Annotated in this window: 57 protein-coding genes and 1 pseudogene (1 of these 58 only partly in view); 32 read left to right on the top strand and 26 right to left on the bottom strand. The window is 64.4% G+C overall.

Translation table 11 applies throughout. The features are described 5' to 3' along the window. The 4 genes from YY7_RS0133270 to YY7_RS58765 form a co-directional block, all read left to right on the top strand. Nucleotides 1-614 carry the 3' portion of a LysR family transcriptional regulator gene (locus YY7_RS0133270; RefSeq protein ID WP_028166981.1) on the top strand. 295 nt of this gene lie to the left of the window's left edge, so 614 of the gene's 909 nt are visible here — the last part of the coding sequence; the start codon falls outside the window, past its left edge; its stop codon occupies nt 612-614. A gap of 48 nt (nt 615-662) precedes the next feature. After that, nucleotides 663-1,184, top strand: coding sequence for an REP-associated tyrosine transposase (locus YY7_RS0133265; protein ID WP_028166980.1), 522 nt, complete (start codon nt 663-665; stop codon nt 1,182-1,184). An 89-nt stretch (nt 1,185-1,273) separates the two neighbouring features. Further along, on the top strand, nt 1,274-2,266 hold the full coding sequence (locus YY7_RS0133260) for a tripartite tricarboxylate transporter substrate binding protein (protein ID WP_028166979.1): 993 nt from the start codon (nt 1,274-1,276) through the stop codon (nt 2,264-2,266). Nucleotides 2,267-2,411: 145 nt separating this feature from the next. Beyond that, the gene (locus YY7_RS58765; RefSeq protein ID WP_080663955.1) at nt 2,412-2,765 is read left to right on the top strand and encodes a hypothetical protein; all 354 of its coding nucleotides are present in this window, start codon (nt 2,412-2,414) and stop codon (nt 2,763-2,765) included. Here the strand turns inward: YY7_RS58765 and YY7_RS0133255 are convergent. The 4 genes from YY7_RS0133255 to YY7_RS0133240 all read right to left on the bottom strand — a co-directional run bounded on the left by YY7_RS0133255 (nt 2,753) and on the right by YY7_RS0133240 (nt 5,876). Continuing rightward, nucleotides 2,753-3,247, bottom strand: a complete 495-nt coding sequence (locus tag YY7_RS0133255) for a YbaK/EbsC family protein (RefSeq protein ID WP_028166978.1) — start codon at nt 3,245-3,247, stop codon at nt 2,753-2,755. The genes YY7_RS58765 and YY7_RS0133255 overlap by 13 nt on opposite strands. Nucleotides 3,248-3,250: 3 nt before the next feature. Continuing rightward, a complete protein-coding gene (locus YY7_RS0133250) occupies nt 3,251-3,997 on the bottom strand; it encodes a haloacid dehalogenase type II (protein WP_028166977.1) in 747 nt (248 codons plus the stop codon). A gap of 2 nt (nt 3,998-3,999) precedes the next feature. Then, complete coding sequence (locus tag YY7_RS0133245) at nt 4,000-4,845, bottom strand: dienelactone hydrolase family protein (RefSeq protein WP_028166976.1); 846 nt, start codon at nt 4,843-4,845, stop codon at nt 4,000-4,002. A gap of 146 nt (nt 4,846-4,991) precedes the next feature. Beyond that, nucleotides 4,992-5,876 carry an amidohydrolase family protein gene (locus tag YY7_RS0133240; RefSeq protein ID WP_028166975.1) on the bottom strand — a complete coding sequence of 295 codons (885 nt, stop codon included), beginning with the start codon at nt 5,874-5,876 and terminating at the stop codon, nt 4,992-4,994. A 259-nt stretch (nt 5,877-6,135) separates the two neighbouring features. Here YY7_RS0133240 and ykgO point away from each other — a divergent pair, with 259 nt between their 5' ends. The 3 genes from ykgO to YY7_RS0133225 all read left to right on the top strand — a co-directional run bounded on the left by ykgO (nt 6,136) and on the right by YY7_RS0133225 (nt 7,368). After that, nucleotides 6,136-6,261 (top strand): type B 50S ribosomal protein L36, encoded by a 126-nt coding sequence (gene ykgO, locus YY7_RS0133235; protein ID WP_002718645.1) that lies wholly within the window; start codon nt 6,136-6,138, stop codon nt 6,259-6,261. A 99-nt stretch (nt 6,262-6,360) separates the two neighbouring features. Continuing rightward, entirely contained in the window at nt 6,361-7,020 is a 660-nt protein-coding gene (locus YY7_RS0133230) for a tetratricopeptide repeat protein (RefSeq protein WP_051397054.1), read from the top strand. A gap of 99 nt (nt 7,021-7,119) precedes the next feature. Then, nucleotides 7,120-7,368 carry a hypothetical protein gene (locus YY7_RS0133225; protein WP_028166973.1) on the top strand — a complete coding sequence of 83 codons (249 nt, stop codon included), beginning with the start codon at nt 7,120-7,122 and terminating at the stop codon, nt 7,366-7,368. A gap of 36 nt (nt 7,369-7,404) precedes the next feature. Here YY7_RS0133225 and YY7_RS0133220 read toward each other — a convergent pair whose 3' ends face one another. Continuing rightward, nucleotides 7,405-7,584 (bottom strand): hypothetical protein, encoded by a 180-nt coding sequence (locus YY7_RS0133220; protein ID WP_028166972.1) that lies wholly within the window; start codon nt 7,582-7,584, stop codon nt 7,405-7,407. 268 nt (nt 7,585-7,852) lie between these two features. On the opposite strand from YY7_RS0133220, the gene YY7_RS0133215 reads away from it, so the two are divergent. After that, a complete protein-coding gene (locus tag YY7_RS0133215) occupies nt 7,853-8,809 on the top strand; it encodes an alpha/beta fold hydrolase (RefSeq protein WP_028166971.1) in 957 nt (318 codons plus the stop codon). Nucleotides 8,810-8,883: 74 nt separating this feature from the next. On the opposite strand, the gene cycA is transcribed toward YY7_RS0133215, so the two are convergent. Next, nucleotides 8,884-9,282, bottom strand: coding sequence for a cytochrome c-550 CycA (cycA, locus tag YY7_RS0133210; RefSeq protein ID WP_028166970.1), 399 nt, complete (start codon nt 9,280-9,282; stop codon nt 8,884-8,886). Nucleotides 9,283-9,507: 225 nt separating this feature from the next. Here cycA and YY7_RS0133205 point away from each other — a divergent pair, with 225 nt between their 5' ends. Beyond that, nucleotides 9,508-11,001, top strand: coding sequence for an FAD-linked oxidase C-terminal domain-containing protein (locus tag YY7_RS0133205; protein WP_028166969.1), 1,494 nt, complete (start codon nt 9,508-9,510; stop codon nt 10,999-11,001). A 353-nt stretch (nt 11,002-11,354) separates the two neighbouring features. On the opposite strand, the gene YY7_RS0133200 is transcribed toward YY7_RS0133205, so the two are convergent. Then, the gene (locus tag YY7_RS0133200) at nt 11,355-11,690 is read right to left on the bottom strand and encodes a putative quinol monooxygenase (protein WP_028166968.1); all 336 of its coding nucleotides are present in this window, start codon (nt 11,688-11,690) and stop codon (nt 11,355-11,357) included. A 278-nt stretch (nt 11,691-11,968) separates the two neighbouring features. Between YY7_RS0133200 and YY7_RS0133195 the strand changes: the two genes are divergently transcribed. Together YY7_RS0133195 and glcF are read left to right on the top strand one after the other, a co-directional pair. Continuing rightward, nucleotides 11,969-13,207 carry an FAD-binding protein gene (locus YY7_RS0133195; protein WP_028166967.1) on the top strand — a complete coding sequence of 413 codons (1,239 nt, stop codon included), beginning with the start codon at nt 11,969-11,971 and terminating at the stop codon, nt 13,205-13,207. Continuing rightward, nucleotides 13,204-14,517, top strand: a complete 1,314-nt coding sequence (gene glcF, locus YY7_RS0133190) for a glycolate oxidase subunit GlcF (protein ID WP_028166966.1) — start codon at nt 13,204-13,206, stop codon at nt 14,515-14,517. Before YY7_RS0133195 ends, glcF begins: the two co-directional genes overlap by 4 nt. A 164-nt stretch (nt 14,518-14,681) precedes the next feature. On the opposite strand, the gene YY7_RS62165 is transcribed toward glcF, so the two are convergent. After that, nucleotides 14,682-15,128 (bottom strand): hypothetical protein, encoded by a 447-nt coding sequence (locus tag YY7_RS62165; RefSeq protein WP_051397053.1) that lies wholly within the window; start codon nt 15,126-15,128, stop codon nt 14,682-14,684. Between the two features lie 367 nt (nt 15,129-15,495). On the opposite strand from YY7_RS62165, the gene YY7_RS0133180 reads away from it, so the two are divergent. After that, the gene (locus YY7_RS0133180) at nt 15,496-16,545 is read left to right on the top strand and encodes a TorF family putative porin (RefSeq protein WP_028166965.1); all 1,050 of its coding nucleotides are present in this window, start codon (nt 15,496-15,498) and stop codon (nt 16,543-16,545) included. Between the two features lie 217 nt (nt 16,546-16,762). Here the strand turns inward: YY7_RS0133180 and YY7_RS0133175 are convergent, their stop codons facing one another. Further along, nucleotides 16,763-18,508: an ABC transporter ATP-binding protein/permease gene (locus YY7_RS0133175; protein ID WP_028166964.1), complete on the bottom strand. Its 1,746-nt coding sequence runs from the start codon at nt 18,506-18,508 to the stop codon at nt 16,763-16,765. Nucleotides 18,509-18,833: 325 nt separating this feature from the next. On the opposite strand from YY7_RS0133175, the gene YY7_RS0133170 reads away from it, so the two are divergent. Both YY7_RS0133170 and YY7_RS0133165 read left to right on the top strand, forming a co-directional pair. Then, nucleotides 18,834-20,498, top strand: coding sequence for an L-lactate permease (locus YY7_RS0133170; protein ID WP_028166963.1), 1,665 nt, complete (start codon nt 18,834-18,836; stop codon nt 20,496-20,498). Between the two features lie 282 nt (nt 20,499-20,780). Beyond that, the gene (locus YY7_RS0133165) at nt 20,781-21,191 is read left to right on the top strand and encodes an META domain-containing protein (RefSeq protein ID WP_028166962.1); all 411 of its coding nucleotides are present in this window, start codon (nt 20,781-20,783) and stop codon (nt 21,189-21,191) included. Here YY7_RS0133165 and YY7_RS0133160 read toward each other — a convergent pair. Further along, entirely contained in the window at nt 21,188-22,246 is a 1,059-nt protein-coding gene (locus tag YY7_RS0133160; protein WP_155255409.1) for a hypothetical protein, read from the bottom strand. The two genes, YY7_RS0133165 and YY7_RS0133160, sit on opposite strands and share 4 nt — an antisense overlap. 35 nt (nt 22,247-22,281) lie before the next feature. On the opposite strand from YY7_RS0133160, the gene YY7_RS0133155 reads away from it, so the two are divergent. Further along, nucleotides 22,282-23,391, top strand: coding sequence for a DUF937 domain-containing protein (locus tag YY7_RS0133155; protein WP_028166960.1), 1,110 nt, complete (start codon nt 22,282-22,284; stop codon nt 23,389-23,391). A gap of 40 nt (nt 23,392-23,431) precedes the next feature. Here the strand turns inward: YY7_RS0133155 and YY7_RS0133150 are convergent, their stop codons facing one another. Further along, complete coding sequence (locus tag YY7_RS0133150) at nt 23,432-24,631, bottom strand: hypothetical protein (protein WP_028166959.1); 1,200 nt, start codon at nt 24,629-24,631, stop codon at nt 23,432-23,434. A 187-nt stretch (nt 24,632-24,818) separates the two neighbouring features. Beyond that, on the bottom strand, nt 24,819-25,022 hold the full coding sequence (locus YY7_RS0133145; RefSeq protein ID WP_028166958.1) for a hypothetical protein: 204 nt from the start codon (nt 25,020-25,022) through the stop codon (nt 24,819-24,821). 533 nt (nt 25,023-25,555) lie between these two features. Here YY7_RS0133145 and YY7_RS0133140 point away from each other — a divergent pair. Next, entirely contained in the window at nt 25,556-25,897 is a 342-nt protein-coding gene (locus YY7_RS0133140; protein WP_028166957.1) for a DUF1236 domain-containing protein, read from the top strand. Then, nucleotides 25,897-26,046, top strand: a complete 150-nt coding sequence (locus tag YY7_RS60860; RefSeq protein WP_155255408.1) for a hypothetical protein — start codon at nt 25,897-25,899, stop codon at nt 26,044-26,046. Before YY7_RS0133140 ends, YY7_RS60860 begins: the two co-directional genes overlap by 1 nt. Before the next feature lie 113 nt (nt 26,047-26,159). Here the strand turns inward: YY7_RS60860 and groL are convergent, their stop codons facing one another. Together groL and YY7_RS0133125 are read right to left on the bottom strand one after the other, a co-directional pair. Beyond that, on the bottom strand, nt 26,160-27,797 hold the full coding sequence (groL, locus tag YY7_RS0133130) for a chaperonin GroEL (RefSeq protein ID WP_028166956.1): 1,638 nt from the start codon (nt 27,795-27,797) through the stop codon (nt 26,160-26,162). A 155-nt stretch (nt 27,798-27,952) separates the two neighbouring features. Then, nucleotides 27,953-28,249: a co-chaperone GroES gene (locus YY7_RS0133125; protein ID WP_027580177.1), complete on the bottom strand. Its 297-nt coding sequence runs from the start codon at nt 28,247-28,249 to the stop codon at nt 27,953-27,955. A gap of 345 nt (nt 28,250-28,594) precedes the next feature. On the opposite strand from YY7_RS0133125, the gene YY7_RS0133120 reads away from it, so the two are divergent. After that, entirely contained in the window at nt 28,595-29,110 is a 516-nt protein-coding gene (locus YY7_RS0133120; protein WP_028166955.1) for a hypothetical protein, read from the top strand. A gap of 286 nt (nt 29,111-29,396) precedes the next feature. Here YY7_RS0133120 and YY7_RS0133115 read toward each other — a convergent pair whose 3' ends face one another. Beyond that, on the bottom strand, nt 29,397-30,185 hold the full coding sequence (locus YY7_RS0133115) for a protein phosphatase CheZ (RefSeq protein ID WP_028166954.1): 789 nt from the start codon (nt 30,183-30,185) through the stop codon (nt 29,397-29,399). A 304-nt stretch (nt 30,186-30,489) separates the two neighbouring features. On the opposite strand from YY7_RS0133115, the gene YY7_RS0133110 reads away from it, so the two are divergent. Next, nucleotides 30,490-31,281 carry a L,D-transpeptidase family protein gene (locus YY7_RS0133110; protein WP_028166953.1) on the top strand — a complete coding sequence of 264 codons (792 nt, stop codon included), beginning with the start codon at nt 30,490-30,492 and terminating at the stop codon, nt 31,279-31,281. 178 nt (nt 31,282-31,459) lie between these two features. On the opposite strand, the gene YY7_RS0133105 is transcribed toward YY7_RS0133110, so the two are convergent. The 6 genes from YY7_RS0133105 to YY7_RS0133080 form a co-directional block, all read right to left on the bottom strand. Continuing rightward, on the bottom strand, nt 31,460-32,287 hold the full coding sequence (locus tag YY7_RS0133105) for a DUF2076 domain-containing protein (RefSeq protein ID WP_028166952.1): 828 nt from the start codon (nt 32,285-32,287) through the stop codon (nt 31,460-31,462). A gap of 170 nt (nt 32,288-32,457) precedes the next feature. Beyond that, the gene (locus YY7_RS0133100) at nt 32,458-33,303 is read right to left on the bottom strand and encodes a ChbG/HpnK family deacetylase (protein WP_028166951.1); all 846 of its coding nucleotides are present in this window, start codon (nt 33,301-33,303) and stop codon (nt 32,458-32,460) included. Next, complete coding sequence (locus YY7_RS0133095; protein ID WP_028166950.1) at nt 33,300-34,346, bottom strand: glycosyltransferase family 2 protein; 1,047 nt, start codon at nt 34,344-34,346, stop codon at nt 33,300-33,302. Before YY7_RS0133095 ends, YY7_RS0133100 begins: the two co-directional genes overlap by 4 nt. Before the next feature lie 76 nt (nt 34,347-34,422). Continuing rightward, nucleotides 34,423-35,400 (bottom strand): ATP phosphoribosyltransferase, encoded by a 978-nt coding sequence (gene hisG / locus YY7_RS0133090; RefSeq protein ID WP_028166949.1) that lies wholly within the window; start codon nt 35,398-35,400, stop codon nt 34,423-34,425. After that, nucleotides 35,397-36,560, bottom strand: coding sequence for an ATP phosphoribosyltransferase regulatory subunit (locus YY7_RS0133085; RefSeq protein WP_028166948.1), 1,164 nt, complete (start codon nt 36,558-36,560; stop codon nt 35,397-35,399). Before YY7_RS0133085 ends, hisG begins: the two co-directional genes overlap by 4 nt. 184 nt (nt 36,561-36,744) lie before the next feature. Further along, nucleotides 36,745-37,509, bottom strand: a complete 765-nt coding sequence (locus YY7_RS0133080) for a 16S rRNA (uracil(1498)-N(3))-methyltransferase (protein ID WP_028166947.1) — start codon at nt 37,507-37,509, stop codon at nt 36,745-36,747. Between the two features lie 199 nt (nt 37,510-37,708). Between YY7_RS0133080 and YY7_RS0133075 the strand changes: the two genes are divergently transcribed. Both YY7_RS0133075 and ubiA read left to right on the top strand, forming a co-directional pair. After that, complete coding sequence (locus YY7_RS0133075; protein WP_028166946.1) at nt 37,709-38,389, top strand: hypothetical protein; 681 nt, start codon at nt 37,709-37,711, stop codon at nt 38,387-38,389. Continuing rightward, entirely contained in the window at nt 38,386-39,312 is a 927-nt protein-coding gene (gene ubiA, locus YY7_RS0133070; protein ID WP_028166945.1) for a 4-hydroxybenzoate octaprenyltransferase, read from the top strand. The genes YY7_RS0133075 and ubiA overlap by 4 nt, the downstream gene beginning before the upstream one ends. Nucleotides 39,313-39,480: 168 nt before the next feature. Here ubiA and YY7_RS0133065 read toward each other — a convergent pair whose 3' ends face one another. Then, nucleotides 39,481-40,005 (bottom strand): DUF6101 family protein, encoded by a 525-nt coding sequence (locus YY7_RS0133065; protein WP_028166944.1) that lies wholly within the window; start codon nt 40,003-40,005, stop codon nt 39,481-39,483. A 249-nt stretch (nt 40,006-40,254) separates the two neighbouring features. On the opposite strand from YY7_RS0133065, the gene YY7_RS0133055 reads away from it, so the two are divergent. The 6 genes from YY7_RS0133055 to lpxK are packed head-to-tail and all read left to right on the top strand — an operon-like array spanning nt 40,255 to nt 45,766. After that, nucleotides 40,255-41,640, top strand: coding sequence for a TldD/PmbA family protein (locus tag YY7_RS0133055; protein WP_028166943.1), 1,386 nt, complete (start codon nt 40,255-40,257; stop codon nt 41,638-41,640). Then, nucleotides 41,627-42,436, top strand: coding sequence for a 3'(2'),5'-bisphosphate nucleotidase CysQ (locus YY7_RS0133050; protein ID WP_028166942.1), 810 nt, complete (start codon nt 41,627-41,629; stop codon nt 42,434-42,436). The genes YY7_RS0133055 and YY7_RS0133050 overlap by 14 nt, the downstream gene beginning before the upstream one ends. A gap of 53 nt (nt 42,437-42,489) precedes the next feature. Further along, the gene (locus YY7_RS0133045; RefSeq protein ID WP_028166941.1) at nt 42,490-42,741 is read left to right on the top strand and encodes a DUF4170 domain-containing protein; all 252 of its coding nucleotides are present in this window, start codon (nt 42,490-42,492) and stop codon (nt 42,739-42,741) included. Then, nucleotides 42,738-43,451 (top strand): lysophospholipid acyltransferase family protein, encoded by a 714-nt coding sequence (locus YY7_RS0133040; protein ID WP_028166940.1) that lies wholly within the window; start codon nt 42,738-42,740, stop codon nt 43,449-43,451. Before YY7_RS0133045 ends, YY7_RS0133040 begins: the two co-directional genes overlap by 4 nt. After that, complete coding sequence (locus tag YY7_RS0133035) at nt 43,414-44,748, top strand: 3-deoxy-D-manno-octulosonic acid transferase (protein ID WP_035691533.1); 1,335 nt, start codon at nt 43,414-43,416, stop codon at nt 44,746-44,748. Before YY7_RS0133040 ends, YY7_RS0133035 begins: the two co-directional genes overlap by 38 nt. Further along, nucleotides 44,741-45,766 (top strand): tetraacyldisaccharide 4'-kinase, encoded by a 1,026-nt coding sequence (lpxK, locus tag YY7_RS0133030; protein WP_028166938.1) that lies wholly within the window; start codon nt 44,741-44,743, stop codon nt 45,764-45,766. The genes YY7_RS0133035 and lpxK overlap by 8 nt, the downstream gene beginning before the upstream one ends. 108 nt (nt 45,767-45,874) lie before the next feature. Here the strand turns inward: lpxK and YY7_RS0133025 are convergent, their stop codons facing one another. After that, a complete protein-coding gene (locus YY7_RS0133025; protein WP_028166937.1) occupies nt 45,875-46,099 on the bottom strand; it encodes a DUF2093 domain-containing protein in 225 nt (74 codons plus the stop codon). A gap of 186 nt (nt 46,100-46,285) precedes the next feature. On the opposite strand from YY7_RS0133025, the gene YY7_RS0133020 reads away from it, so the two are divergent. Beyond that, nucleotides 46,286-47,128, top strand: coding sequence for a dienelactone hydrolase family protein (locus YY7_RS0133020; protein WP_028166936.1), 843 nt, complete (start codon nt 46,286-46,288; stop codon nt 47,126-47,128). A gap of 228 nt (nt 47,129-47,356) precedes the next feature. Here YY7_RS0133020 and xseA read toward each other — a convergent pair whose 3' ends face one another. Beyond that, nucleotides 47,357-48,973: an exodeoxyribonuclease VII large subunit gene (gene xseA / locus YY7_RS0133015; protein ID WP_028166935.1), complete on the bottom strand. Its 1,617-nt coding sequence runs from the start codon at nt 48,971-48,973 to the stop codon at nt 47,357-47,359. A gap of 168 nt (nt 48,974-49,141) precedes the next feature. Here xseA and purD point away from each other — a divergent pair, with 168 nt between their 5' ends. Beyond that, nucleotides 49,142-50,422 (top strand): phosphoribosylamine--glycine ligase, encoded by a 1,281-nt coding sequence (purD, locus tag YY7_RS0133010; protein ID WP_028166934.1) that lies wholly within the window; start codon nt 49,142-49,144, stop codon nt 50,420-50,422. Nucleotides 50,423-50,535: 113 nt separating this feature from the next. After that, on the top strand, nt 50,536-51,441 hold the full coding sequence (locus tag YY7_RS0133005) for an alpha/beta fold hydrolase (protein ID WP_028166933.1): 906 nt from the start codon (nt 50,536-50,538) through the stop codon (nt 51,439-51,441). 141 nt (nt 51,442-51,582) lie between these two features. Here the strand turns inward: YY7_RS0133005 and YY7_RS0133000 are convergent, their stop codons facing one another. Further along, nucleotides 51,583-52,029, bottom strand: a complete 447-nt coding sequence (locus tag YY7_RS0133000; RefSeq protein ID WP_245287490.1) for a nucleoside deaminase — start codon at nt 52,027-52,029, stop codon at nt 51,583-51,585. 135 nt (nt 52,030-52,164) lie between these two features. Here YY7_RS0133000 and YY7_RS0132995 point away from each other — a divergent pair, with 135 nt between their 5' ends. Further along, a complete protein-coding gene (locus tag YY7_RS0132995; RefSeq protein WP_028166931.1) occupies nt 52,165-54,129 on the top strand; it encodes a pseudouridine synthase in 1,965 nt (654 codons plus the stop codon). A gap of 143 nt (nt 54,130-54,272) precedes the next feature. Continuing rightward, complete coding sequence (rsmD, locus tag YY7_RS0132990; RefSeq protein WP_028166930.1) at nt 54,273-54,827, top strand: 16S rRNA (guanine(966)-N(2))-methyltransferase RsmD; 555 nt, start codon at nt 54,273-54,275, stop codon at nt 54,825-54,827. Nucleotides 54,828-54,937: 110 nt separating this feature from the next. Here the strand turns inward: rsmD and YY7_RS60855 are convergent. After that, nucleotides 54,938-55,092: pseudogene (locus YY7_RS60855) on the bottom strand (IS5/IS1182 family transposase); the annotation flags it as partial.

Genomic DNA, 55,092 nt, shown 5'->3' with positions numbered 1-55,092 from the left:
TCGCAGTGCCCATGACCTTCGGGGTGAAATCAGTCGCGCCACTGTTGCCGGAATTTCTGGAGAAATATCCGGAAGTGTCGATCGACCTGCATTTGAGCGACGCCACTGTCGACTTGATCGGCGAAGGTTTCGATGCCGGCCTGCGCATCGCGCGCCTGCCCGATTCATCCCTGATCGCGCGGCGGCTCTGCGCGATGCCGCGCTACACGGTGGCGGCGTCGTCCTACCTGAAGCGCTACGGCCGGCCGACGCATCCGATGCATCTCGCCGAGCACAAATGCTTCGGCTACGCCTATCTCTCGACCGCAGGCGTCTGGCACTACACCAACGCGGCCGGCGAGCAGGCGAGCGTGCGTCCCGCCGGACAGTTGCGTGTCAACAATGGCGAAGCGCTGCTGCCGGCGGTTATCGCCGGCCTCGGCATCGCCGATCTCCCTGATTTCATCATCGGAGAAGCCATCGCGCGCGGCGAGGTCGAGGTGATCCTCAAGGGTTGGAAGCTGCCCGAAGGCGCCGTGCACCTGGTAACGCCCCCCGGCGGCCCGCGCCCCGCGCGCGTCGAAGTGCTCGCCGATTTCCTGGCGAAGCATTTCGTAAAGGGCAAGAGGCGGTAGGGTGGGCAAAGCGAAGCGTGCCCACCATTCTAGGGCGGTGGAGAGACCATGCCGCAGTACCGACGTGCAAAAAGCAGCACTTTCTTCTTCACGGTTGTCCTCGCCGATCGATCGAGCAACTTGCTCGTCAGCGAAATTGACCGCTTGCGACGGATCTATCGAATGGTCTGCGAACGTCGTCCGTTTGAGACCGTCGCAATCTGTATTTTGCCGGACCACATTCACACCGTCTGGACCCTTCCAGAGCAAGATGCGGACTTCTCCGCTCGCTGGAGCCTGATCAAAAGTGGTTTCTCACGCGGTGTTGAGAACGAGCCGCGATCCCCAAGCAAGATCGTCAAGCGGGAGAAAGGTATCTGGCAGCGTCGCTTTTGGGAGCATGCGATCCGCGATGACACTGATCTCGAGCGGCATGTGGACTACATTCACTTCAATCCGGTGAAGCATGGGCATGTCACGCGAGTTGCGGACTGGCCGCATAGCAGTTTTCATCGCTACGTCGAGCGCGGGTTGCTTGATGCGGATTGGGGCGGGGATATGAAGCAGATTCGAGGATCGTTCGGTGAGTGAATGGTGGGCACGCTTCGCTTTGCCCACCCTACAATTTGTGGTTAGGCTCTTCTCCAGAAACCAAACAAACCACTGGGGAGAAAATGCCGATGAATCGCCGCGAGCTTTTGAAAACTGCCGCCGTCTTGCCGCTCGCGCATGCCGCGCTTTCGCACGCTGCCTTTGCGCAAGGCGCTGTCTATCCCAACCGCAACGTCACCATGATCGTGCCGTTTCCGGCCGGTGGGCAGGCTGATCTTGCGGCGCGGCCGGTGGCGCTGGCGCTGGAGCGGATCCTCGGCAAGCCCGTGATCGTCGACAACCGCGCCGGTGGAGCTGGCGGCTCCGTCGGCAATGCGCAGGCGGCGCGCGCCGAGCCGGACGGCTACACGCTGCTGATGACGCTGTCCTCGCTCGCCGTGCTGCCCGAAGCCGATCGGCTGTTCGATCGCCCCGTCGCCTATGAGGTCTCGCAATTCGCGCCGGTCGCGCGCGTGCTCGCCGATCCGACGCTGCTCGCGGTGCCGGCCTCCGCCCCATGGAAGACGCTGCAGGACTTTGTCGATGATGCCAAACAGCGCCCGGGCCAGATTCCCTATGGCTCGTCCGGTCCCTATGGCACGCTTCACGTCGCGATGGAAATGTTTGCCGCGAGCGCCGGCATCAAATTGCTGCACGTGCCGTTCCGCGGCGCAGGCCCGGCGCTGACCGCGCTGCTGAGCGGCACGGTGCAGGCGGTGGCGTCCGCCCCGGGCACGCTGAAACAGCAGGTCGCCGACGGCAAGATGCGGGTGCTTGCCAATTGGGGCGCCGAACGCGTCGCCAGCTTTCCCGACCTGCCGACGTTCAAGGAGCTCGGCTACAAGGATGTCGAGTTCTACATCTGGGCCGGCCTGTTTGCGCAGCGCGCATTGCCGGCGCCGGTCATGACGCGACTGCGCGAGGCGATGGCGGAAGCAGTGAAGGCGCCGGAGGTCGTCAAGACCTTCGAGATTGCCGGCAGTCCAGTCGCCTATCTCGATGCGCCGGAGTTTTCCAAATTCGTCGACGACGACAGCGCGCGGCTGATCGCGGCGGTCAAGAAAATCGGCAAAGTGGGGTAGGCGATTTCACGTTTTGTTGCGGGTCGCGAACCTTCCGCAGTCTCATTCATTTGTCATAGTTAAAACGTGGCGTGTGCTGGAACCGGCGCGCCGAGATGCAATTGAACGAGACGTTTATCGACGAGATATTGGAAGAGGATCCCGCATGCGAACGCCGCGCGTTGCCTTGGGTTGCGTAATCCTGATCGGCTCCGGACTACTCGTGCAAAACCCGGCATTCTCCGAAGAGTATCGCGGAACCTGGGAACAGCAGATGGCCTGCACGCCCGACGTCTGGCGGCTCTGCAGCGATCAAATTCCTGACGCCAACCGGATCACGGCATGTTTGCGGCAGAACACGCCGCAACTCTCCCATGATTGCCGTGCGGTATTCGAATCCAGCGCGAGCGCCCAGCAGCCGCCTTCGCGTGTGTCGCCACAAGCCACTCCGCGTCCACGGGGAGCGCCACCGCCGGTGCAGCAGCATCAGTCGGCGCCGTCGAGACGTTACGACGAATAGGCCGACACTTCTTCCTGCGGCCGATGCTCGCAGAGGTCAACCCATTCGGCCGACGTCAATTCCGCCATCCGCGCCGGCGCGATCCTGACTGCGCTGTGGGTCGAGCCGGCGGCGGGTACGACGATGTCGAAAGCCTTCAGTGACACATCGCAATAGATCGGCAATGGCGTCCTCAGGCCAAAGGGGCAGACGCCGCCGACCTCGTGCCCGGTGATATCGGCGACCTCGTGCAGCCCCAGCATCTTCGGCTTGACGCCAAACAGCGCCTTCACCTTCTTGTTGTCCATCCGCGAAGTGCCGCTGGTGACGATCAGCACCACGCGCTCGCCGACCCGCAGCGACAGTGTCTTGGCGATTCGTCCCGGCTCGACGCCATAGGCTTCCGCCGCCAGCGCTACGGTCGCGGAGCTCTTGGTCGATTCGATCACGGCAATGTCGGGCGCCTTCTCGGCGAAGAAGGCGCGAACGGATTCAAGACTCATATTCTAAGACCTGTGGGAAGACAGCAGCGCGGGAAGGTCGGATAGTGCATGGATGCGGTGGTCGGGCACAACGCCGAGCTCGTCCATCTGGGTGCGCAGCGCCTTGAACATCGTGAGCGGTGGCAAGGACTCGCTTTCGACGCAGGCGAGCGCCATGGCCTGCGGCGTCACCCGCTCGATCCAGGCGACATTCAAGCCGAACGCCTTGGCACCGCAGGCGTCCCACGGATTCGAGGAGATGAACAGGACCTCCGCGGGGGACAAGCCAAGCACGTCTTCGATCAGCGTGTAGGCCTCCGGGCTCGGCTTGAAGACCTTCTTGGTATCGACGCTGATGGTTGCGTCGAGCACGCGGTCGAGCCCGCTGTTGCGCACCAGCGCGTTCAGCATGTCGGGGCTGCCGTTGGAGAGGATCGCAAGTTTCTTGTCTTTCATCGCCTCGAGTGAGGCGAGCGCATCCGGATAGAGATCAAGATGCAGGTATTTGTCGATGATCCTGTCGAATGTTCCGGCATCATATTGCAGGCCGAGGCTACGCAGTGTGTAGGCGAGCGAGTCGCGCGTGACGACGGAGAAATCCTGGTAGCGCCGCATCAGCGAGCGCAGCCAGCTATATTCGAGCTGCTTGATGCGCCAGATCTGCGTAATGATCTCGCCATAGCCGGGAAACGCATCCTCGGTCACTTCTGCGACCGATTGGACGTCATAAAGCGTGCCATAGGCATCGAAGACGACGGCTTTGATGGTCATTGTCACTTCTCTTGCCCGCCGATCGTCGCATACAGGAATTTGCGGACCGCGTCGACCGATTGATCCCGGGCTGCCTGGTTGAATTCGAGACGATGCCCGAGAAACTGTATCGGCGTTGCAAGGCCCGGAACATCGAAGCCGTGATAGGCGCCGGGATAGACGATGAATTCGATTGGAACGCCGAGGCCCTTCTGGCGCGAGATGCCATAGTCATCGCGGCCTTCCACAAGGTTGCGGCACTCCTTCGCCAGCGTCCAGTCGTCGAGCTCGCCGATCAGGATCAGCGTCGGCACAGTCATGCTGTCCTTGATGCCGAGGCACGGCGGATAGAATGCAATCGCCGCGTGGAATTTGTCGTTCGATATCCGCTCGATCATGCCGCGCTCGACCGAGGTCAGCGCCAGCAATCCGCCCTGCGAGAAGCCGAGAACCGCGACACGATCGCGATCGACGAAAGGCTGCTGTACGAGGAAGTCCAGCGCCCGATAGGCGTCGAAGACGGTTGCGGGCGGCGGGCCGCCGGTGCAGGTGCTGCTGAGGCCGCGCGGACCAAAGCGGTCCACCGTGAGCGTGACATAGCTCCAGGAGACGATCAGCTTGCCCCAGCGCTGGTCGAGCTGGCGCCAGCCGCCATTGCAGCCATGAAGCAGCACCACGGCCGGCAACGGGCCGGCATCGCGGGGCTGCCGCAGGTAACCTTGCAGGGGCTGGGAGCTCGCCAGCGGATTTTCGATCTCGACGAGACGGCCCTCGGGTAGATCAGTCGCGAGGCACGCGGTCGCGCTCGCGGTCAGGAGTGCAGCGACGATGGCAGCGATAGTGGCAGCGACCTTGGCGAGGCTTGGCATCGACCATCTCCCGTTCGCCCGCCTGCCGGCGATCTAGAGCATGATCCGGAAAAGTGGAAACCGGTTTTCCGAAAAGATCATGCTCAAACAAAAGAGATAAGATCATGATCCGATTTCGTCTAATCGGATCATGATCCAAAGATCGCTTATATACCCAAAATCTTCCGCGCGTTGGCCTTCAGCACTTTGGGGCGGATCTCCTCGCGGATGTCGAGCTTGGCGAAATCCGCAAGCCAGCGGTCCGGCGTGATCACCGGCCAGTCGGAGCCGAACAGCATCTTGTCCTGCAGGATCGAGTTGATGTAGCGCACGAGGATCGGCGGGAAATATTTCGGCGACCAGCCGGAGAGGTCGATGTAGACGTTCGGCTTGTGGGTCGCGACCGAGAGCGCCTCTTCCTGCCAGGGGAAGGATGGGTGCGCGAGGATGATCTTGAGGTCGGGGAAGTCGGCGGCGACATCGTCCATATACATCGGATTGGAATATTTCAGCCGCATCCCCATGCCGCCCGGCATGCCACTGCCGACGCCGGTCTGCCCGGTGTGGAACAGCGCGATCGCGCCGCCGTCATTGATCGCTTCATAGAGCGGATAGGCCAGGCGGTCGTTCGGATAGAACCCCTGCATGGTCGGGTGGAATTTGAAGCCGCGGACGCCGTAGTCCTCGATCAGCTTCCGCGCCTCGCGCACGCCGAGCTTGCCCTTATGCGGATCGATGCTGACGAAGGGAATCAGCACATCGAGATTTTCCGAGGCGACTTCCAGCATCTCGTAATTGTTGTAGCGGCGGAAGCCGGTCTCGCGCTCGGCATCGACAGGGAAGATCACGGCCGCGATGTTCTTGGATCGGTAATAGGCCGCGGTTTCCGGCACGGTCGGCGGATGCTTATGCGGCGACTTGAAGTACTCCGCCATCTGCGCCTGGAAATCGTCATAGCCGTCGTCGCCATGCATGCCGCAGGGCTCCTCGGCGTGGGTGTGGATGTCGATCGCGACGACATTGTCGATGTCGGGCAGTTTGAGCTTGGGCATCCTTGGGCGTCCTTGGGGTTCCCACCGGCTTGTTTGCTGGGGTTTCCAAATTGATTATACTATATAACGAATTCCGCAAGGCAGCCAGAAACCCCGCGGGTTGCAGCCTATTCGGATTGACATTTATGCCACCGATCGCTTAGAACGCGGCCGTCCCGGGCGGCAGGGCCGTTTTTCGGGATGAATCCCATTTTGCCACATTTGGGCAGGTTTTAGGTTCGGGCTTGAGCACGGCCTTTCAACGCATCAGGATTGTCCCATGAAGGTCCGTAACTCGCTGAAATCGCTGCGCGGCCGCCATCGCAACAACCGTCTGGTCCGCCGCAAGGGCCGGGTCTATGTGATCAACAAGGTGCAGCGCCGCTTCAAGGCCCGCCAAGGCTGATCGCGGGTCGTTCCGCCGGCTCGCCCGGACGCAATCGTTTCACACGTCTTTGACGTCGCGCTGCTTTGCAGCGCGACGTTGTGCGTTTAAACTATGCTGATGGAATTGAGATTCCTCACGCTCATAACCCGCAAGCTTGCGCTCCTGATCGCCGCGATCGTGATTGCGGCGCCGGCGGTAGCGCTTGCCCAGGGCGATCCCCGGGTCATCCCTCCCCCCAAGGAGCAGAAGAAGCTCCCCGAAGCGCCCAGCAAGTTGCCGAACGTTGGCGCCGACCGCACCCGCGGACTGGATTTCCTGTTCGGGGCGCTGAAAGCGGCGCCTGACGAGGCCAGCGCCAAGCACGTGGAGGCGCGGATTTGGGCGCAGTGGCTGCAGACGCCGAGCGATACCGCTATGCTTCTGATGGTGCGCGCCAAAGCGGCGATGGACGCCCAGAACGCCGATGTCGCGCTGAAACTGCTCGATGCCGTCATCAAGCTGCGCCCCGACTATATCGAGGGCTGGAACCGGCGCGCGACGCTCTATTACCTGAAGAATGACTATGCGCATGCGCTGGAGGACATCCAGCAGGTCCTGATCCGCGAACCTCGCCATTTCGGCGCGTTGGCCGGCCTTGGCATGATCATGCAGGACCTCGGCGACGACAGGCGCGCGCTGGACGCCTTCCGCAAGGCGCTTGCCATCAATCCGCACCTGGAAAAGGTGCCAGAATTGGTGAAGCAGCTCGGCGAAAAGGTCGAAGGCCGCGATATCTAGTCTGACGGGATTAACCACGACTTCCGGCAGCCGATTGCAGCGCGGAACAATTGCCGCTACCCGGCTTGGTTCACGCTCGAACCCGCCTGGAGCGAAGCCATGAAATCCTTGCTGTTGGCTGGCACGGTGATCGTCGCAACAACCGCCGTCGGTCTTGCCGAAGGGCTCTATTGGGTGGTGGGCAATCGCGCCACCAACACCTGCGACATCGTCACCAGCAACCCGATCGTCGACGGGAACATCTGGTTTGCCGACGGCCCCTACAACTCGGTCGATGACGCCAAGCTCGCGCGCTCCACGATCCGCCAATGCCCAAAGGATCAACCGCCGGCCGACAACCCCAAATAGGGGCTCAAGTGACGGCGCCGGATCGAGCCCTTGAACTTAATGCAGCAGTCTGCCGCTGCGGGTGAACTGGTCGCGCGCCGCTGCCGCATAGAGCTGTTGCAGCTCGGCCTCGAGTTGTTCATTGACCAACAGCAGCGCCCTCAATGCGCCATGCAGGTCACCATTGCAGCTTGCGACGATCTGGTCGATAGCCGTCTCGCACGGATCGGAACTCATTGATACTCCTCCGAATTTCCTTATGAACTGTTGCTGCGGCGTCCTGTTCCTGTGGATTGCGTGGACAGGCTTGCCGTGTTCCACCTCGATCAAGCCGCGTGTTTTGGCAGAATGCCGGCGAGAATCTACGGAATAGGTAATGACGCTGGTATGAACCCGCTATCCACAGGCTGGACGCATTGTGGAAAACCGGAGGGGCCTGACGATACGACATCGGCATCGCCGGGCGCCGTAATTTCCCCTGCAGCAGATCAACCGGGCCTCATTGATGACGATTGTGATCGCGGTGGCGGCGCTGGCGTTGCTGGCCGCAGCCACGCAGCTAGGCGTCGCGCTGGTGCAACGGGCTTTTCCCGCGCAGGGCGCGATGATCGAGGTGACAGGCGATGTGCTGCATGTTGTCGATATCGGCCCGCGCGAGGCGGCCTCGCCACCGATCGTGATGCTGCACGGTGCAAGCTCCAATCTCGAGGTGATGCGCCGCCCGCTCGGCGAGCGCCTCGCCCGACATCACCGCGTGATCCTGATCGACCGTCCCGGCCATGGCTGGAGCACCCGCGCACGGGCCAGCGACTCCACGCCTGCTATCCAGGGCCGGATGATCTCGGAGGCGCTGACGAAGCTCGGCATCGAGCGGGCGGTCGTGGTCGCGCATTCCTGGAGCGGCGCGCTGGGCCTGAGATTGGCGCTCGATGATCCCGACCGCATAGCCGGCCTCGTGCTGCTCGCGCCGGTCGCCTATCCCTGGAGGGGCGGCGTCGGCAGGTATAACGAGCTGATCGCCACGCCTGTGATCGGCCCGCTGTTCGCCTACACGATCACTCTGCCGCTTGGCACCCTGCTCGCCGGCCCGGGCGCGCGCGGTGTATTCCTGCCGCAGACCATGCCGGACGGTTTCGTAAAAAACACCGCGACGCCGCTTTTGCTGCGGCCGCGCGAATTCATCGCCAACGCGCGTGACCTGGTGACGTTGAAGGCAGCGGTGGCCGAGCAGGCGCCGCGCTACGGCATGATCGAGGCGCCCCTCACCATCATCACCGGCGACGCCGACAAGACGGTGTCGACCGACATCCACTCCCGCCCGCTCGCGGCCGCCGTGCCGCATGCCAAGCTGATCGTGCTGCCGGGCACCGGCCACATGATCCAGAACGCTGCACCTAGCTTGGTGATCCGGGAGATCGAGGAGATGATTAGGAAGCCGCATAGCGCTGCGGCGGAAGGATAGTAGAAACGCTTCACGCGTCGGAAGTGAAGAGGCCGGCTACGGCGCGCCCAAGCGCCGTAGCCCGTCAAGAAGCGTTACTGCTGCTTGATTTTCCCGTCCTTGTCGAACTGCGAGAGGAAGGCCCAGAGGTTGTTGGCTTCCGTCTCGTTCTTGATGCCGGCGAATGCCATCTTGGTGCCGGGAATCTTGGCCTTGGGGTCCTTGATGTATTCGAGGAACTGTTCCTTGTTCCAGGTGATGCCGGAGTTCTTGTTGGCGTCCGAATAGTTGTAGTCAGGCGCGGTACCGGAGTGGCGGCCGTCGATGCCATTGAGCTCGGGGCCGACCTTGTTCTTGGCGCCTTCGCCGATCGCATGGCAGGCGAGGCACTTGTTGAACGAGGTCTTGCCGGCGGCAACATCCTGCGCCTGCGCGCCCGACGCAACGAACACTGAGGTGACGACGGCCAGCGCGCTCAAGATCGATGTTTTCATGTGGTGCTCTTTGTTTCTTCCCTGGTAGGTGGGCGGGTCGCTTGTGGCAGGCCTGCCTCGATTGGACAAGTGACGAAACTTTGACAGTGTTCACGGCGGCAGGCTTGCCCGAGAGAGAACTTTGATCTGCGGGGCGGCAAGTTTCGCCCGGGCTTCCCATTTGGGCCCGGAAATGCTTGATTTTCCCGGATAAACCGATAAAGCGCAAAGCCTGGAGGGACCCGCATGGCCATCATGATGCCGGCTGCCGATCAGGCGGTTCTCAATCGCCGCAGCGAGATCGTTGCTGCATTGCGGGCGATCGTGCCGGGCGAGGGCGTGATCGACAGTGCGGCCGAGATGCTGGCCTACGAATCGGACGGCCTCACGGCCTATCGCCAGCCGCCGATGGTCGTGGTGTTGCCCGATACCACCGAGCAGGTCTCCAAGGTCCTGAAATATTGCCATGAGCGGAGCATCAAGGTGGTGCCGCGCGGCTCCGGCACGTCGCTGTCCGGCGGCGCGCTGCCGCTGGCGGACGGCCTGCTGCTGGGCCTCGGCAAATTCAAGCGCATCCGCGAGATCGATTTCGACAACCGCGTCGTCGTGACGGAGCCCGGCGTCACCAATCTCGCGATCAGCCAGGCGGTGGCGCATGCCGGCTTCTACTATGCGCCTGATCCCTCATCGCAGATCGCCTGCTCGATCGGCGGCAATGTCGCGGAGAATTCCGGCGGCGTGCATTGCCTGAAATACGGCATGACCACCAACAACGTGCTCGGCTGCGAGATCGTGCTGATGAACGGCGAGGTCCTGCGCATCGGCGGCAAGTCGGCGGAGAACGCCGGCTACGACATCATGGGAATCATCACCGGCTCGGAGGGCCTGCTCGGCGTCATCACCGAAATCACCGTGCGCATCCTGCAGAAGCCGGAGACGGCGCGCGCGCTGATGGTCGGTTTTGCCGAGGTCGAGGCCGCCGGCGAATGCGTCGCGCGCATCATCGGCGCCGGCATCATCCCTGGAGGCATGGAGATGATGGACAAGCCGGCGATCCATGCCGCCGAAGCCTTCGTCCATGCCGGCTATCCGCTCGACGTCGAGGCGCTCCTGATCATCGAGCTCGACGGCCCTAGCATCGAGGTCGACGAGTTGATCCGGCGGGTCGAGACCATCGCGCAGGGCTGTGGCTCGGTGACCTGCCAGATCTCCAATTCGGAAGCCGAGCGCAACCTGTTCTGGGCCGGCCGCAAGGCGGCCTTCCCCGCGGTCGGGCGGATCTCGCCCGATTACCTCTGCATGGACGGCACCATCCCACGCGGCGCGCTGCCGAAGGCCTTGGCGCGCATCCGCGAGCTGTCGGAAAAGCACCAGCTTGGCGTTGCCAACGTGTTTCACGCCGGCGACGGCAACCTCCATCCGCTGATTCTCTATGATGCCAACAAGCCCGGGGAGATGGAGCGGGCGGAAGCTTTCGGCGCCGACATCCTGCGCTGCTGCGTCGAACTCGGCGGCGTGCTCACCGGCGAGCATGGCGTCGGCATCGAGAAGCGCGACCTGATGCCGGAAATGTTTTCCGAGATCGATCTCAACCAGCAGCAGCGCCTGAAATGCGCCTTCGATCCGCAAGGCCTGCTCAACCCCGGCAAGGTGTTTCCGACCCTGCACCGCTGCGCCGAACTCGGCCGCGTGCACGTGCATGGCGGCAAGCTGGCATTTCCGGATATTCCAAGATTCTAGCCTTCCTTCTCCCCTTGCGGGAGAAGGTGGCGCGAAGCGCCAGATGAGGGCTTGTTTCCACGGGCGCAGGTGTTCGTGGAGAGAGACCCCTCGCCCAAGCGAGCTCGCTGCCGGCAGCGGAGCTGCCCTCTCCCACAAGGGGCGCATCAACTGGCGCCGCGAAGGCGTTCTTCCCTTCTCCCCTTGTGGGAGAAGGTGGCGCGAAGCGTCGGATGAGGGGTTCTCTCGGCGGGCGCAGGTGCTCGTGGGGAGAGATCCCTCACCCTAGCGAATACGTTGCTCGCGCCGGAGTAGCCCTCTCCCACAAGGGGAGAGGGCGCGGCAATTGGCGCGCGGCACGCGACTATCGACCATCACAGCAGCGCGTATTGCGTACGTTCGCGTTTCGCCAATAGCGGCAGCGCTTCGCCGGCGATGTAGGTCTTGAAATGCGCGCTGTCCTGATGCGCCTTGAAGGCGGCCTCGTCGCGGAACAGTTCATAGAATAGGAACTGCGCCGGATTGTCCTTGGCGCGCGAGATCAGGAACAGCTTTGCACCCGCCTCGCGCTGCGCCTCGGGCAGGAAGCGCGACAGGATATCGGCGATCCGGTCGGCCTGGCCTTCCTTCGCCTCCCATTGCGCGACCACCAGCAAGCCGCCGCCCTCGACGGCGTCTTTCACGGTCTTGTCGATTGCATATTGACCCATAGCCGTTGCTCCTTTGATTGGGTTGCGTGGAAGCTGCTTCTTACATCTCCTGCCGCCGTAGATAATTCGATATAGAGCGAAGGATGTTCGAAATCGCTTCGATGGTGATCGAAATATTTAAGCGGATGGAGGCGCCGGGATCGCGTGCCGAATCGATCGCCGGCGGGCGACTGCGAAAGCGTTATCTTCCACCATCGTGCCCTTGTGTCCGGCATCGATGCCTATAGAAGGGATGGCAAGAACAGCAGCGGTTGCGGTGGAAGGGCAAGGCGGTAGGCGTGGACATCAGGAAGGTACGGGATGCTGCAGACGTCGAGCAGGTGGTCCGGGCGGCGATCGCCGCCGAGCAGCCGCTCGAGATCATCGGCCACGGTTCCAGGCGAGAAATCGGCCATCCGATGGCGACCAATGCGGTGGTCGATCTCGCCGCGCTGAACGCGGTCGTCTCCTATGAGCCGAACGAACTGATCATCACCGTGCAGGCCGGCGCGCCGCTTGCCGACGTGCAGTCGCTGATCGACGCCAAGAACCAGCAATTCGCCTTCGAGCCGGTCGATACCTCGGTGCTGCTCGGCACCAAAGGGAGCGGCACCATCGGCGGCATGATCGGGGCGGGGCTCGCCGGACCGCGCCGGATCAAGTCCGGCGGCGTCCGCGACCATCTGCTCGGCGCCCATGCCGTCTCCGGCTTCGGCGACAGCTTCAAGACCGGCGGCAAGGTGGTGAAGAACGTCACCGGCTACGACCTCTGCAAATTGCTCAGCGGTTCCTGGGGAACGCTCGCGGTAATGACGGAGGTGACGCTGAAGGTGATGCCGAAGCCGGAAGCCGAGCGGACGCTCGTCCTGCGCGGTCTGGACGACGTCACGGCGGGCCGCGCCATGACCGCGGCGCTCGGCTCGCCCTTCGATGTCTCCGGTGCGGCGCATCTGCCCAATTCGGCGTTCCGGCCGACCGTTGCTGCGCTCGCTGCTCTGGGGGCGCCGGAGCAGGCCGTCACGCTGTTGCGGCTCGAGGGGATTGCGGCATCGGCCGCGCACCGTGCGGCGCACCTCGCCAAGACGCTCGCTTCCCACGGCGCGGTCGAGACCATCGAGGACGCCGCCTCCCTCTCGATCTGGAGCGCGGTGCGCGACGTCGCGCCGTTCGCGGCGGCTGGCACGCTCGGCGCCTGGCCGGTATGGCGGATCGTCTGTCCCCCGGCCTCGGGCGGCGCGCTGGGGCAGGCACTGGCACGGGAGACCGGCGCTGATGTGATCTACGATTGGGGCGGCGGGTTGATCTGGGCGGCGGTGCCGCCCAAGGCGGATGCGCAGGCCGCGCAGGTGAGGGGCCGCGTCGAGGCTGCCGGCGGCCACGCCACCCTGATCCGCGCATCCGAGGAGGTCCGGCGCGCCGTCGACGTGTTCCATCCGCAGCCGCGCGGGCTCGCCGATCTCAGCGAGCGCGTGCGCCAGAGCTTTGACCCCAAGAACATCCTCAACCGCGGCCGACTGACGCGGGGGAATGCATCATGAAGACCGAATTCTCGCTCGCTCAACTCGCCGATCCCGATATCGCCGAGGCCGACAAGATCCTGCGCGCCTGTGTCCATTGCGGCTTCTGCACCGCGACCTGCCCGACCTATGTGCTGCTCGGCGACGAGCTCGATAGTCCGCGCGGCCGCATCTACCTGATCAAGGAGATGCTGGAGAAGGACAAGCCGCCGACGGCGGAGGTGGTCAAGCATATCGACCGCTGCCTCTCTTGCCTCGCCTGCATGACCACCTGTCCGTCCGGCGTGCATTATATGCATCTCGTCGACCAGGCCCGGGGCAGGATCGAGCGGGACTATCAGAGGCCGTTCACCGAGCGACTGCTGCGCTCCGTGCTCGGCTTCGTGCTGCCGCGACCCGCCGCCTTCCGCACCAGCATGGTGCTCGCCCGCTTGGCTCGTCCGTTCGCGGCGCTATTGCCGACGCCCAAGGCTGACCCCACCCCAAGCCTGCTCCGGCGAATCAAGGAGATGCTGGCGCTGGCGCCATCCAATCTGCCGCCGGCGGGCCCGCCATCGGGAAGCGTGTTCCCGGCGGTCGGGACACGGCGGGGACGGGTCGCGCTGTTGCAGGGGTGTGCCCAGCAGGTGCTCGCGCCGCGCATCAACAAGGCCGCCGTCAACGTGCTGACCCGCCACGGCATCGAGGTGGTGCTGGTCAAGGACGAGCAATGCTGCGGCGCGTTGACCCATCACCTCGGACAGGACGGCGATGCGCTCGCACGCGCCCGGGCCAACATCACGGCATGGGGGAGGGAGGCGGAACAGCGCGGCCTCGACGCCATCCTGGTGACCACGTCAGGCTGCGGCACCGTGATCAAGGACTACGGTTTCATGCTGCGCGAGGACCGCGAATTCGCTGCTCCGGCCGCAAAGGTCTCCGCGCTGGCAAAGGACATCACCGAATATCTGGCCGGCATCGAGCTCGATCCGCCGCGCCTCGAAGACGAAGTCACCATCGCCTATCACTCCGCTTGTTCGCTGCAGCACGGGCAGAAAATCACAGGCCTTCCGAAAGTATTGCTTTCCAAGAATGGATTCGTGGTGAAAGATGTACCGGAGAGCCATTTGTGTTGCGGTTCGGCGGGGACCTACAACATTCTCCAGCCCGACATTGCGATGAGGTTGCGCGATCGGAAGCTCGCCAACCTCGCGACAATCAAGCCGGACATGATCGCTGCGGGCAATATTGGCTGCATGGTTCAGATTGCCAGCGGTACGTCAGTTCCTGTGGTGCACACGATTGAGCTTCTCGATTGGGCGACAGGAGGTCCTCGGCCAGGGGTGAATTGATCGATTGCCTATCGAGCATGAACCGGACCCGGGGGCCGTGTTGGGGCGATGCGGGTAGCGGTTTTCTCCACGACAGGCGCACGCGTTTGCGCGGAGGCCATGCACGACAAAGGACGGGGCGGGAGGTGCTTCGAACAAGCACGATCCTGATCCGGGCAAGCGGACTATTCGAAGCGCTCGACAGACTGAATCAGCGGCAACAGGAGGATCACGATGGCTAAAGCGAAGAAGGGTAAGAAGGGGAAAAAGGCCAAGAAGGTTAAGAAGGCGGTAGCGGCGAAGAAGTCTGCGAAGAAGGTCGCCAAGAAGGCCGCGAAGAAATCTGCCAAGAAGGCTGCCAAGAAGAGCGCGAAGAAATCCGCGAAGAAGTCGGCAACGAAGGCCGCGAAAAAAGCCGCCAAGAAGGCGGCGCCCAAAAAGGCCGCGCCGAAGAAGGCTGCCAAGAAGAGCGCGGCAAAGAAAGCTGCAGCTCCCAAGCCGGCGGCCCCGGTCGCTGCCCCCACTCCCGCGCCGGAGCCTGAACTCGGTCCGAGCTGGGCTACCCCCAGCCCTTCGGAGAGGTCGGAAGGCTCGGAGGACTCATCCAGTCCGTCCTGACGCAACCAGGCCAAACCTGACGCAAGAGCCGCAGCGTTTTACCGCTGCGGCTCTTTCGTTTTCAGGCGCATGGATCGTAGCGCTACAGGGATGATTCGTCGGACCGTTGCAGAAGAGACTCAGCCCGCCACGGTTTGGGGGGCGCGGGCGCACTTCACGAGGAGGGGAAGTCGGTAAAGTTGTTGTGAGATTGCAACACCCGTCAACAACCTCTTTCAAAAGGAGCAGAACGCCTAAAAAGTCGGCACATGCTCGTCTTTTTTGCTTCAACATAAGGGGGGTCGCGTTCCAGATTGGCTGCGGATTTTGGTCGCAGTCGGTGATCGCTCGCCCCGGGGGGCCGGAAGAGCTGGACTGTTTTTGAACGTGTGGGGATTCTTCATGAAGAAACTGGCCTTGTTAGCAACGGCGCTGGCAGTGTTCTCAAGCTCGGCAATGGCTGCCGATATGGCGGTGAAGGCCGTCAAGGCGCCGCCGCCGCCCGCGTTCGAACCCTGGGATTTCGCCTTCGGCGCTGCACTGATGAGCGACTACGTGTTCCGCGGCATCACCCAGTCGAACCACAAGCCTTCGGTCGCGGCTTACTTCGAACCGCGCTACAACGTCACCAAGGACCTGCAGCTCTACATCGGCGCCGCTGGTGAGAGCATCTCCTTCCCGAACCGCGCCGCGGCCGAGATCGATATCTACGGCGGTATCCGCCCGACCTTCGGCATCTTCGCCTTCGACTTCGGTGTCTGGGGTTACCTGTATCCGGGCGGCTCGTGCTTCAATTCCGCAGCGCTCCCGGGCTCCGGCATTCCGGGGTCGGACTCGAGCTGCGCCGCCAGCCCGTTCGGCAATTCAGACCCGATCACGGGTGGTCTGCCGATCAACGGCAACTTCGCCAAGAAGAGCGCGAGCTTCTATGAAGGCTACGCCAAGCTCAACATCAACATCAACGACCAGTGGGCGGTTGGATTCAACGAGTACTACTCGCCGAACTTCCTGAACCTCGGCGCCTGGGGCAACTACGCGTCGGTCACCGCCAAGTGGACCGCGCCCTCGACCATCTTCGGTTCTTCCGGCGTCGGCATGTACATTTCGGGCGAGTTCGGTCGGCAGTGGCTCGGCACCTCCGACTCCTTCTATGGCACCACCGTTGCCAGCCCGCTTGGCGGCGGACCGTTCCCCGGCGGTATCCCGGAGCCGAGCTACAACACCTGGAATATCGGCATCGGCTTCACCTACAAAGTGTTCACGCTGGACCTGCGCTACACCGACACCAACCTCTCGAAGGGTAATTGCAACGCCTTCACCAGCGACTACACCGCCCGCTTCGACGGCAGCTTCACCCCGATCAACCCGGGTGGCTTCAGCTCCAACTGGTGCGGCGCCACGGGTATCGCCAAGCTCTCGGCTGACCTGACCGCGATCTCGAACCTGAAGTAAGCTCCATACACGTGGATCAAGAGGGCGGCGGAGCAATCCGCCGCCCTTTTCATTTAGCGGGGCGGCGCGTGCTGCGCGAGCAGGGCCAACTGCGTCCTGTAGCCTCGTAGACCGGGTGGAGCGCCAGCATAACCCGGGACCGCCGGTAGACGCTGATGCAGGTGTCCCGGGTTGCGCGTTCCGCTCCACCCGGGCTACGCGACGTGCGTATCCTGCTTTAGGACGACGCCGCGACCTTGGTCGCGTCCCGCAACCCAAACCGGTCGCCATCGCGGACCAGCGCGATGTTGCGCTGGTGGAATTCCTCCAGCGTCGAGCGGTGGCCGATCGAGACGATCGTGGTGGCCGGCAATTCCTCCATCAGCAAACGATAGAGCGCGGCTTCCGAGGGCTCGTCCAGCGAGGCGGTGGCCTCGTCGAGGAACAGGTAGTCGGGTGCATGCAAGAGCGCGCGCGCCAGCCCCAGGCGCTGCTGCTCGCCGAGCGACAGCATTCTGTTCCAGTGTCCCTCTTCTTCTAGCCGTGAAGCGAGCTGGGGCAGTCCGATCTGGCCGAGCACTTCCCTGATCCTGTCGGCGCTGAACTTTTCTGCTTCGGCGGGATAGACGATCGCCGCGTGCAGCGAGCCGATCGGGAAATAAGGTCTCTGCGGCAGCATCATCAGCGAGGCTTGCTCGGGGATGACGATCGAGCCGCTGCCGAACGGCCAGATGCCGGCGACCGCCCGGAACAGCGTCGACTTGCCCGCGCCGGACGGCCCGGTCACCAGCGTGCGTTCGCCAGGACGAAGCTTGAGCTCGGTCGTTGAGACCAACGGCGCGCCGTTGGGCAGTCGCACCAGAAGCTGTTGCAGCGCGATCGCATCGCTCGCCGCGGGGGCCGCTTTGACTGCGCTGGGGTCGGTCGCGAGCCTTTCCGCCTCCGCGATCGATCGTTCGAAGCCGTCGAGACGGGCGACCACCGAACGCCATTCCGCCATGGTGCGATAGACCGATATGAAGAACGACAGCGCATCCTGCACCTTGCCGAATGCCTCAAGGATCTGCATCACGGTTCCGAGCTGGATCTTGCTGGCGAAATAGGCCGGCGCGGACAGGATGACGGGAAACACCACGGCGGCCTGCGAGTAGCTCTGCGTGAACGCAGTCAGCCGCTTGGTCCGGCTCATGATGCCGTACCAGTTGGAGACCACGCTGCCGAAGCGCGTCGATAGCTGCTCGCGTTCGGCGCGGTCGCCCTTGAGCAGCGCGATCTGTTCGGAGTTTTCGCGGACCCGCACCAGGTTGAAACGGAAATCGGCCTCCAGCCGCTGCTGATCGAAATCAAGCCGCACCAGCGGCGAGCCGATCCACTGTGTCAGAATCGTGCCGAAGATGGCATAGACCAGCGCGCCCCACACCAGATAGCCGGGGAACGACACGTCGCTGCCGAACAGATGCAGCGGCGCCGCCGCCGACAGGCCCCAGAGGATCACGACGAAAGACGCCAGCGTCACGATCGAGCTCAACAGCCCGATGCCGAGTCCCAGCGTCTGGCTGACGAACATCTTGACGTCGTCGCTGATGCGCTGGTCAGGGTTGTCGGCCGCATCGCCCTGAAGCTGCATGCGGTAGTGGTTGGCATCATGCAGCCATTCGCCGAGATATTTGCTCGTCATCCAGCGGCGCCAGCGGATCTGGAGCCACTGGTTGAGATAGAGCTGATAGATCGACAGCACGGTGAGGACTGTGGCGAGCACACAGAACACGATGAGCTCGCGGACGAAGCCGTCCCAGTCGTGGTCCTGCAGCGCGTTGTAGAAACGACTGCGCCACTGGTTCAGCAACACATCGTTGGCGACCAGCGCCAGCTCGATCGCGATGACCGCGGCAAGCAGGCCGCGGCCGGCCCATTTGTCTTCGGAGTTGAAATAAGGCGCTGCAATGCGCCAGACCGTCGCGAGCGTCGAACGAATGTTGTTCACAGATTACCGTCTCCGGGGGATCGCCTACAAAGGCTTGAAAAAACGGGACAATCAGGGAACCTTCAGACTAAAGTCGTGGGCTCCTCGGTCAGCGTCCACTTGTCGCAGCATGATGGTTGACCCTAGCATGCCAAGGCGACGCGGGGCGGCGGACTTTCTGATTTCGCGAGGTTGTGAGCGTTTGGCTGTGCCGACTCGTGCAGGCCTGTTTCGCACCACATGATCTTTGATTGCACCCGGCGCGCCGGGTCTATGCCCGCGGCGAGCCGACGCAAGCCGCCGGCGGGAAGCCGCCACCGGGAAACCTTGGGGAGGAACAACAAAAATGTGGAACCAAATCTACAACCCGCTCGGCAACGCCGCGCTGTCGACGATCGCAGCCGCCGTTCCCGTGGTCACGCTGCTGGTCCTGATCGCCAGCGGCAGAGTGAAGGCGCATGTCGCCGCCATCATCGCCGTGATCGTGACCAACCTGATCACGATCTTCATCTTCACCATGCCCCCGAACATGTCGATCCGCGCCACGCTGCTCGGCGTGGTGACCGGCTTCTTCCCGATCGGCTGGATCGTGCTGAACGTCATCTTCCTCTACCAGATCACGGTGGCGACCGGGAAATTCGAGCTCCTGAAGCGCGCGGTCGGCGGCGTCACCGAGGACCGGCGCTTGCAACTGCTGCTGATCGCGTTCGCCTTCGGCGCGTTCTTCGAGGGCGCCTCCGGCTTCGGCACGCCGGTCGCGATCACAGGCGCGATCCTGATCGGCCTTGGCTTCTCGCCCCTCGCGGCGTCCGGCCTGTCGCTGATCGCCAACACCGCACCGGTCGCCTACGGCGCGCTGGGCACGCCGATCCTGGGTCTCGCCTCGGTCACCGGGCTGGACCCCTATGTGCTTGGCGCGATGGTCGGGCGGCAATTGCCGCTGTTCTCCCTGATCGTGCCGTTCTGGGTGGTGTGCGCATTTGCCGGCTGGCGTGGCATGAAGGACGTCTGGCCAGCGATCCTGGTCACCGGCGTCTCCTTCGCGATCCCGCAATTCGTGATCTCGAACTTCATCAATCCCTGGATCGTCGACATCGGCGCCTCGCTGATCTCGATGGGCTGCCTGATCCTGTTCCTCCGCGTCTGGCAGCCGCGGCAACTCTGGCTGTCACCGGCGCTGCGCGGCCACGATGAATCGGCCGCGACCATGGCGGCGCCGAAGACGCTGGACAAGACGCCGCTCACGCAAGGCGAATTGTGGAGCGCACTGCTGCCATGGATCATCGTCTGCATCCTGATGCTGGTCTGGGGCAACGGCGCGTTCAAGACCTGGGCGAACGCCAATTTCGTCTGGAACTATCCGGTGCCCGAGCTCGACAAGCTCATCAACAAGATGCCGCCTGTCGCCGCCAAGCCGACGCCGGAAAGCGCGGTGTTCGGCTTCACCTGGCTGTCCTTCACCGGCACGGGCATGCTGATCGCGGCGATCATCTCGGGTCTGTTGATGGGCTTCTCGCCGCTGAAGCTGATCACCGCATATGGCCGCACCATCCGCTTGTGCGCGATCTCGTTGATCACGATCTCGGCGATGCTTGCGATCGGTACGCTGACGCGGCTGTCCGGTGTCGACGCCACGCTCGGCCTGGCCTTCGCCGCAACCGGCGTGCTCTATCCCTTCTTCGGCACGCTGCTCGGCTGGCTCGGCGTCGCGCTGACCGGATCGGACACCGCCTCCAACGTGCTGTTCGGCAACCTGCAGAGGATCACCTCCGAGCAATTGGGCCTGTCGCCGATCCTGATGGCCGCCGCCAACTCCTCGGGTGGCGTGATGGGCAAGATGATCGACGCACAATCGATCGTGGTCGCCTCCACCGCGACCAACTGGTACGGCCATGAAGGCTCGATCCTGCGCTATGTGTTCCTGCACTCGATCGTGCTGGCCTGCCTCGTCGGCCTGTTCGTGACGCTGCAGGCCTATGTCTACCCGTTCACGGAGATGGTCCTGAAGTAGCCGCTCGTCGCCCTCCCCCTGCAGGGGACGGCGGGGTAGGGGTCAGCCACGGGCGCAGGCGTTCGCGGAGAGACCGGATCCCCACCCGGTTGCGCGTTGGGCAAACCGACCTCCCCTTTTCAACAAGGGGAGGTGGATCGAACTCGTAGCCCGGGTGAAGCGCCAGCGTAACCCGGGTCCGCTCGCAAACACTGACACGGATATCCCGGGTTGCACGTTCCGCTCCACCCGGGCTACCAACTCGTCTCCGAACGGCCGATGGGGCAGTGTCAGAGAGAGTTGATGGTTTCACGGATTTGCAAGAGCACGGTCTTTGTCTTCGCGCTGCTCGCGACCGCGGTCGCGGCAGGTCCGGCGCGCGCCGACGAGGAGTTTCCCTTCGGCTTCGAAATGTCGCTCGATGCCGCGCGCATGCCCGGCTCCAAGCGCATCCCTTCGCTCGAGATCGGCGACAATGGCGAGGTGGTGCTGGAACTCTGGTGCAAGGGCGGCAAGGGCCAGTTCTCGGTGGCCGGCAACACCATCATCTTCGTTCCCGGCGCGATGGAGAATCGCAACTGTCCGCCTGAGCGGGCGCAGGCCGACGATGATCTGCTTGCGGCGCTCGGCGACACCGCGACCTGGCGCCGTCAGGGTGACCTCGTCACCTTGACCGGCTCGAAGACGCTGCGCTTCCGGCTCAACACGAATTAAGGCGCCGCAATCAGTCCGTTAGCCGTGGCAACGATCCAGCGGTTACCCCAGCGCACGATGGTTTCGATACGCCCGAGCCCGGGTATCGTGTCGCCGCGCGCGGCCATCCGAATGCCGTCAGGCCCGTCGAGAACGGCGGTTCCGTCGCGGACATCGACAACCGTCCAGCCCGATATGGTGGTCGGTCTCGTTTCCGGTGCCGGCGCCAAAGGTGGCCTCGCCGGCGCCGCGCCGGAGGGACTCGCATTTGCCTGCGAGGCGAACGGGTTTGAAGTGCGCGCAGCCAGGTGAGTGCTCGCGGGTAAAGGCTTGGGAATGCTTCCTACGACAGCGGGGGCTACTGCCTGCAGATCTGACGTGGATGTTGCTTTTTTGGTGCCTTCGATCCTGCCGCCCGGTCTTGCTTCAGCGGTTCGAGGCGAAGACGTGACTTTCTGGGCGACCGAGCTGATCCCGAGCGTGCTCGCGAACTCCGGCCAATTCAGACCGCCGGCCCATCCCAACCCAAAGGCTGCCACCAGTGCCATCGCAGGCAGCGCAATGGTGCGCGCCCAATCGCCGTACGGCCCCCGCACCACCAGAACGTCATCGCGATTTTGCTGCAGGAAATCCGACAGGCGCGCCGGCTGCTCCGGCAACTCGCCGTCAGCCACATTCCCCGACCAGTTTCCAAGGGTACTCGGCTCGTGGACTTGCATGGCGTGACCCACGTTCGGCTGAGCGATGATGTTCCCGGAAATTGAATCGAACCTTAACGACCAGGCCGAATGAACTGCGTCGCGATGCCGCTCCGATCGCTGCCCCGGCAGCCGGCCATCCCAAATGGAGCAGCCAAAATTCCATGTCAGGCTGTCGAGCCAGCGGCTATCAACCTTCACGGCTCTCCGTTTTGTGATTAGACAGCTGCGAGTTTTGGGGCGGACATGCGCGCGCAGTGGGAAAGTCGGTTGGCAGGCACGGAAATCTGCTAGTTCGCCCCGATAATTTTGCCCAGCGCCTGACAGCCGGAATCGAAATCTCTGACGTGGGCATGCGACGTGATGATTGTCAGTCATCCTGTCTCAACCGCGTCGTAACGATGGAGATCGCCATGGCTGTGAACCTCGTCTCTGTTGTCATGCAATGTCTGACTCCTGACCTGATCGCCAAGATCGCGTCATCTCTGGGACTTGATCGAGACATCGTACAAAAGGCGATAGGAGGTGCCGTCCCCGCACTGCTCGCGAACTTGTCCGAGGTGGCCTCCACCCCCGGTGGCGCTCGTCAGTTGTCCAGCGCATTGTCGCAGCAGCAGCCTGGAGCGCTTGAAAGCCTGAAGAATGCGATGGCAGGTCCTGGCCAGGCGGCGCTCGCGGAGAGCGGATCGGCGATGCTGGCCGGCCTGTTTGGCGGCCGGGCGCTGGACACGATCGCTCAGGCCGTCGCGAAGTTCGCTGGCATCGGCGAGGGCTCCGGCAAGTTGCTGACCGGCATGCTTGGCCCTGTCGTCCTCGGGGCGTTGGGGCAGCATCAACGCAGCACCGGCATGGAGGCGAGCGGGCTGACATCGCTCCTCGCCTCGCAAAAGGACCAGATCACTGCGGCGCTTCCATCTGGTCTCGCCGATCAACTGAGCGCTGCCGGTCTCATTGACAGGGCGGGGGAGAGCGTGCGCAGCGGAGCTTCGGCGGCCGCGAGCCGCGTCGCCGGGGCTTCTACACGCTACACGCCAAGCAACACGATGGCGCAGTGGCCCTATTGGCTGGCCGGCCTCGTCGTGCTCGGCGGTCTTCTCTGGTACGCAACGCAGCGCCCGGGTGAACAGACTGTCGCCGAGCAACCCGCCGCAACGCGCCCCGCAACCGGGACCGTGGGCGTGGCGCCCGCGAATTTGACCGTCGACGGGGTGAACCTGGCCAGCCAGGTCGATTCGTCCGTCAACACCTTGAAGTCCGCGCTATCGGGCGTCACAGACGTGGCTACCGCTCAAGCGGCCCTGCCCAAGATCAACGAGGCGGTAGCACAGTTGAACGATGTCAACGCGCGAGCTGCAAAGCTGCCTCCGGAAGGACGAAGCGCACTCGCCAAACTGATCGTCGTGGTGACACCTTCGATCAATCAGATGTGCGACAAGGTGATGGCGATTCCAGGTGTTGGTCCCGTCGCGAAGCCGGCGATTGATGATCTTCACGGAAAACTGGACTCGCTCGCACGAGTCTGAGCTGCGCGCGGTAAGCCAGTCACATATCGCCGCGTGGCCGCTACTTCCACGCCGATTTGTCGGCATCCCAGCGCTGGGCCTTGAATTCCTTCGCCAGCGCCTCGATCGAGCCGTTGTCGTCGGGCGGCTCGCCGCCTTCCTCGTCGCCGACGGAGTCTTCCGAGAGGTTCAGCTTTGGACCTGAACCCTCATCGGCGGTGGTGACCACCGGGCTCGAGACCCACAGCATCAGCCTGTCCGACGCACCGGGCTTGTCCGAGGACACCAGCGCCGAGATCTCGACGGTTTCGGTGAGGCCGAGCGCGGGATAGACCTGGCTCGGACGCTTGAAGGTCAATTTCAGCTTGCCGGTGTTGGCGTTCCATGACGCTCCCGTCGGCTTTGCCGCCAGCGTCTTGCTCAGTACGCCCGATATCGCTGATGCGATCTTGTCCCTGTTGATCTTGTCGCCGCTGAGCCACTCGGCGGCGGCGAAGCGGATGGTGCGGTCCATCTCGACGCTGCCGGTGGTCCAGCCGGCCGCGACCACGCCCGGCGTCGCCTTGGCCTTGGCGACCAGGGCCGAGGCCTGTTCCGGATCGACGGTGAGGTTGATGGTCTGCTCGCCGGCGCGCAGCGCGTCGCAGGTGATGGCGAGGCTCGAGAGGCCGACCTCGACGGCCTGGCCCTTGAGGCTCTTCAGCAAGTCCAGCGCCGCGTCGAGCTTGACGCGCACGCCGACGGATTCGGGAGACACCTCGGTAAAGTCCTTCGGTGCTGGCGTGATGCCGTCATCGGTGGTCTGGCTCTCCTGAAATTCCCGCTCCGAAAGGTCGGTATTGTCGGAGGAGGCGACTTCCGTCACCGCCTGGCCGATTGTGATCTGGCCGCGGAATTCGAAACTGTCGCCGGTCGGCTTGCGCACGAGCTTCACCGTGACGGGCGACTTGTCATTCAGGGTCTGCGTTGTGCCGCTCAGGTTCTGGCCATTGACGGCGAGGTTGACGACGAAGCGGTCCTTGCGGTCGGAACCTTTTTCCGCGGGGTAGCAGACGTCGAGGACCGCCGCGGTGACGTTCTTGCCCTGGCGGGTTTCCTTCAGCACCGCGTCGGCATTGCCCTCCATCAAGCCGTCGATCGCGGTGAAATAGCGCGTCTCGGTCGTGCCCGGCGCCGTCTTGGACGGCAGCTTCATCTGGGCAAGAGCGAGATCCGAAGAGGCCGTGAGGAGGCCCACGAGGCAGCAGAGCAGGGCGCGCATATGAGGATCCCCTTGAGGAACAGAATCGCCAACGCCGTAACTAGCAAACCTTTGGTGAAAAAGAAGGCCGCGGTGGTGACGTAACCCAAAAATGCGCAGCCGCCTTCAGGGGGACGCGGGTGGGGGCGGGCAACCCGGTTGCGGACTGCTGGGATGGGGGCGTTCCCAACTTGAAAAAAGTCGTGGGCTAACCGGACAAGGGGTGAGCCGCAACGGCTCCCGCGTTTGCTCGCTCCCGCTTCAGGCGGCGCACGACCGGAATTCCGCCCGGGGTCAACTGCTGCGACGGCACCATGCGACGCCGACGCCACGCGTCCGTTTCGTTCTTCAGCTTGGCTGCCCAATCGGCTTCGCCGCCGATACCCTTGTCAGCCACATCCGGGCCAGCCATGCATTCTCCAACAATCATGCAAATAACAGCCACGACGCTGCTCGCGCGATGGCAGGCTTGCCCGCTGCGCTCGTGCATCCTGCAACGATCAGGTTCATTGAATTCCCGAGCCCGGGCTGCAGTTCCCTCGGCAACGCCGATCGCAGCCTCGCGCTTGTGCGGGTCGAAGAATGCCGCATCGTGTGCTTACGTCCCGCCGAAGGGAACGGAATCTCCACTGCGATAGTTAGGGTGAACAGCAGTCCGGGCGTTCATCATGGCCATTGATGATCGCAACCCCGACATTTGGTGGTGGATTCGTCGCGCCGCTGAAATAGTGGGAAAAATCGGAAAAATCGCCGCGGCGTCCTCCGGCAAGAGCAGATGCGGTGATTGTAAAAATCAACAATTTTCATTGCTAATCGTCCGATCAGTCGGATGCTCCTTGGCAAATCGATATCGGGATAAAATGGAAATTCGCTCTGCGCACCCCGGAACTTGTGCGAGTCCATGAAGTTCTTTGAGCGCCGCATGTCGCGGCGAGGAGAATCCAGATGAGGAAGATGCTTTTGCTTTCCGCGGCTATCGCTCTGATGTCGAGCGGTGCGCTCGCGCAGAGCACCGTGACGACTACGACCGGAGCCGGACGTGCAACGGTTCAGATCGAGCCAGAGTACCGCACCAGAATCAAGACCTACGTCACCGAGCACAAGGTTCGTCCCGTGACGACAAAGGAAAAGATCGTCGTCGGCGGAACGGTGCCGAGTGATGTCGAGCTCGCGGCGGTGCCGTCCGATTGGGGACCATCGCTCACGAAGTATCGCTATGTGTATTCCGGGGACCGCGTGATGCTGGTGGATCCCGGCACGCGCACCGTCGTTCAGGAAATTGATTGATGCAGGATAGAGGCTGCCGTTACGGCGGCCTCTATCTCTTCCGATGGAGGGAAATTTTGGAATCTCATCGCGAGGCCAGGATCGTGGGCGTGAGCCTGGCCATGGTCTACGTCGCCTGCCTGGTATTCGCCGCCATCAGCCTGGCCTGACAGGAAGTACTCGGCGGCGATTCGGTTCTGATGCAATCAGAACCGAATATGTTCTAATCCGGATACGAAAAGGCCGCCCAAAGGCGGCCTTTTGATTTGATTGTTAGAGGGGCTCAGAAGCCCATGCCGCCCATACCGCCGCCTCCGGGCGGCATCGCAGGCGCCGGCTCCTTCGGCAGTTCGGCGACCATGGCTTCCGTCGTCACCAGGAGGCCGGCGACCGAGGAGGCGTCCTGCAGCGCGGTGCGCACAACCTTGGCGGGGTCGATGATGCCTTCTTCGACCATGTCGACATATTCCTCGGTCTGGGCATCGAAGCCGAAGGTCTCCGACTTGTTCTCGAGGATCTTGCCGACCACGATCGAGCCTTCGACGCCGGCGTTTTCCGAGATCTGGCGTACGGGGGCTTCGAGGGCCTTCAGCACGATGTTGATGCCGGCCTGGACGTCGGAATTGTCGTTGGAGAGACGGCCGACCGCCTTCTTAGCGCGCAGCAGCGCCACGCCGCCGCCGGGCACGATGCCTTCCTGCACCGCGGCGCGGGTTGCGTTCAGCGCGTCCTCGACACGGTCCTTCTTCTCCTTGACCTCGACCTCGGTTGCGCCGCCGACGCGGATCACCGCGACGCCGCCGGCCAGCTTGGCCAGCCGCTCCTGCAGCTTCTCGCGGTCGTAGTCGGAGGTGGTCTCCTCGATCTGCGCCTTGATCTGGCCGACGCGTGCCTCGATGTCGGCCTTCTTGCCGGCGCCGTTGACGATCGTGGTGTTCTCCTTGTCGATCACGACCTTGCGGGCGCGGCCGAGCATCTTGATCGTGACGTTCTCGAGCTTGATGCCGAGCTCTTCGGAGATCAACTGGCCGCCGGTCAGGACCGCGATGTCCTCCAGCATCGCCTTGCGGCGGTCGCCGAAGCCCGGCGCCTTGACGGCGGCGACCTTCAACCCGCCGCGCAGGCGGTTGACCACCAGTGTCGCCAGCGCCTCGCCCTCGACGTCCTCGGCGATGATCAAGAGCGGACGGCCGGACTGCACGACAGCTTCCAGCACCGGCAGCATCGCCTGCAGACCGGAGAGCTTCTTCTCGTGCAGGAGGATGTAGGCGTCCTCGAGCTCGGCGGTCATCTTCTCGGCATTGGTGATGAAATAGGGCGAGAGATAGCCGCGGTCGAACTTCATGCCTTCGACGATGTCGACCTCGGTCTCCAGCGACTTGTTCTCCTCGACCGTGATCACGCCCTCATTGCCGACCTTCTGCATGGCCTGGGCGATCATCTTGCCGATCGCGGTGTCGCCATTGGCCGAGATGGTGCCGACCTGCGCGACCTCGGAAGAGGCGGCCACTGGCTTGGCGCGCTTCTCGAGGTCCTTGACCACGGCGGCGACGGCAAGGTCGATGCCGCGCTTCAGGTCCATCGGGTTCATGCCCGCAGCAACCGCCTTGCCGCCCTCTCGCACGATCGCCTGCGCCAGCACGGTCGCGGTGGTGGTGCCGTCACCCGCGGTGTCGTTGGTCTTGGAGGCGACTTCGCGCAGCATCTGCGCGCCCATGTTCTCGAACTTGTCCTCTAGCTCGATCTCCTTGGCGACGGTGACGCCGTCCTTGGTGATGCGAGGGGCACCGAAGCTCTTTTCGATGACGACGTTGCGGCCCTTCGGGCCGAGCGTGACCTTTACCGCATTGGCAAGGACATCGACGCCGCGCAGCATTCGCTCGCGGGCTTCTCCGGCAAATTTAACGTCTTTGGCAGCCATATCTTGCTCCTGGAATGATTGAGGGCACTGGGCCGCACACCCTTGTCGTCATTGCCGGGCTTGACCCGGCAATCCATCGCTCTTGAAGATCGATGGATGCCCGGGTCAGGCCCGGGCATGGCATGTGGATGTTGCGGCCGCTCCGCTAAGTTGCGTTAGACCAGCACGCCCATGATGTCGGACTCCTTCATGATCAGGAGTTCCTCGCCGTCGAGCTTGACCTCGGTGCCCGACCATTTGCCGAACAGCACGCGATCGCCGACCTTGACGTCGATCGGGATCAGCTTGCCGGTCTCGTCGCGGCCGCCCGGCCCGACGGCGGTGACTTCGCCCTGAGAGGGCTTTTCCTTGGCGGTGTCGGGGATGATGATGCCGCCCTTGGACTTCTCTTCGGCTTCGATGCGCTTGACCACGACACGGTCATGTAGCGGGCGGAATTTGGATTTAGCCATGACGTTTCCTCTTGGAGGCTCGGTTTCAGGTCTCGTTCATCGAGGCCGGGGTTGAATGCCGGCCGGTCGATGGCTCGCGGGCAGGATATCCAGCGCATTAGCAATCGTCGCGCCAGAGTGCTAATTGTGGGGCGGGGAATATGGCTTGGCGCCTTTCCTGTCAAGCAAAGTGGTTAAGGCCTTGGTGAGGCCAATATAGGATGCTGCAACCAAATCAAATCAGAGCCCAGGTTGGAGTTCTCACGTCATCGTTTCGACGTCATTGCTCTGCCTTACGTTTTAAGCTTGGCTGCAGGACGGGTGCGGCCCAAAGGTGCGACCCAAGGATATTTCGGGGGAATACGGATGATCGGATCAGGTGACGCGCGCGCGGTTGCGAAATTTGCGACCGTCTCGGCGCTGACGCTTCTGTTGGGCGCGTGCAGCAGCGTCAACCTGCCGTCGCTGTCATCCAACCCGGGGCCTGGGCCCGAACCGGAGCTGGCGCCGGAAATGCCCGCCACCATTCGTTCCGACGAGATCGTCGGCCGCTGGGGCTTGGCCTCCTACCAAAATCCGGCGGACCGCGCCCGCACCGAGAAGATGGCGCGCGACCAGTGCAAGCAGCCTTACGTGATCGGCGCCGGCCAGTCCGGCGGCGTGATCATGCATCTCGCAGACCAGGCCACCCCCCAGGAGCTGCGTCTGAAGGGCTCTCCGAGCGGCAAGAACTATATCGGCCCGCCGGGGCCCTCCGGCGGCGAGCAGGACCGCGAGATCGTCTCCTTCGACGGCCGCGTCATGGTCACCCGCTTCGTCGACAAGGACGCCGCCGTCCGCTACGGCAACATGGTCTACGTCCGCTGCGCGCCACGGGCGTGAAGTGCCAATTGCTGTGCCCTCTCCCCTTACAAGGAGGGCTATATGCGGCGGTGCTGGTTGATGTGCCCTCGCCCCTTGTGGGAGAGGGCAGCTCCGCTGCCAGAACTGGACTCATTTGGGTGAGCGATTCTCTCCGCGAACGCTATCGCCCGCGGAGACAACCCCTCATCCGGCGCTTCGCGCCAGCTTCTCCCACAAGGGGAGAAGGGAAGAGGGGGCGCCGCCGCGCATAAAAAAACGCCGGCATCGCGCCGGCGTCTTGCGTTGTTCCCTGCGACCTGTCCGCTCAGTCGAACATCGCGTCGATATCGTCCTGCGAGGCGTGACCCACGTCGCCGTCGAGCTTCGGGCCGTTGAGCAGGCGGGCGTCGCCCTCGCGGGTGTCGACGATCGGCGGCGCGTGCGCCTTGATGGCGTCGACACCGCCCCAGATATCCATCATCGCATTGATGTGCTGCTCGATGAACTTCATCGTGTTCATCACCTTGTTGATGCGCTGGCCGGTGAGGTCCTGGAAATTGCAGGCCTCGAAGATCGTCACCACACGTTCCTGGATATCCTCGGCAAGCAGCTTCTGCTGTTCGGGCGAGGCGACCTTGGTCAGCGCGGTGGCGGCCTGGTCGATCGCCTCAGTCGCCTCGAGGATCTGCTGGGTCGCCTCCTCGGTGCCGCCGACGACGGCCCCGAGCTCGCCGTTCACCTTGGCCATCTCCGGGCCATCGAAGCCCCTGCCGTGCAGCGCCGCGATCTCGCGCTTGGTGCGGTTGATGGCATCGTGGATCAGGTCGAGCTCGACCTTCAGCTTCTCGCATTGCTCGATCTGTGCCCGATAGGTGTCGAGCAGCGCATGCGCTTCGGCGACCTCGCGCGCCACCGCCGCCTCGGTGGCTTCGGCTGCGACCGGACGCTGGGCGTGGACGCCGAGCGCCATCTGCGCGCGGATGGATCGAAGCTCCGCCATGATCTCCCGATGCATTGGACCGATTTCACCGCCTTCCACCGTAACCGGTGCCGGCATCGGCATGTCGCCCATAATGGCTTGTTCAACACGAAAACGCTTGCGACTAACTGACATGAGACTGTTCCCGCCCCCTTCACTCCCACTGTTCTACGCAGAAGCGATTTAATAGGGAGTTCACACGGGAGTGTTTTGCAACGGCGTTTCGCGTCGCGCCGCATACCGGGGATTAACCATGACGCCTACGAATTTAAGCAAAATAAACGCTACTTTTGAAATCCGCCGCCGATTGTCGACGTGGTGAATCCAAACGCTGGTTACGTTTACCAAACCGATGCGGTTTTGATTTTGATTGGTCGCATGCCACGGCGCCTCACGCCGAGTGCTGCTGACGATTGACGAAACAGTACAGAGTACGTCGATGAAGAAAACATTCTTTGCGCTTGTTGCCGGCGCGTCCTTCCTGCCTGCCGCTCCGCATCAGGCGTTTGCGATCGATGGCGCGCCGCTCGCCGGGCCGACCGTGATCTATTCCTACCAGGCGCCGCTTCAGCCGGTGCGCAGGGCCTCCAGCCTCGGCGGCGGCTTTATCGAATTCCTGTTCGGCGACGGTCCCGACCAGGGCTACCCGCAACCCTACGAGCAGCAGCCGATCTATCAGCAGCAGCCGGGTTATTATGGTGGCCGGCGCACGATGCTGCCGCCGATGGATCCGCAGCAGCCGATGATGCGCGAGGAGCAGGCGGCCGATCCCGCGCAGCGGCCGTTCGATCCGAGATACGAGAAGCAGCTTGTCGATTATGACGGCAAGGAAGCTCCGGGCACGATCGTCGTCGATACCCCGAACAAGTTCCTTTATCTCGTGCAGGCCGACGGCAAGGCGCTGCGCTACGGCATCGGCGTCGGCCGCCCCGGCTTCACCTGGTCGGGCGTTAAGACGATCTCCGCCAAGCGCGAATGGCCGGACTGGACGCCGCCGCCGGAAATGCTGGCGCGCCGTCCCGATCTGCCGCGGCACATGGTGGGCGGACCGGAAAATCCGCTCGGCGCGCGTGCGATGTATCTCGGCTCCTCGCTCTATCGCATCCACGGCTCGAACGAGCCCTGGACCATCGGCACCAACGTGTCCTCCGGCTGCATCCGCATGCGCAACGAGGACGTCATCGATCTCTATGGTCGCGTCAACGTCGGCACCAGGGTGATCGTGATCTAGCGATGCTGTCGTCCCGGGCAAGCGAAGCGCAGACCCGGGACCCATAATCACAGGCGTTTGTGGTGTGCCCTGCTGCAACAGCTTGCTCGCGCCACAATAGCTTCCTGTGGTTAGGGACGACGAAAGAGAAACGGCCGCTCACTCGAGCGGCCGTTCTGCTTTGGAATTTGCGTGCGGCTTACGCGTAGTCGCTGCCACCGTCGTCGCCGCCGTCATCGAACCCATCGTCGTCATCGTCGGGACCATAGCCGTCGTCGTCATTGTTGTTGTCGTTGTTGTTCGACGCCTGATCGTACAGGCCGGAGCGCGAGTCGTTGTCGCGCCCGCCAGAGCCGATGTCGTTGACGCCGGCATCGCGCGCAAGATTGCCGCCCGACTGGTCATTGCCCCACGGCTTGTTGTCGCCGAGACTTGCGGAGTCTCCGAACGCCTGGTGACCGCCGCCACCGCCCATCAGCCCGCGGATGCTGTTCATCAAGAGCGAGCCACCGACCACGCCGGCGGCGGCCGCCGCAGCGGTGCCGAGGAACGAGCCGCCGCCACCGCCGAACGGACCCGCCTGTGGCGCGCCATAGGGCTGGGGCTGCTGGCCGTAAGGCGGCTGGCCATACGGTCCAGGACCCTGCGCCTGCTGCAGTGCCTGGCCAGTATTCCAGGCAGGGCGGCTGCCAGCCTCCGGCGGGCGCACCGGCGGAACCGAGCCGCGCGGCTGATTCTGGTTCTGGCCGAAGATCGCATCGCGCATCGAATCGAGGAAGCCGCCGCCTTGGCCCTGCTGCTGCGGTCCACCGCCGAGTTCTGCTTCCAATTGCTGGATATGGTCGTTGGCGCGCTTCAGCGCCTCGTCCTGCACCAGCGTGGTCTGCACCAGCGCATAGACGGCGTTGGGCGCCTTGCGCAGCCCTTCCGAGATGGCGGCCAGCGCCTCCGGATCACGCGGGGCGTTCTCCAGCTTGGCGAGCCGGTCGAAGAGATCGTCGATCAATTGGCGTTCTTGCGGGGTCATGGCCTTCTCCATCGCGTCGATTGCGTCGAAGCGCGGAACATGTAGGGCCGCCTTTGTGGCGCAAGGAGTGGGGCCGCGAATTAAATTTGCGTATGCGACAAAACGACCGGCGGATTTCTCTTTGCGCACGATCTTTTCGGAAAACCGGTACTCACTTTTCCGGATCATGCTCAGGCGAGCGTAACATTGTTCGCCGCCAGCAATTGCGGGAAGTGCTCGCTGCCGAGGTAGGCATGCTCATTTTCGCGCTGGGTCGTCAGCGGATCGAGCTCCCTCAGCGTCTCGTCGACGAAGCCGGGATGGCACATCACGAGCCCGCCGTCGGGCAGTCCCTCGAGAAACTGTCGCATCAGGGGACCGAAATCGGGCGATCTCGAAAAATCATAGGCGCCGGCAAAAGCGGGGTTGAAGGCAATGCCGGCGCGTCGTGCACGCTTCCTGAACTGCGCGCTCAGCGTGTCCAGCACCAGTGCTTTCGGCGACCGCAAGCGTTGCGATAACGGCTGGCTGCGTCCGCCCTGGCGCACCCAGGCTTCGGGCGCGGCGTCCTTCACGGCGCGCAAGAAGGCGTCCCGCACCTGCGGAAACAATTGCACATGCTGATGGCCGTCAACAAAGTCAGGCGCGCGGCCGAACATGTCCTTGAAGGTCGCGAGCTGCTCGACGAGCTCGGCATGGATCATCTCGCGATCGAGCCGCCGGAGCAGGCCGGCGCGCAACATTTTCGGGAAGGGCAGGAACAGCCCGCCATTAACGGGTCGGAAATGCATGGTCAGCGGGCGGAACGGCGCGCTCAGCGTCGCGTGCAGCCCGACCGCGCAGCGCGGGCTTTCGGCGGCAACGCGCTTTAGGGCCGCCACTTCGTCGCGGCCGATTGCCGCGCCCACCATCATCACCGAGGTCGCGTTGAGACGGCCGCGCGCGATGAGATCGCGAATGGCGCGGTTGACGCCCTCGCTCAATCCGTAATCGTCGGCGCAGAGCCAGATCCGGCGCGGCTGCGCGGCATCGTTCATTCGGCCGCGGTCCGTTCGCTGCCCGCGGCGGCCGCATCGGGGCCGGCGCGCTTCTCGCTATGTTCGGCGACGAAATAGATCGGCCGCGCCTTCAGCTCGGACAGGATCTTGCCGATATATTCGCCGACGATGCCGATCATGATGAGCTGCACGCCGCCGATCGTCATCAACCCGATCACCAGCGAGGGATAGCCGGGCACCTGCTTGCCGGTCGTGAAGACCTCCCACAGGATCGAAAGCCCGAACAGGAACGCCGCGGTCGCCAGCAGCACGCCGAGCAGGCTCGCGAAGCGCAGCGGCGCTACCGAAAACGATGTCACTCCTTCGATCGACAGGCCGATCAGCCGCGTCGCGCTGAAGGTGGTGACGCCATGCGCGCGCGGCGCCGGCTCGTAGTCGACCCTGATCTGGCGGAAGCCGATCCAGCTCGCCAGCCCCTTGAAGAAGCGGTTGCGCTCGGGCAATTGCCGCAGCGCCGCCACCGCGCGCGGCGACAAGAGGCGGAAGTCGCCGGCATCTTCCGGGATCTTCTGCCGCGCGCCCCAGTTGATCAGCGCATAGAAGCCGTGCACCGCGAGCCTGCGCAGGAACGGCTCGTTGTCGCGATGCGCTTTCGCGGTATAGACGACATCGTAGCCGTCATCGATCCAGTGTGAGACCAGTTTCTCGACCAGGCTGGGCGGGTGCTGGCCGTCGCCATCCATGAACAGCACGGCGCCGCGCCGGGCATGGTCGAGGCCAGCCATCAGCGCAGCCTCTTTGCCGAAATTGCGCGACAGCGACACCACCTGGACATCCAGTGTGTCGGGGATGAGCGAACGCGCGATCGCAAGGGTGTTGTCCTTGCTGCCGTCATCGACATAGACGACCTCGCACGCGAGTCCGTAGCGATCCTTCAGCGTCCGCGCGAGGCCGATCAATCGTTCGTGCAGCAGCGCGAGCCCCGCGGCCTCGTTGTAGACGGGAACGACGACCGACAACCCCTGCGCCGCGGCATTCGTCGCGGTGGTGTTCAGGCCGGAAACGTCAGAGCCCAGCGTCATCGATCAGGTTCCAGGTTCTAAAGAATATATATGTTACCCGTCGCCGGCTGTCGCCACGATGAACGGACCGGACGCCTCATTGCCGCAGGAAGGCCTCGAGCCTGGCGAACAGCGGATTGTCGCGGTCGAAGACGTAGTCGAGCGAGACCACCGACACCGTATCGGCGCCATGCTCGCGCAGGAAGCTGCCGAGCGCGTAGAGCTGCCCCGGTGGGCAGTGCAGCGTCAACATGCCGGATGACGTCGGCCCGCCGAACGGGGCGACCACGCCGAAGCGGCTATGGGCTTCCGCGAGCAATGCTGCATCGCATCCTTTGAAGCGGGTGCGGACCTCGCGATATTTGTTGGCCCGGGCGCGGGCGGCGATGTGGTCCAGGATGACGCGCGCGGCCTCGCGGGCCTCGGTCGACCAGTCGGCGTCTTTCGAGGCGACGAGGTTGGCCTGGCTGCGCAGGATCACGCCGTCGTCGAGCACCTTCAACCCGTTGGCAGCGAGCGTCGCGCCGGTCGTGGTGATGTCGACGATCAGTTCCGCCGTGCCGACGGCGGGCGCACCTTCGGTCGCGCCGGCGCTCTCGACGATGCGATAGTCGAGGATGCCGCGGGAGGCGAAGAAGGTTCGCGTCAGGTTGATGTACTTGGTTGCGATCCGCATCCGCCGGTGATGCTGCTCGCGGAAGCCGGTGGTGACGTCGTCCAGATCGGCCATGGTCCGGACATCGATCCAGGCCTGCGGCACCGCGACCACCACATTGGCGTAGCCGAAACCCAATCCGTCGATCAGGTGCACCCGCTTGTCGGCGTCGGCGATACTCTCGCGCACGAGGTCCTCGCCGGTGACGCCGAGATGCACCATGCCGCGCGCGAGCTGGGAGGCGATCTCGCTGGCCGAGAGATAGGCGATCTCGACATTGTCGAGCCCCGCGATGGTGCCGCGATAATCGCGTGCGCCGCCGGGCTTGGACAGCGTCAATCCGGCGCGGGCGAAAAAGGCCTCGGCATTTTCCTGCAGACGTCCTTTCGACGGGACGGCGAGAACGAAGGGCGCGCTCATGCCTTGCCTCCGCCGCGAGGCTTGCCATGTTGCGTCAGCGTCTCGATCCAGATGGAGAAGCCGACCGCCGGGATCGGCTCAGCCGAGCCGAGCTGCGTCATCAATCCATCATAGCGGCCGCCGGCGACCAGCGGCTCGGTGCCGTTGCCCCTGGCGTGCAATTCGAACTCGAAGCCGGTGTAGTAATCGAGCCCGCGCCCGAACGAGGTCGAGAAGCGCGTCTTGCTGGTATCGATGCCGCGCGCGGCCATGAAGCCGACGCGGCGTTCGAGCTCGTCGATCGCGCCGGAGAGGTCGAGCCTCGCGTCTTCAGCCAATGCGCGCAGTTGCGCGATGGCCTCGTCCGGCTCGCCCGCAATCGACAGGAAGCGCTTGATGGTGGCGATCGCATCGCGCGGCAATGCGCCTGCTTTCAGCGTCGACTGTTCGAGGAAGCGGTCAGCGATCTCGGCGACGGTGCGGCCGCCGACATTGGTGGTGCCGGCGATCGACATCAGGTCGGTGACGAGCGCCAGCGCCGCCTTGCGGTCGGAGCCGGCAAGGGCGGCCAGCACGCCCTGATATTCGTTACCGCCGGAGCCGCCGGTCAGCGTCAGCCGTTCGATGTCCTCGGTGAGGTTGACCTTGCGGTTGAAATCCTTGATCAGGCGGCGGCGCCACACCGGATAGAGTCCAAGCGTCTCGATGAGCGCATTGAACAGGGCGACGTCGCCGGTGCGGATCTCGACGTCGGTCAGTCCGAACGCCGCCGTCGCCTCCAGCGCCAGCGCCAGCATTTCGGCATCCGCCGCGGCGCGGTCCTGCCGGCCGAATGATTCGATGCCGGCCTGCAGGAACTCGCTGGGCTGGCCGCCGCGATAACGGAATACCGGGCCGAGATAGCTGAAACCGGCCGGCCTTCCGGCCTCCGGCGAGGCGAGGTAGTCACGCGCCACCGGGATCGTCAGGTCCGGGCGCAGGCACAGGTCCTCGCCGCTGGCGTCGGTGGTGAGGTAAAGGCTCTTGCGGATCCCCTCGCCGGAGAGGTCGAGGAACGGCTCGGCCGGTTGCAGGATCGCCGGCTCGGACCTGATGTAACCGGCCTGCGCAAATGACAACAGCAGTGCATCCGCCCATGCGGCGGAGGAGGCGGCACCGCGTGTGGCGGCGGTTACGGTCATCTCGACGTCCAAATCGCCCGAAAATGGGTTCCCGGAGTGGCTTTAAGGGTTCGCGGCGAGCCCTTAGCACGGCAAAAGTGTCGTTTCGACAACCATCGGCCAAATCGCTTAATGAGCGCGTAGCCCGGGTGGAGCGAATGCGCAACCCGGGACATCTGCCTCGGCGTTTGCCATTGGTCCCGGGTTACGCTGGCGCTCCACCCGGGCTACGGCGCCAGTCCCCGAGCGCCGCCTGCACCAAGGCCAGCGCCGCGACCCCTGCGGTGTCCGCGCGCAGGATCCGCGGCCCCAGCGACAGCCGGAGGGTCCTGGGCTGGCGCAGCAGCAGCGTGCGCTCCTCTTCGGCGAACCCGCCCTCCGGGCCGATCAAGACGTCGATGCCGTCAGTGGCGGCCCCCTGTTGCAGGGCCTGCAGGGGATCGCCGAGATCGGCGGCCTCGTCGCAGAATACCAGGAGCCGGTCGCCCGCACGCTCGGTCAGGAAGCGCTCGAGGGTAACAGGATCGGCGACCTCGGCGAGGGCCGTGATCCCGCATTGCTCGGCCGCCTCGATCACATTGGCTCGCATCCGCTCGCCGTTCACCCGCGAAACCTGGGTGAAGCGGGTCAGGACCGGCCGCAGGCACGAGGTGCCCATCTCGACCGCCTTCTGCACCATGTAATCGAGCCGGGCGTGCTTCAAGGGCGCGAAGACATAGGCGATGTCAGGCAGGCGATCCTGCGGCCGGGTCTGGCGGTGGACCGTCAGCGTGTCCGCCCGCTTGCGGCCACTGAGCTCGGCCTGCCATTCGCCATCGCGGCCATTGAACACCAGGATGGCGTCGCCGGCCTTCAACCGTAATACGTTACCGAGATAGTTGCTCTGGTCGCGGTCCAGCGCGACAATTTCGCCCGCTTGCAGGGGCGCATCGACGAACAGGCGAGGGGCGCGAAAGTCGTAGTCCGGCATCTGTTAATGTTCCGTCGTCACGCAACTCGGCCGCGCTTTTAGCCTAAAGCGCTAGAATCTGTAGCTTATTTTTGATCGATGGCGCGGCGTGACGCCGCGCTGTTGCCCCAATCCACGGGTTGTTAAGGAACGGCTGGAATCGTAAAAAGCCGCATGGAAATTGTGCTTCGTTTGGAAGCCGGCTGCCGGAGAAATATCCTTGATGACCCGCCTGATGGTGTCGCTGACGGTCGCCGCCGTGGTGCTCCACGCCGGCCAGGTTTTTGCGCAGGGCGCGTTTCCCGCGCCGCTGCCCGGTCAGCAGGCCGCAGCGCCTGCCAACGCCTCGCCCTTCCCGCCGGTGAACGGCGCGGCCCCGTCCGCGTCGATCGGGGCGCCTTCGGCCTTCCCGAGCCAGGGAGCGGCACCGATCGGGGGCGGCGGTGCCGGGTTTGCACCGCCACCCTCCCAGTCCGCGGGCGCGGGCCCGTCGGACGCCTGCATGAAGGGCTTCGTCCCCTTGCGCGAGGAGACCGAGCGGCGCGGCAAGCTGATCAAGGCCGCCGGTGAAAAGAAGGCGGGTCCCGACGAGGCCTGCAAGCTGATCGGCAATTACAGCCAGGCCGAGCTGAAGATGATGAAATACGTCAAGGACAACTCGGCGAAGTGCGGAATCCCGCCGCAGATCCTCGAGCAGCTCCAGAACGGCCACAAGAACACCGAGGCGATGCAGAAGAAGGTCTGCGCGGTGGCGCAGCAGATGGCAACGCAACAGGCGCGCGGTCCGGCTGGCCCGACCTTGAGCGAAGTGCTGGGCTCGGCCTCCGCGCCCGAAGCAGTGCCGACGCGCAAGGGCGGCAGCACCTTTGACACGCTGAACGGCAACGTGCTGTCGCGATGAGCGACGTCACCGCCCGCGTTGCCGATGCGACCGGCAACTGGGTCGACAGCCACGCGCCGCTCTGGTCGCGGCCTTACTTGCGTCTCTCCCGCTTCGACCGGCCGATCGGCTCGTGGCTTCTGTTGATGCCGTGCTGGTGGTCGGCGGCGCTCGCCGCCGGCATCGCCCATGACCGTCACCAGCTGCCGCTTGCCATCGTTCTGTTCTTCATCGGCGCCTTCGTGATGCGCGGCGCGGGCTGCACCTGGAACGACATCACCGATCGCAATCTCGATGCGAAAGTGGAGCGCACGCGGTCGCGGCCGATTCCGGCGGGGCAGGTGAGCGTGACGCAGGCGCTGATCTTCCTGGTCGCCCAGGCGCTGATCGGTCTCGTGGTGCTGCTGCAGTTCAATCGCTTTGCGGTCGCGACCGGCATCGCCTCGCTCGTCATCGTCGCAATCTATCCCTTCATGAAGCGCATCACGTGGTGGCCGCAGGTGGTGCTGGGACTCGCCTTCTCCTGGGGCGCTCTGATGGGGTTCGCCGTCATCCTCGAGCGCATTGATCTCGGCGCGCTTGCGCTCTATGCCGGCTCGATCTCCTGGGTGATCGGCTATGACACCATCTACGCGCATCAGGACGCCGAGGACGACGCGCTGATCGGCATCAAGTCGACCGCACGCCTGTTCGGCGCGGCCACGCACAAGGCGCTCGTGGTGTTCTATTCGCTCGCGGTGGTCCTGATCGGCACAGCGCTCGTGCTGGCTGGCGCGCACTGGTTCGCGTGGATCGGCCTCGCCGCCTTCGCGTTGCATCTGGCGATCCAGATCAGACGGCTCGACATCAGCGATCCCGCCTTGTGCCTGCGCGTCTTCAAGTCCAACCGCGACGCCGGCCTCATCCTGTTCGCCGGATTGCTGATTGATGCCGCGATGCGCTGACGCTTCCCCGGTCATTCCGGGGCGCGCCGAATCACCACTCTCTCGTCATTCCGGGGCGCGCCTCTTGGCGCGAGCCCGGAATCCATCGGGCCGCATGTGCTGGTGTTGAAATGGATTCCGGGCTCACCGCTTCGCGGCGCCCCGGAATGACGGTGTGTGTTGTGGCGCTCAATCCCGCGCGATGATCTCGCGTTCGCCGCGATGGACATTCCCCGCATCGAGCGGGCGGCCACGGCGGCGGCGTACCAGGAAGCGCGGGCGGCGCGTGTGGATGACGTTGCGGCGCCTGCGCCGGGCTGCAGGCTCGCGCGGCGCTTGCTCGCTGAGTTGCGGCAGGCGGAGCACGTCGCTCCACATCTGCCAGGCGCTTTCGATCTCCTCGCGATCGGAACTGACGCCAAGCGGGATTGCGAGCGACGGATCGCGGTGGACGAGCGTCAGCATCTGCTCGTCGCCCAAATCGCGCAACGCGACGCCGATGAAGTCGCAGACGCGAACATTGATCGCCATCCGCATGCCCTTGACGGCACGGCGCAGCACGACGCGTTCGTGGTGAAGTTCAACCTGCCGCATGCCACCATCCGCGCGGACGTCCTGCGCATGGAAGCTGAGCGGAAGAGAAAGCGGGTCGAGCCGTTGCACACGGCCCGACCCGGCGGGGTTGACCCCGCCTGTTGCTGTTTGACGCCTCACGGCTTTATCTCCCCGCCGGGATTATGTTCCCGGTCGATGCGCGAGACCTTAGCGCAGCCGTTTCCCGATCAGCTTAAGAAGGCTGGTTAAAGAGACGTCAAAGGCGCGCATGCTTGACAAGACCTTGCCGCGCTCGAGCAATTCTTCTTCATCGCGCGGCAAAACGCTTGAAATCGCTGCAAATCCGGCCCACTTGGTGGGTTTGGCGCGCCGCGCTGCGTTGAGCCCTTCAATGTCAGGAATCTGTTCGTGAACCCTTCACCATCGCTTGCCGAAAAGTCCGCGACCGACCTGTTCGACCAGTCGGTTTTGAATGAACTGGCGCAGCGTCTTGTCGAGGCCGCCAAGCGCGCCGGCGCGGATGCGGCGGATGCGATCGCGGTGCGCGGTGTTTCGCAAGGCGTCGAGGTGCGCGACGGGCGCGTCGAGGAGTCCGAGCGCTCCGAAGGCGACGATGTCGGCCTGCGCGTGCTGGTCGGTCAGCGCCAGGCGGTGGTCTCCACCAATGATGTCACTGGCGACGGGATCGCCAAGCTTGCCGAGCGCGCGGTCGCGATGGCGCGCGTTGCGCCCGATGACAAATATGTCGGGCTAGCGGATCCTGCGCTGCTGGCGCGCGACTTCCCCGCTCTCGACCTGCTCGATCGCAACGTGCCCTCGACCGCGGAACTCGAACGCCGCGCCACCGAGGCGGAAGCGGCGGCGCTCGCGGTGCAGGGCGTGACCAAATCCGGCGGTGCGTCGGCTTCCTCCGGCATCGGCGGCATGGTGCTGGTGACCTCGACCGGTTTCCATGGTTCCTACCTGCGCTCGAGCCACGGCATCTCGATGACCGCGATCTCGGGCGAGGGCACCGGCATGGAGCGCGACTATGATTTCACGAGCGCGTTGCATGCATCCGATCTTGCTTCGCCTGCGAGTGTCGGCCGCAAGGCGGGCGAGCGCGCGGTGGCGCGCACCAATCCGCGCAAGGTCGAGACCTGCAAGGTGCCCGTCGTCTACGATCCACGCGTTGCGAACTCGATCGTCGGCCATCTCGTCGGCGCCATCAACGGTGCATCGATCGCGCGCAAGACCAGTTTCCTGAAGGATCGTCTCGGCCAGCAATTGTTCGCCAGCAATATCCGCATCATCGACGATCCTTTGCGGGTGCGCGGCCTGCGCTCGCAGACCTTCGATGCCGAAGGCGTCAAGGTGAAGAAGACCGCCCTGATCGATGACGGCGTTCTGACCACCTGGCTGCTCGATTGCGCCACCGCGCGCGAGCTCGGCATGGTGACGACGGGACACGCGCATCGCGGCGTCTCCTCGGTGCCGTCGCCGGGGGCCTATAATCTGCATCTCGAGCCCGGCTCGGCGACGCCGAAGGAATTGATCGCCGATATCAAGCAGGGCTTTTACGTCACCGACCTGATCGGTTCGGGCGTCAACGGCGTGACCGGCGACTACAGCCGCGGCGCCTCGGGCTTCTGGATCGAGAACGGCGAGATTACCTATGCCGTCAGCGAAGTGACCATCGCAGGCCATCTGCTGGCGATGTTCAAATCGCTGGTCGCCGCGAACGATCTGGAATTCCGCTACAGCGTGAACGCGCCGACCCTGCGCATCGAGGGACTGACGCTTGGCGGACGCTGATACGGACGACGGGATCCTGGCGCGCGACGCCGCGCTGCTGGCGGAGGCGGTGCGGGAAGCAGGGGCGCTGGCGCTCTCGCTATTTCGCACCGAATTGAAGAACTGGATCAAGGGCGCCTCATCGCCGGTGTCGGAGGCCGATATTGCGGTCAATGACCTGCTCGAGCAGCGCCTGCGCTCGGCAACGCCCGATTATGGCTGGCTATCGGAGGAGAGCGCCGATGACCAGGCACGGCTTGGCAAGCGAATGGTGTGGATCGTCGATCCCATCGACGGCACCCGTTCCTATCTGGCCGGGCGCGAGGACTGGTGCGTCAGCGTGGCGCTGGTTGAAAATGCCGCGCCCGTACTGGCGGCGGTATTCGCACCCGCCAGCAAGGAGTTCTTTTTCGCCGCGCGCGGGCAGGGCAGCACGCGCAATGGCATCGCGGTGCGCGTGACCGCGGGCACCGATCTCGATTTCTCTCGCATGGCCGGCCCGAAGCCGCTCCTGCAGCGATTGAGCCCTTCGACGCAGGAAATCACGCTGCATCCGCGAATCGGTTCGCTGGCTCTCCGGCTATGCCGGGTCGCGCATGGCGAGCTCGATGCGGCCTTCGCCGGCGGCAATAGTCACGATTGGGACCTTGCGGCGGCGAATTTGATCGTGCAGGAAGCGGATGGTAAGATGACGGCACTCTCGGGGCATGCGATTGAGTATAATCGCCGGGAGCTGGCGCATGGGGTGCTGGTGGCAGCGGGACATGATCGTCATGCACGTATTGTCGAGCATTTTCGCAACCGCCCGTTGCGCTGACCGCCGCGCGCCAAAGGACTTCCCTGCCGGGCATCTCATCAGGAAAAACGATTATGTCAGATAGTGCCCAGCCGCAGCAATTGTTGCATCTCGTCATCGGTGGCGAGCTGATCGACCTCCAGCACAACACCTTCAAGGATCTCGATAAGGTCGAGATCGTCGGCGTATATCCGAACTACGCCAGCGCCCACGTGGCCTGGAAGGCGAAGGCGCAGCAGACCGTGGACAACGCCCACATGCGCTATTTCATCGTTCACCTCCATCGGCTGCTCGATCCGGGTCAAGACACAAAGCCCTCCCTTTGAAACGACTGATTCGCGATTTCCTGCGCAGCGGCCTCGTGCAGCGTGCGCTGGGCCTGCTTGCGGCCGAATATCTGCGGCTGGTCTGGCTGACCAACAGGTTCAGCCTTGAGCCGCCTGACGTCTACGAGCAGGTGGAACCGCAGATGCCCTGCATCTTTGTGTTCTGGCACGGCCAGCACCTGATGACCCCCTTCATCCGGATCAGGGGAAACCATCGCGCCAAGGTCCTGATATCCCGGCACCGGGACGGCGAGTTCAACGCGATCGCGGCCGAGCGGCTCGGCGTCGGCACCATCAGGGGGTCGGGGGACCATTCCGGCGGCTTCCATCGCAAAGGGGGCGTCGGCGCTTTCAGGGAGATGCTGCAGGCGCTGGAGGACAAGTGGAACGTCGCGACCACCGCCGACGTGCCCAAGCGCGCCCGGGTCGCCGGCCTCGGCATCATCATGCTGGCCCGCGAGTCGGGCCGGCCGATCATGCCCTTTGCCATGGTGACCAGCCGGTTCATCCGGTTGAAAAACTGGGATTCCACCACCATCAATTTGCCATTCGGAAGGGGCGCATTGGTGGGCATCGATTCCGTGGAGGTGCCGCCCGACGCCGACGCAGAGACCATGGAAACGCTGCGGCTCAGGGTGGAGGCCTTGCTGAACGAAGCGACCCGAAAGGCCTATGCGGTCGTCGGGCGTCCGGAGGGAGCGCTTGGCTAACTCGCTGCCGATGACGTTGCGGGTCTACCAAAGACTGTCGTCCGCGATGGTGCCGCTCGCGCCTGCGCTGATCCGGCGGCGGCTGAAGCTCGGCAAGGAGGATCCGGCCCGCGTCGGCGAACGGCGCGGCGTCAGCGCCGATGTGCGACCGCACGGGCCGCTGGTATGGATCCATGGCGCCAGCGTCGGCGAGGTGCTGGCGGCGGCGGCGCTGATCGAGAAGCTGCGCGAGCTCAATTTGCGCATCCTGCTCACCTCCGGCACCGTCACCTCGGCGGCGATCGTTGCCAAGCGCTTTCCGCCCGACGTCATCCATCAATATGTGCCCTATGATTCCCCGCGCTTTGTCGCGCGCTTCCTCGATCACTGGCGGCCGTCGCTGGCACTGTTCATCGAGTCGGATCTCTGGCCGAACCTGATTCTTTCGAGCTCCGCGCGCCGCCTGCCGATGGTGCTGATCAACGGACGAATGTCGCAGCGCTCGTTTCCGCGCTGGCAGCGGGTGTCGCACACGATCTCGGCCCTGCTCGATCGCTTCGATATCTGCCTGGCCCAGTCGGGAATGGACGCCGAGCGCTTTGCGGCGCTCGGCAGTCGCAACGTCGTCATCACCGGCAACCTCAAGCTCGACGTCGCGGCGCCGCCGGCCGATCCTGCGAAGCTGGAGCGGCTGATGGTGGTGACGCGCGGCCGCCCGATTGTGGTCGCAGCCTCCACCCATCCCGGCGAGGAAGAGCAGCTCGTGGAAGCGCATCGCGCGCTTGCGGGATTCTTTCCCTCGCTGCTCACGGTGATCGTGCCGAGGCACCCGGATCGCGGCGAGGCGGTCGCGCGCGTCGTCGATGGCGCCGGCCTGCACGGCGCGCTGCGGTCGCGCGAGGAGCTGCCGATTGCGACCACCGACGTCTATGTCGCCGACACCATGGGCGAGCTTGGCCTGTTCTATCGATTGGCGCCGATCGTGTTCATGGGCGGTTCGCTGGTTCCGCACGGCGGCCAGAACCCGATCGAGGCCGTGAAGCTTGGCGCAGCGATCGTGCACGGCCCGCACGTCTTCAATTTCACCGACGTCTATGAGGCGCTCGATCGTGCCGGCGGTGCGCGGCGTGCCGAGACGCAGGAAGCGCTGGTGAAGCAGCTCGGCCAGTTGCTGGACGATGCCAAGGCGCGCGAAGCCTCGCTGGGGGCGGCCGAACATGTGGTGCGGCAGCTCGGCGGCGCGCTGGAGCGAACACTTGGGGCGCTCGAACCGTATCTCTTGCAGTTGCGGATCGAGATGGGAGCCGCCAATGCGTGAGCCGGCCTTCTGGCACGGTCCGGCATCCCTAAAATCGCATCTGTTGCAACCGCTCGCCACGCTCTATGGCGCCATCGCCGCCAGACGTATGCAGCGCAAGGGGATCGACGCCGGCATTCCCGTGCTCTGCGTCGGCAATTATCACACGGGCGGCGCCGGCAAGACGCCGACCGTGCTGGTGCTGGCGAAGCTGCTGCGCGAGCTCGGCGAAGCGCCTGTTGTACTCAGCCGCGGCTATGGTGGCCAGTTGCGCGGGCCGGTGCAGGTCGATCCTGCCATGCATTCCGCCGCCGATGTCGGCGATGAACCGCTGATGCTGGCCGAGCGGCTGCCGGTTGTGGTTGCGCGCGACCGTGCCGAAGGCGTCGCGCTGGTGAAGTCGCTGGGAGCGACCGTGCTGGTGATGGATGACGGCTTCCAGAATCCGGCGGTCGCGAAGGATGCCTCGATCATCGTGATCGACAGCCACCGCGGCCTCGGCAATGGAAAGGTGTTTCCGGCCGGTCCCATGCGCGCGCCGCTGGCGCCGCAGATTGCGCGCACCGACGCGCTCGTCGTGGTCGGCGGCGGCACTGCCGCGAAGATGCTGGCGACCGAACTCAGGGTGCGCGGAAAGCCTGTGCTGGCGGCGCGGCTGCGGCCGGACGATGCATCGCTTGCGTCGCTGCAGGGCCGGCGCGTGCTCGCCTTTGCCGGCATTGGCGATCCCGCGCGCTTCTTCAACACCCTCCGCAACAGCGGCATCGACGTCATCAAAGAGAGTGCGTTCCCCGATCACCACGTGTTCTCGAAGGCTGACATCGATAGCCTGGTGTCGCAGGCGAGAGGCGACGGGCTGACATTGGTGACCACGGAAAAGGATCTGGCGCGGCTCAAGCAGCGCGGAGAGCTGCCTGTCTGGACGCAGGCGGTGGTGCCATTCGCGGTGACACTGGAGTTCGAGGATGCGGCATTGCTGCGCAAATTCGTCTCAGACAGCCTGTCCAAGGCGCGCGAAAACAGGCTCGGTAGTTCGTAGCCCGGGTGGAGCGAAGCGCAACCCGGGACATCCCCGTCAGCAATTGAGAGCGGTCCCGGGTTACGCTGGCGCTCCACCCGGGCTACGGCAGTGCCATCTATGGCAGCGCTATCCCTGCTTCAGTGCAGCGGGAAAATGCCGCTGCAGCACCGCGGTCGGGGTGGCATAGGCCTCCTGCAGATCGACGCTCCAGTACTTCAGCTCGTCGAGCGGGATCCGTACGTCCGTGAGGGCGCAGCGCACATAGGTTCCGGGCGAGACCACGCGGAAATCGCCATCCAGATATTGCACCTGTGCTTCGCCATGACCCGAGGGACCAAACTTGTTCAGCACTATGAAACTCTCCGCCCGGCCTTAACACGAGGCCTCGTTGGGGTTGCGGTTTTTACCTACCATAAATAGGCTGTAATGTCCGCAGGTTAAACCACCGACTTGTGATGAATTGCGGCCATTCTGCATGATAATTTGGCAGCTATGGTCCGCTTGGTCAGCAGCGCCACCATGATCCGGCCAATCGAGATGCGGTTTTTGTCAGCAGCCATTTTCCTGACGTTCATTGCTGTGGCTTCCGCCGCGACGGCCGCGCCGCTGCCTGCGCCGCATCAGGTCGATATTCCCGCCGCCAATCTTACGTTGCACGCGCAGCTCTACAAGCCCGACGGCGATGGCCCGTTTCCGACCGTGATTGCGCTGCATGGCTGCGGCGGTCTCGCCGGGCGTTCGGAGCCGGTCTTGCCGCGCTACCGCGACTGGGCGGAACAATTGCTCAAGGCTGGCCACGCCGTGCTGTTGCCCGACAGCTATGGCTCGCGCGAGGTTGGCCCGCAATGCCGCGTCAAGGACCGGGAACGGCATGTGCTGGCGCGCCGCGAGCGGGTCGCCGATATCATGGCGGCGCGGCAATGGCTGATGCAGCAGCCTTGGGTGGCGCATGAGCGCATCAGCCTGATCGGCTGGGCCAATGGCGCCAGTGCGCTGTTGTGGGCCGTGCGGCCGCAACTTCCCTCGCGCAGCACTGAGCCGGATTTCCGCTCGGCGATTGCGTTCTATCCGGATTGCCGGCTGTCCTCCAGGCTCGGCTGGAGCACGCGGGTGCCGACCTTGGTCATGATCGGCGCCAATGATGATGTCAGTTCTCCGCCGGCCTGCCACCAGATGGTCGACGGCGCGCGAGGCCGCAGCGCGCTGGCTCGGATCATCACCTATCCCGGCGCCTATCACGACTTCGATCTCGCCAACCTGCCGCTGCGGCCGATTGCCGGAACAGCCGATGCCGCGATGCCCGAGGTCGGCCACATCGGCACCGATGCTGAAGCTCGCACCGACGCGCAGAAGCAAGTCGCCGCCTGGCTCGCGCGTTAGCCGTTTCACCTCGCCCGCTTGCGGGAGAGGTCGGTACGTAGCGCCGGGTGAGGGCTCTCTCCACTCAAAGAGTGTCAATCGCGGAGACATCCCCACCCCAGCCCTCCCCCGCAAGCGGGAGAGGGAGCCTGTAGCCCGGGTGAAGCGCCAGCGTAACCCGGGGCCGCTCGCGACGCGGGCACAGAATGTCCCGGGTTACGCGTTCCGCTCCACCATCCGGGCTACAGGCTAGAAAAGGCTGCCCTGGTCGACCGGCTTTACGAGCCGCTTCGGCGCGGGTTTCGACTCGCGCGTGACCGGCTTCGGCTCAGGCGTCGGTGCCGCGATGGCGGGGCGATCGCCATCGGCGGTAGCAGCCACGCGGCCGTCGGCGAATTCGATCGACAGAAGTGCATTCGGCGCGACGCTCGCCGCGGCATGCACGGGATGTCCCGCTTCGTCGCGCACCAGCGCAAAGCCGCGCGCCAGCACGCTGCGATAGGAGAGCGCCGCCAGCAATTTTCCGCTCTGGCCGACGCGTGCATCTAGCCGCTGCAGCAGCGTGAGCATGGCGCGCTGCGCGCGCTCGGAGAGCCGATGGGTGCGTTCGCGCTGCCGTGCGATCGCGTTCCGCTGCGCCTGTGCATTGGCGAGCTTGGACGCCTTGAAGCGAACCTCCAGCCCCGTAAAGCGCTCGCGCCGGCTGCGCAGCAGTGAGCGTGCCGAGAGCGCGATGCGCTCGCCCGAGACGGTCAGGCGCTGCCTGGCATGCGAAATCTGCCCGTGCAGCACGCGCAGCGTCAGCCGGCCGCTGGTGGAGGCGAAGCGGCGGAAATGCGCGTGCGTGTTTGCCTTCAATCCGCGCGGCAATGCTGCGCCGAGATGGTCGAGCCGCTGCCGCGGGATCGCCAACAGCTCGCTCGGCGCTGGCAGTGCGCGCGCCGCGGCCCGCAGTTCGTTGCGGCGGGCCTCCTGGCCGCGCTGCCAGCACACGGAGACACGCCGGGCCAGTGCAGCGACTTCGGTGAGCAGTTCGCTGCGCACCGGCACCGCCATCTCGGCGGCGGCCGTCGGCGTCGGCGCCCGCTTGTCGGCGGCGAAATCGATCAGCGTGATGTCGGTCTCATGGCCCACGGCCGAGATCAGCGGGATCATGCTGTCGGCGGCGGCGCGAACCACGATCTCCTCATTGAAGGACCAGAGGTCTTCGAGCGAACCGCCGCCGCGCGCGACGATCAGAAGATCGGGGCGCGGAATCCTTCCGCCCTCCGGCAGCGCGTTGAAGCCGCGGATCGCGGCGGCGACCTGCTCGGCGGAGCCGTCGCCCTGCACCTTTACCGGCCACACCAGCACGCGGCGCGGAAAGCGGTCTTCCAGGCGATGCAGGATATCGCGGATCACCGCGCCGGTCGGCGAGGTGACGACGCCGATCACTTCCGGCAGCCAGGGCAGGAGCTGCTTGCGTGCCTCGTCGAACAGGCCCTCGGCGGCGAGCTTCTTCTTGCGCTCCTCCATCAGCGCCATCAGCGCGCCGATGCCGGCCGGCTCCAGCGCCTCGATCACGATCTGGTATTTCGAGGAATTCGGATAGGTCGTGAGCTTGCCGGTCGCGATGACCTCGAGCCCCTCCTGGGGCTTGAAGCGCATGCGGGCGTGGGCGAACTTCCAGATCACCGCCTCGATCTTGGCGTTCTCGTCCTTCAGCGCGAAATAGCAATGGCCGGAGGAATGCGGGCCCCGGAAGCCCGTGATCTCGCCGCGGACCCGGACATGGCCGAACCTGTCCTCCACCGTTCGCTTCAGCGCGGAGGACAGTTCCGAGACGGTGAATTCGGGCGCGTTGAGCAGATTCGGTGCGGCGGTCATCACTTGTTAGAATCGGGCTTTTTAGGCGCGGGCGCAAGGTCCTGGGATGCCAACCAGCCCGTCAGGCCACATATCCACATCAGAGCGGAGCCATTCCTTGCGGCGGCGTGATGCCGTGCTAAACCGTCGCGCTACGGCGCGGCAACCCTTAATTCTGACTGCAATCGCATGAACATTCTCCTGATCGGTTCCGGCGGCCGCGAACATGCGCTGGCGTGGAAGATCGCCGCCTCTCCATTGGTGACAAAGCTGTGGTGCGCCCCGGGCAACGCCGGGATCGCGCGCGAGGCTGAATGCGTGGCGCTCGATGTCGCCGATCATTCCGCCGTGATTGAGTTCTGCAGGCGCAACGCCGTCGATCTCGTCGTGGTCGGTCCGGAGATCCCGCTCGCCGCGGGGATCGTGGATGATCTCGCTGCCGCCGGCATCAAGGCGTTCGGCCCGAGCAGGCTCGCGGCGCAGCTTGAGGGGTCCAAGGGGTTCACCAAGGACCTCTGCAGCGAGTTCAACATTCCAACCGGTGCCTATCGCCGCTTTGACAATGCCGATGATGCGCTGGCCTATGTGCGGGCGCAGGGCGCGCCGATCGTGGTCAAGGCCGACGGACTCGCGGCGGGCAAGGGCGTCGTGGTCGCCAAAACGCTGGACGAGGCGGAAGCGGCGATCGCGATGATGTTCGAGGGCGGATTCGGCTCGGCTGGCGCTGAGGTCGTGATCGAGGAGTTCCTGTCCGGCCGCGAGATCAGCTTCTTCGCGCTGTGCGACGGCGAGACCGCAATCCCGCTTGCCTCCGCGCAGGACCACAAGCGCGTGTTCGATCACGATGAGGGGCCGAACACCGGCGGCATGGGCGCCTATTCGCCGACGCCGTTCGTGACGCCTGAGATCCACGACCAGATCATGGCGCGGATCATCCTGCCGACCGTCGCCGGCATGAAGCAGCGCGGCACGCCGTTCCGCGGCGTGCTTTACGCCGGCGTGATGCTGACGGAGCAGGGCCCGAAACTGTTCGAATACAACGTCCGCTTCGGCGATCCCGAATGCCAGGTGCTGATGCTGCGGATGATGTCCGACATCGTGCCGGCCTTCCTCGCTGCCTGCGACGGGCAGCTGAGGAATTTTGACCTGCGCTGGTTCCCCGAGCCGGCGCTGACGGTGGTGATGGCGGCGAAGGGCTATCCCGGCGATTACAAGAAGGGCACGCGCATCGAAGGGCTCGACGAGGCCGCTCAGATCGAGGGCGTCGAGATATTCCATGCCGGCACGGTCGAGAAGGATGGCGCCATCCTCGCCAATGGCGGCCGCGTGCTCAACATCTGCGCATCCGGCGAGACGGTGACGCAAGCCAAGCAGCGCGCCTACGCCGCAATCGACCGCATCCGCTGGCTGGACGGCTTTTGCCGCCGCGACATCGCCTGGCAGGCGGTGGAGGCCGAGAAGGGCGTCTGACGAACTCGTCATACGCGGGCTTGACCCGCGTATCCATCTTCAAAGAATCTCTTGGTAGAATGGATTGCCGGGTCAGGCCCTGCAATGACACCGATGCACGGGAGTGTTCGCGAATGTCCGATCTCGCCGATTTGTTTCCCGGCTATGCCTCCGAGTGGATCAACACGTCCTCCGGCCGCATCTTCGCGCGTGTCGGCGGCAAGGGGCCGCCGCTGCTGTTGCTGCATGGCTTCTCGTCCACGCATGTAATGTGGCATCCGGTGGCGCCAAAGCTCGACGACAAATTTACGCTGATCATCGCCGACCTGCCGGGCTATGGCTGGTCCGACATGCCTGACAGCGACAAGGACCACACGCCCTATACCAAGCGCGCGATGGCGAAGACGCTGATCGAGGCGATGGAGAAGCTCGGCCATGTACAATTCGCGCTCGCCGGTCACGACCGCGGCGGGCGCGTCTCCTACCGGCTGACGCTCGATCATCCCGGGCGGCTGTCCAAGCTCGCGGTGCTGGATATCCTGCCGACCTATAATTACTGGGAGCGCATCAACCGGCTCTATGCGCTGAAGATCTATCACTGGACCTTCCTGGCGCAGCCGGCCCCGTTTCCGGAGACGCTGATCCTGGGCGCGCCGGATTTCTTCCTCCGCCACAAGATGGCGAGCCAGACCAAATCGAAAACGCTGGATGCCATCGATCCGCGCGCGCTGGAGCATTATCTGGCGCCGTTCCGCGATCCCTCGCGCGTGCATGCGATGTGCGAGGATTACCGCGCCGGTGCTTATGCCGATTACGAGATCGACAAGGCGGACTTCGAGGCGGGCAAGAAGATCACGATCCCGATGCTGGCGCTGTGGGGCGATGCCGGCATCGCAAGTGCCGCGGCGACGCCGCTCGACACCTGGAAGCAGTGGGCGACCAATGTCAGCGGCGCGCCGGTTGATTCCGGGCATTTCCTGACGGAGGAGAATCCGGACGCGACGGCGAAACTGCTACGGGAGTTTTTCCTGGCGTCCTAGCCGCAATCTCCACCGTCATACCCGCGAAGGCGGGGTATCCAGTACACGGCGGCCTATCGATGAGTCACTACCGTCTCTGGAATACTGGATTATCCGCCTTCGCGGATGATGACGGCGGTGTGTGGGCGCGCAGGGCGCAACTCACCGCCGCTCCCTGAAAAACTCGCGCAGTAGCGCCGCGGCCTCTCGCTCGCCGATGGCGGGATAGATTTCCGGCCGGTGGTGGCAGGTGGGCTGCGAGAAGAACCGCACGCCGGATTCGACGGCGCCGCCCTTGGGATCGGCCGCGCCGTAATAGAGCCGGCGGATGCGGGCGAACGAGATCGCGGCGGCGCACATGGTGCAGGGCTCAAGCGTGACATAGAGGTCGCAATCCACCAATCGCTCGGTGCCGATCGCCTCGGCGGCCTGCCGGATCGCCAAAATCTCGGCATGCGCGGTCGGGTCGCGGTCGGTGAGGGTCCGGTTGCCGGCGGTGGCGATCACGTCGTAGCCTCGCACGATCACGCAGCCGATCGGAACTTCGCCGGCGTTTCCGGCGTTTTTGGCGGTTTTCAGCGCCAAATCCATGAAAGAAGGGGCAGTCATGCCTCGTATCATCGCAAGAAACCTGCTACTAGCTGCGCCTTCAGCAACAGTGGACACCCGGCTTTGCAAGAGATGCGGCCCGATAGCGGCGCACGCAAATGCCTTTTGACCGACATTTGAGAAGCGAGACCTTTCATGCCCCGCGACCGCGACAAACACAACGACTCCCCGCGCGGCCGGCGGGACGGGGCGCCCGGCAAGGGCCGCTCCGGCAAGCCCCGCGGGCCGGAAAAGAAGTTCGCCAAGCGCGGCTACGGGGGGGACGGGGACGAGGGTGAGAAGCGTTCGTTCGGCGGCAAGCGCGAGGATCGCCCATTCCGCCGCCGCGAGGAGGGCGATGCGCCGCGCCGCGAGTTTGGCGACCGGCCGCGCTTCAAGCGCGACGACCGCCCGCGCGAGGATCGCGGCGAGCGCAGCTTCAAGCCGCGCGGCGATCGTCCGAAATTCGGTCGCGATGATCGCGCGCCGCGCGATGATGCCCGACCGGCCGGTCGCTTCTCGGACCGGAAGTTCGGCGACAGGAAGCCATACGCTTCGCGCGACCGCGACGGCGAGAAGCGACCGTTCCGCGAGCGCGGCGAGGGTCCCCGCGGCGAACGCTCATTTGGCGAGCGTCCCGAGAGAAAATTTGGTGGCGACAAGAAATTCTCCCGCGGCGGGGATCGCAAGAGCGACCGTGGACCGCGCAAGGATTTCGGCGATCGTCCGCCGCGTGGCGAGTCCAAGCCGTGGGAGAAGCGCGAGCGCGATTTCGACCGGCCGAAATTCGACAAGCCGCGCTATGACCGCCCGCGCGACGATCGCGGCGGCGACGAGCGCCCGCGCTTTTCGCGCTCGCGCGACGACCGTCAGGAGGGCGATCGTCCATTCCGCGAGCGGCCGAAATTCGATCGCCCGCGCGAGCGCGATGATCGCAAGTTCGATCGTCGCCGCGAGCGCCCCGAGGGCCGCACCGATTGGCAGGAGCATCCGCGCAGCGAAGGGCGTTTCGGCGATCGTCCGCGCCGCGACAATGAGGATGACAGCAAGATCTTTGCGAAGCGCCCGGCCTTCGGCGGCCGCGGCGCCTATCGCGAACGTCCGGCGGACTTCGAGAGGCGGCCGCGTCCGGAGCCGAAGCCGAAAAAGTCCGGCGAGCGGATTGCAAAAGTGCTGGCGCGTGCCGGCCTGGCCTCGCGCCGCGATGCCGAGGAGATGGTGACGCAGGGGCGCGTCACCGTGAACGGCCGCGTCATCAATTCGCCGGCCCTCGACGTCACCGCCAATGATGTCGTCGCCGTCGACGGCAAGCCGTTGCCGCCGCGCGAGCGGACGCGATTGTTCATGTATCACAAGCCGCGCGGCCTGATGACGACCCATGACGATCCCGAAGGGCGTCCGACCGTGTTCGACAATCTGCCCGAAGGCCTGCCGCGGCTGATCAGCGTCGGCCGGCTCGATTTCAACACCGAGGGATTGCTGCTGCTCACCAATGACGGCGGCCTCGCGCGCGTGCTCGAACTGCCCGACACCGGCTGGCTGCGCCGCTATCGCGTCCGCGCCCATGGCGAGGTGACGCAGGCGCAGCTCGATGAATTGAAGAAGGGCGTCGAGGTCGAGGGCATCAAATACGGTCCGATCGAGGCGACGTTGGAGCGCGACCAGGGCTCGAACGTCTGGCTGGTGTTTGCGATCCGCGAGGGCAAGAACCGCGAGGTGCGCAATGTGATGGCGCATCTCGGCCTCGAGGTGAACCGGCTGATCCGGATCTCCTACGGTCCGTTCCAGCTCGGCGAGCTCGAGGAAGGCAAGGTCGACGAGGTCAAGACGCGGGTGCTGCGCGAGCAGCTCGGCGAAAAGGTCGCCAAGCTTGCGGGCGCGGACTTCGCCCGGCCAGAGCACCATGCCGGCGGTGATGACGATGCGCTACGTGACAGGAAGCCGCCCAAAAGCAAGCGCGCGGTGATTGCCGACAGCAAGGGCCGCCGCGTGCTGGTGCAGCGCTCCGGCAGCGAGGAGGCGCGCATTCGTAACGAGGAAGAGAATGCCGGCTACGGCCCGCCGCGCCGCGTCAAGCGCGCCTATCACGGCAAGCGCGACTTCAAGCCGAAGGACGAGTAGGCGGGCCGATGCGTAGCGGCAATCGGTCCGCTCTCAGTGCTTCGTCATGGCCGGGCTTGACCCGGCCATCCACGGCTTTCTCGCGCCGCGGACCGAAGCACGTGGATGCCCGGGTCGAGCCCGGGCATGACGGAGAGTTGTGAATGCGCGTCGTCGGGGGACGATTGAAGGGCCGCAACCTGGCCGCGCCATCTTCGCGCGACATTCGCCCGACCGCGGATCGCCTGCGCGAGTCCGTGTTCAATATCCTCATCCACGCTTATGACGATCCGATCGAGGGCGCGCGCGTGCTCGACCTCTTCGCCGGCACCGGTGCGCTCGGCATCGAGGCGGTGTCGCGTGGTGCCAAGTTCGCGCTGTTCGTCGACAACGGCGCCGAAGCCCGCGCGCTGCTGCGTAACAATGTGGAGTCGCTGGGCCTCGGCGGCGTGACAAAAGTGTTCCGCCGCGACGCCACCAATCTCGGGCCTGCGCATCCCGTCGAGCCGTTCTCGCTGGTGTTCCTCGATCCGCCCTACGGCAAGGGATTGGCGGACAAGGCGCTGGCGTCCTTACGCGACGGTGCGTGGCTGACGCCGGGCGCGCTCGTGGTAGTGGAAGAGGCGAAGGCCGCCGCATTCGCCGCGCCTGACGGATTCGAGGAGCTGGAGCGCCGCGCCTATGACGACACGGAGTTCGTGTTTTTGAAGGTGCCGTAGAGCCTGAGAACCAATTCGGTTTTCGGGTAGACGGCATCCGAAGTAGCGGATGTTGAAGACCTCGACGGTGGAGCGGGGCGGGATTTGCGCGCCGCTATGGTTTGGCGCAGCTATGGGTTGGCGAGGCGATGTCCCTGCAGGATGTTGTTGGTGAGGGCGTACCAGAGCACGACGGCTCGGACCTTTTCGATGCCGCGCACCGTCAATTGCCTGAGGTCCCAGTTGCGCCAGCGGGCATGGATGCATTCGCAGATCGAGCGGGCCT

Origin of the sequence: Bradyrhizobium elkanii WSM2783 (assembly GCF_000472865.1) — a bacterium.
Taxonomy (GTDB): domain Bacteria; phylum Pseudomonadota; class Alphaproteobacteria; order Rhizobiales; family Xanthobacteraceae; genus Bradyrhizobium; species Bradyrhizobium elkanii_A.
The sequence above is the reverse complement of the archived record's forward strand: the minus strand, read 5'-3'. Positions and strand labels throughout refer to the sequence as shown.

Coding starts and splice junctions, on each gene's coding strand:
- YY7_RS0133265 (WP_028166980.1), top strand. CDS start 663: ATGCCGCAGTACCGACGTGCAAAAAGCAGCACTTTCTTCTTCACGGTT.
- YY7_RS0133260 (WP_028166979.1), top strand. CDS start 1,274: ATGAATCGCCGCGAGCTTTTGAAAACTGCCGCCGTCTTGCCGCTCGCG.
- YY7_RS58765 (WP_080663955.1), top strand. CDS start 2,412: ATGCGAACGCCGCGCGTTGCCTTGGGTTGCGTAATCCTGATCGGCTCC.
- YY7_RS0133255 (WP_028166978.1), bottom strand. CDS start 3,247: ATGAGTCTTGAATCCGTTCGCGCCTTCTTCGCCGAGAAGGCGCCCGAC.
- YY7_RS0133250 (WP_028166977.1), bottom strand. CDS start 3,997: ATGACCATCAAAGCCGTCGTCTTCGATGCCTATGGCACGCTTTATGAC.
- YY7_RS0133245 (WP_028166976.1), bottom strand. CDS start 4,845: ATGCCAAGCCTCGCCAAGGTCGCTGCCACTATCGCTGCCATCGTCGCT.
- YY7_RS0133240 (WP_028166975.1), bottom strand. CDS start 5,876: ATGCCCAAGCTCAAACTGCCCGACATCGACAATGTCGTCGCGATCGAC.
- ykgO (WP_002718645.1), top strand. CDS start 6,136: ATGAAGGTCCGTAACTCGCTGAAATCGCTGCGCGGCCGCCATCGCAAC.
- YY7_RS0133230 (WP_051397054.1), top strand. CDS start 6,361: ATGGAATTGAGATTCCTCACGCTCATAACCCGCAAGCTTGCGCTCCTG.
- YY7_RS0133225 (WP_028166973.1), top strand. CDS start 7,120: ATGAAATCCTTGCTGTTGGCTGGCACGGTGATCGTCGCAACAACCGCC.
- YY7_RS0133220 (WP_028166972.1), bottom strand. CDS start 7,584: ATGAGTTCCGATCCGTGCGAGACGGCTATCGACCAGATCGTCGCAAGC.
- YY7_RS0133215 (WP_028166971.1), top strand. CDS start 7,853: ATGACGATTGTGATCGCGGTGGCGGCGCTGGCGTTGCTGGCCGCAGCC.
- cycA (WP_028166970.1), bottom strand. CDS start 9,282: ATGAAAACATCGATCTTGAGCGCGCTGGCCGTCGTCACCTCAGTGTTC.
- YY7_RS0133205 (WP_028166969.1), top strand. CDS start 9,508: ATGGCCATCATGATGCCGGCTGCCGATCAGGCGGTTCTCAATCGCCGC.
- YY7_RS0133200 (WP_028166968.1), bottom strand. CDS start 11,690: ATGGGTCAATATGCAATCGACAAGACCGTGAAAGACGCCGTCGAGGGC.
- glcF (WP_028166966.1), top strand. CDS start 13,204: ATGAAGACCGAATTCTCGCTCGCTCAACTCGCCGATCCCGATATCGCC.
- YY7_RS0133180 (WP_028166965.1), top strand. CDS start 15,496: ATGAAGAAACTGGCCTTGTTAGCAACGGCGCTGGCAGTGTTCTCAAGC.
- YY7_RS0133170 (WP_028166963.1), top strand. CDS start 18,834: ATGTGGAACCAAATCTACAACCCGCTCGGCAACGCCGCGCTGTCGACG.
- YY7_RS0133165 (WP_028166962.1), top strand. CDS start 20,781: ATGGTTTCACGGATTTGCAAGAGCACGGTCTTTGTCTTCGCGCTGCTC.
- YY7_RS0133160 (WP_155255409.1), bottom strand. CDS start 22,246: ATGACTGACAATCATCACGTCGCATGCCCACGTCAGAGATTTCGATTC.
- YY7_RS0133155 (WP_028166960.1), top strand. CDS start 22,282: ATGGCTGTGAACCTCGTCTCTGTTGTCATGCAATGTCTGACTCCTGAC.
- YY7_RS0133150 (WP_028166959.1), bottom strand. CDS start 24,631: ATGCGCGCCCTGCTCTGCTGCCTCGTGGGCCTCCTCACGGCCTCTTCG.
- YY7_RS0133145 (WP_028166958.1), bottom strand. CDS start 25,022: ATGGCTGGCCCGGATGTGGCTGACAAGGGTATCGGCGGCGAAGCCGAT.
- YY7_RS0133140 (WP_028166957.1), top strand. CDS start 25,556: ATGAGGAAGATGCTTTTGCTTTCCGCGGCTATCGCTCTGATGTCGAGC.
- YY7_RS60860 (WP_155255408.1), top strand. CDS start 25,897: ATGCAGGATAGAGGCTGCCGTTACGGCGGCCTCTATCTCTTCCGATGG.
- groL (WP_028166956.1), bottom strand. CDS start 27,797: ATGGCTGCCAAAGACGTTAAATTTGCCGGAGAAGCCCGCGAGCGAATG.
- YY7_RS0133125 (WP_027580177.1), bottom strand. CDS start 28,249: ATGGCTAAATCCAAATTCCGCCCGCTACATGACCGTGTCGTGGTCAAG.
- YY7_RS0133120 (WP_028166955.1), top strand. CDS start 28,595: ATGATCGGATCAGGTGACGCGCGCGCGGTTGCGAAATTTGCGACCGTC.
- YY7_RS0133115 (WP_028166954.1), bottom strand. CDS start 30,185: ATGTCAGTTAGTCGCAAGCGTTTTCGTGTTGAACAAGCCATTATGGGC.
- YY7_RS0133110 (WP_028166953.1), top strand. CDS start 30,490: ATGAAGAAAACATTCTTTGCGCTTGTTGCCGGCGCGTCCTTCCTGCCT.
- YY7_RS0133105 (WP_028166952.1), bottom strand. CDS start 32,287: ATGACCCCGCAAGAACGCCAATTGATCGACGATCTCTTCGACCGGCTC.
- YY7_RS0133100 (WP_028166951.1), bottom strand. CDS start 33,303: ATGAACGATGCCGCGCAGCCGCGCCGGATCTGGCTCTGCGCCGACGAT.
- YY7_RS0133095 (WP_028166950.1), bottom strand. CDS start 34,346: ATGACGCTGGGCTCTGACGTTTCCGGCCTGAACACCACCGCGACGAAT.
- hisG (WP_028166949.1), bottom strand. CDS start 35,400: ATGAGCGCGCCCTTCGTTCTCGCCGTCCCGTCGAAAGGACGTCTGCAG.
- YY7_RS0133085 (WP_028166948.1), bottom strand. CDS start 36,560: ATGACCGTAACCGCCGCCACACGCGGTGCCGCCTCCTCCGCCGCATGG.
- YY7_RS0133080 (WP_028166947.1), bottom strand. CDS start 37,509: ATGCCGGACTACGACTTTCGCGCCCCTCGCCTGTTCGTCGATGCGCCC.
- ubiA (WP_028166945.1), top strand. CDS start 38,386: ATGAGCGACGTCACCGCCCGCGTTGCCGATGCGACCGGCAACTGGGTC.
- YY7_RS0133045 (WP_028166941.1), top strand. CDS start 42,490: ATGTCAGATAGTGCCCAGCCGCAGCAATTGTTGCATCTCGTCATCGGT.
- YY7_RS0133035 (WP_035691533.1), top strand. CDS start 43,414: ATGCGGTCGTCGGGCGTCCGGAGGGAGCGCTTGGCTAACTCGCTGCCG.
- lpxK (WP_028166938.1), top strand. CDS start 44,741: ATGCGTGAGCCGGCCTTCTGGCACGGTCCGGCATCCCTAAAATCGCAT.
- YY7_RS0133020 (WP_028166936.1), top strand. CDS start 46,286: ATGCGGTTTTTGTCAGCAGCCATTTTCCTGACGTTCATTGCTGTGGCT.
- xseA (WP_028166935.1), bottom strand. CDS start 48,973: ATGACCGCCGCACCGAATCTGCTCAACGCGCCCGAATTCACCGTCTCG.
- purD (WP_028166934.1), top strand. CDS start 49,142: ATGAACATTCTCCTGATCGGTTCCGGCGGCCGCGAACATGCGCTGGCG.
- YY7_RS0133005 (WP_028166933.1), top strand. CDS start 50,536: ATGTCCGATCTCGCCGATTTGTTTCCCGGCTATGCCTCCGAGTGGATC.
- YY7_RS0133000 (WP_245287490.1), bottom strand. CDS start 52,029: ATGACTGCCCCTTCTTTCATGGATTTGGCGCTGAAAACCGCCAAAAAC.
- YY7_RS0132995 (WP_028166931.1), top strand. CDS start 52,165: ATGCCCCGCGACCGCGACAAACACAACGACTCCCCGCGCGGCCGGCGG.
- rsmD (WP_028166930.1), top strand. CDS start 54,273: ATGCGCGTCGTCGGGGGACGATTGAAGGGCCGCAACCTGGCCGCGCCA.